This is a genomic window from Mesorhizobium sp. M0052 (assembly GCF_040323255.1).
Lineage (GTDB): Bacteria > Pseudomonadota > Alphaproteobacteria > Rhizobiales > Rhizobiaceae > Mesorhizobium.
The window spans coordinates 1-57,671 of sequence record NZ_JAMYUS010000019.1; the positions used below are offsets into that span (position 1 = coordinate 1).

A 57,671-nucleotide genomic window follows, 5' to 3' on the forward strand; every position below is an offset into this window, starting at 1 on the left:
GTTCTTTTTCCTCCCCCCGGGCCCAAACTTTCCCCCCGGTGTAGGACTAAAACCCCCCTCTATTTCGGCCCGGGGGGTATTACCCCCCCGGCGGCCCCCCCAAAATGGGGCGCGGCGGTCCAGTCAAGGATGATTATCAGTCCTTGGAGACGAAGCGGGACGGATGGATGTCCATCACATTGTCATCGAAGCCATGCAGCTTCGAGGAAACGATATCGTGGAAGCTGTAGTAGAGAAGCGGAATGTTGCCGACGTCATCGACAAGGATGCGCTCGGCCTCAGTGAGGTCCTTCATGCGCTCTTCCGGCTTGCCGCCGGCAGCCGCGGCCTTGTCCATGGCCGCCTCATATGCCGGGCTGACGTAGTTCGAATAGTTGTTGCCGCTGGCCTTGCGGGTGATGCCGAGGAAGGTCTCGGGATCCTTGTAGTCGGCGATCCAGGCGGCACGCGCCACGTCGTAGTTGCCCTTCTGCTCGAGGAAGGAATAGTGGGTCTTGGTATCGGTGTTGAGCAGCGTGATCTCGACGCCAAGCGGCTTCAACTGTTCCTGGATGGAAACCGCGGTGTTCTTGTGGTTTTCCGAGGTGTTGTAGCGGATCTCCATCTTCAGCGGATGCTCGGGCGTATAGCCGAGTTTCTCAAGGATCTTCTTGGCGGCGTCCTCGCGGTCGATCTGCGGCATGTCGGCGTATTTGGCCATTGCCGGCGTGTAGCCGGCGATGCCCGGAGGCACCATCGAATAGCCAGGCAGCATGGAATTCTGCCAGACCTTTTCGGCCAGGAAGTCGCGGTCGATAGCCATCGAGATGGCGTTGCGCAGCTCGACATTGTCCCAGGGCGCCTTGTCGGTCTTGATCGCGTAATAATAGGTGCCGAGATACGGTCCGACGCGGACCTGATCGCCGAACTTGGTCTTGAGGTCAGCGAGCTGTTCGGTCGGCAGGTCGCCGTAGCTGTCGAGTTCGCCTGCCTCGAAGCGCTTCATCGCCGAAGAGCGGTCTTCGGTCGGGATGTAGTTGACGACGTCCATCTTGACGGTCGCGGCATCCCAGAATTTCGGATTCTTGACCAGCTTCATGTGGTCGTTGGGAATCCACTCGGCCAATGTATAGGCGCCGTTCGAAACGAGATTGCCCGCCTTGATCCAGTCGGCGCCGAGCTTGTCGATCGAGGCCTTGTTGACCGGGTAGGTAGCCTGGTGGGTCAGCATCTCCAGGAAGTATGGCGTCGGCGCCTTCAGCGTCACTTCCAGGGTGTTGGCGTCGATCGCCTTGACGCCCATGTCCTCGGGCTTGCCTTTCTTGGTGTTGACTTCCTCGGCGTTCTTCACGGGATAGAGCATGGAAGCGTATTCGGCGGCGGTCGCCGGATCCTCCAGCCTACGGAAGGAATAGACGAAGTCGTCCGCCGTCACCGGGCTGCCATCCGACCACAAGCCGTCCTTGCGCAGCTTGAAGGTGTAGACGGTGCCGTCATCAGATACCGTCCAGCTTTCGGCGGCGCCCGGGATGAGGTTCGTCTTCTGATCGTGCATGACCAGTCCCTGGAACAGGTCGCGTATGATATCGGCTTCGTAGACGGTCGAGGTCTTGTGCGGATCGACCGTCTCCGCTTCGGCGGCGCTGCCTCTGTTATAGACGGTCTCGGCAAGGGCCGGCGTCAGGAACGTGCCTGCGGCAAAGGTCATGGTCGCGGCGACAAGCGTCGCCTTCAGCATATTTTTCAGCATGAAGTCTCTCCCTGTGGCGCTGCCCATCGGCTGCGCCTTACGAGTGTTGACGCCCCGGAACCGATTTCTGGCCCCTTCGAGCGCGCCGCCGGTTCCCGTTCCGGCAGCTGGTGGCAGGAGACTAGACAGACGGAAATATTATTTCAACCGAGTCTTGCTTGACGCTAAGTGAGCATCCTCACCTTAAACCAGCCATAGCTAATCTATATTACAAGATCCAATTGGGTGCAGCTTGTGGTTGTCCTGTAATTTTGGGTTTTGCCCTCAGCAGTTGTCATTAGCGCAACCATCTGGAAAAATTCCAGGAATGCCGTTCGTGGCCAAGCTCGACGAAAGTACCGAAGAAGCCCGAAAATGAAAAATGTGGCGCCGGTGACGTTGCGCGGATCACTCGGCATGGTTGCATGCGGACACGATCTTTGTTGACGCCGGACGGCGTCCCTGAAAGATCAGCCTACCTTGCCGACAAACCAGCCCAGGGCCGGCAGCAACAGCCCCTCCTCCTGCAGGACGGCACCGCCACCCAGAGCGATCGCCTCGACAAGCTGGAGATCCGGCGGCAGCCGCCAGTCGGCCGGCTTGTCGGCGAAATTGAAGACGCAGAGCAATATCTCGTCCTCGCCCTGCCGGATGAAGGCAAGGACATCGCCGTCGGTATCGAGAAAGCGGATCGGGCCCTTGACCAGCGCCAGATGCGCCTTGCGCAAGGCAAGCATCGTCCGGTAGCCGGCGAGCACGGACTTGTCGTCGGCGTTCTGGATATCGACCGCCCGAGCGCGGTGGCTTTCCGGCACCGGCAGCCAGGGTTTTCCCGAAGAAAAACCGGCATTGTCGGCGCCCGCCTCCCACACCATCGGTGTGCGGCAGCCGTCCCTGCCCTTGACCCCCGGCCAGAAACGGATGCCGACGGGATCGCGCAGATCCTCAAAGGTCAGTTCCGCCTCCTCCAGCCCAAGCTCTTCGCCTTGGTAGAGACAGATCGAGCCGCGCAGGCAGGAGAGCAAAGCGATAGCGAATGTCGCCACCGCATCTGGATCGCCCTCCGGCCGCGTCCAGCGGCTGACATGGCGCACGACATCGTGGTTGGAGAACGCCCAGCAGACCCAGCCGTCGGCGACAGCTGCCTCGAAGGCCTCGACACAGCCGCGCACATGGGCGGCTGAGAATTGCGGGCCGAGCAGGTCGAAGGTGTAGCACATGTTGAGCTTGTCGCCGCCGGATGTGTAGGCGGCCAGCGTCTGCAGCGAGCGGCCTTCGTCGCCGACCTCGCCGACACTGGCGCGGCCGTCATATTCGTCGAGCAAAGCGCGGAAGCGCCTGAGGAAACCGAGGTTTTCCGGTTGCGTCTTGTCGAACAAGTGCTCCTGGAAGAGATAGGTGTTGGTTTCGCCATTGGTGCCGGCGACGCTCGACGCCAGCGGCGGATTGCTGCGCAGCCAGCGGTCATGGACATAGTAGTTGACCGTATCCAGGCGGAAGCCGTCGACGCCGCGCTCGAGCCAGAACCGCACCGTCTCCAGCAACGCGTCCTGAACCTCAGGATTGTGGAAGTTGAGGTCTGGCTGCGAGGCGAGGAAATTGTGCATGTAGTATTGCCGGCGGGTGGCGTCCCATTCCCAGGCCGGGCCGCCGAAAACCGACAGCCAGTTGTTGGGCGCGTTGCCGTCCGGCCTGGTGTCGGCCCAGACATACCAGTCGGCCTTGGGATTATCCTTGCTGGCACGGCTCTCTACAAACCATTCGTGCTTGTCGGAGGAGTGCGACAACACCTGATCGATGATCACCTTCAGGCCGAGCCTGTGCGCCTCGGCAACCAGCGCGTCGAAGTCGTCGAGCGTGCCGAACATCGGATCGACCGCCTGATAGTCGGAGACGTCGTAGCCCATATCGGCCATTGGCGACTTGAAGAAGGGCGACAGCCAGACGGCGTCGACGCCGAGCGAGGCGACGTGCGCCAGCCGTGAGGTGATGCCTGAGAGGTCGCCGCTGCCGTCGCCGGTGGTGTCCTGGAAGGAGCGAGGATAGATCTGGTAGATGACGCAGCCGCGCCACCAGTCGGCGCGCTGTTCGGCTCCCGGCTGGGCATTGTCGTCGGCCATCACGGACCCTTCCTGGCGCGGGCCTTTGCGGTCCGGCGCTCGATCATGAAACTGACACTGCGGCCGGGCAGCGGCCACGCGAGGTCGACCGCTTGCGCTTCAACAGCCGGCTGCCATTCAAACCCTTGCCGCGCGGGCAGCGTGAAGACGCATTGGCGGCGATCGCCATTGACGATCACAGCCAGGCGGCCTTCCCCGCCATCGCCGAGCAGCATGACGAGGCGATGGCGCGAGCCATCGTTCCAGTCGGCTTCGCCGAGTGGCGCGCCGGTCTCGGTCAGCCACGCGACGTCGGGCACATCAGAACCGTCCGGCGGCTCTCCGGTCAGGAAGCGCGTATCGGAAAGCGCCGGCACCGCGCCGCGCAGAGATGCGAGCGCCGACACACGGGCTTCCAGCCCGACGTCGCGCCCGGCCCAGTCGAGCCAGGTGATGGCGTTGTCCTGCGCATAGGCGTTGTTGTTGCCCCCTTGTGTGCGGCCGAATTCATCGCCCGCCGTCAGCATGATGGTGCCGCGCGAGGCAAACAGAGTGGCGAGCAGCGCGAAGCGATCATGGGAACGGGCCTCGGCAATCGCCTTGTCCGAGGTTTCGCCCTCGACGCCGTTGTTCCAGGACAGGTTCTCATTGTGGCCGTCGCGGTTCTTCTCGCCATTGGCCTGGTTGTGTTTGGCTTCATAGGCGACGATATCGGCCAGCGTCATGCCATCGTGTGCGGCGATGTAGTTGACCGTGCGGCTGGCGGATTGGCCCTCCCTGCCGAACACATCGGAGGAGCCGGCGAGCCTTGTCGCCAGCGCACCGACCGTGCCGGCATCGCCGCGCCAGAAGCGCCTGACGTCGTCGCGGTAGCGGTCGTTCCATTCGAGGTAAGGCGGCCGGAAATTGCCGAGCTGATAGCCATTCGGGCCGATGTCCCAGGGCTCGGCGATCAGCACCCTGTCGGCAAGGATGGGATCGGTTGCGATGGTTTCGAGCAACGGGGCTGCCGGATCGAATGCGCCATCGACGCGACCGAGGACCGGCGCCAGGTCGAAGCGGAAACCGTCGACGCCGGCATGGCGGACGAAATGGCGCAGCGTGTCGAGTACCATGTCGCGAACGACCGGATGGTCGCAGGCAATGGTATTGCCGGTGCCGGTATCGTTGGCCAACCTGCCGTCCGGCTCGCTGCGGTAGTAGGCTTGATTGTCGAGGCCGCGCAGCGACAGCGTCGGCCCGAGCCGGTCACTTTCGCCGGTATGATTGAAGACGAGATCGAGGATGGTGCCAATGCCGGCCTTGTGCAGCGCCGCCACCGTATCGCGCAATTCGGCGATACCGCCGGGCGCCAGCCGCGGATCGAGCGCCATGAAGGTGACGGGGTTGTAGCCCCAGGCGTTGCTGAGGCCGAGCGGCGGCAGATGACGCTCATCGATCCATGCCGTCACGGGCATTAGCTCAACGGCGGAGACGCCGATCTTTCTGAGGTGTTCGAGGATGGCCGGATGCGCAAGTGCCGCAATGGTGCCGCGCTGCGCTTCGGGCACGTCCGGATGCTGCTTCGTAAAAGACCGGACATTGAGCTCGTAGATCAGGCCGCCTGGCTTGAAGACCGGCGGCAACAGGGCCACCGGTTCCGGCAGCGCAACTACGACCGCCTTCGGCATGAGCGGGGCGGTGTCGGCGCCTTCGTTGCGTTTGGCGGTGAGCCGCCAGTGATACTGGTACGGTCGGTCGATTTCGACGGCGTAGGGATCGGTCAGCAGCTTGTCGGGATCGAACCACAGGCCTCGTTCGGGCGCATAGTCGCCATCGGCGCGCAAGCCGTAGCAGGTGCCGGCAGCGAGGCCGGCGACGAACAGCGCATAGACGCCCTCGCCTTCCGGCTGGAGTTCGAGCCGGTCGATTTCACGGGCGCCGGTGACGTCGAAGATCGACACCCAGAGCCGCCGCGCCGAGGACGACCAGGCGGCAAAACGGATGCCTTCGGGAGTGACCGTTGCGCCGAGTTGGGTCATCGGCGCATCCTCCACCCTCCCCCTTGTGGGGAGGGTCGCGAACGAAGTGAGCGGGGTGGGGGTCGGCGCGGGGAAAGCGCTTTACGAGCACCCCCAACCCGATCCGCTGCGCGGATCGACCCTCCCCACAAGGGGGAGGGTAAAGACGTCACCACCCTCAAGTAATCACGCTCGGCTTGTTGCGCCCGGTGTGGCTCTTGATCCCGGCGATATCATCGGCAGCCGCGATCAGGTCAGCGAGCGCCTCTTGCGTGTCGAGATCATGCCGCGCTCTGTCCGGCTCGTAGCGCTCGATGTAGACGCGCAGCGTAGCACCCGACGTGCCGGTGCCGGACAAACGAAACACGACACGCGAGCCGCCTTCGAACAGGATGCGGATGCCCTGGTTCTTGCTCACCGAACCGTCGACGGGATCGTGATAGGCGAAGTCGTCGGCATTGGCGATCTTCAGTCCGCGCACGCTGGTGCCGGGCAGCGAAGCGAGCTTGGCGCGCAACTCGTCGACCAGGGCGTTGGCGCGCTCGGTTTCGACCTCCTCATAGTCATGACGTGAATAGTAATTGCGGCCGTAGGTCGCCCAATGTTCGGTGACGACGTCCTTGCAGCTTTCGCCGCGCACGGCCAGGATGTTCAGCCACAACAGCACCGCCCACAGCCCGTCCTTTTCACGGACATGGTTCGAGCCGGTGCCGGCGCTTTCCTCGCCGCAGATCGTTGCCATGCCGGCATCGAGCAGATTGCCGAAGAACTTCCAACCGGTCGGCGTCTCGTAGATGCCGATGCCGAGCTGTTCGGCGACGCGGTCGGCAGCGCCGCTGGTCGGCATCGAGCGGGCGATGCCTTTGAGGCCGTCCTTGTAGCCCGGCGCCAATTGCGCATTGGCGGCAAGCATGGCCACCGAATCCGACGGGGTGACGAAAATACCCTTGCCGATGATGAGATTGCGGTCACCGTCGCCGTCGGAAGCGGCGCCGAAATCGGGCGCATCCGGTCCCATCATCTCGTCATAGAGATGCTTGGCGTGGACCAGGTTCGGATCCGGGTGATGGCCGCCAAAATCCGGCAGCGGCTTGTAGTTGCGGCAGGTGCCATTCTCCGCGCCGAGCCGGCGCTCGAGGATTTCCTTGGCATACGGGCCGGTGACCGCATGCATGGCGTCGAAGCGCATGCGGAAGCCGTATTTGAAATTGGCGCGGATGGCGTCGAAGTCGAACAGGCTCTCCATCAATTCGGCATAGTCGGTGACCGGGTCGATAATCTCGACCGCCATGCCGCCGGCGGTCACCGTGCCGATCTTGTCGATGTCGATCTGGTCGATGTCAACGGTCTTGAAGCTCGAAATCGTCTTGGTCTTTTCGAAGATCGCGTCGGTCAGCTTTTCCGGCGCCGGGCCGCCATTGCCGGCATTGTACTTGATGCCGAAATCCTCGTGCGGGCCGCCCGGATTGTGACTGGCCGACAGGATGATGCCGCCGAAGGTCTTGTATTTGCGGATGACATGCGACGCCGCCGGCGTCGACAATATGCCGCCCTGCCCGACCATCACCTTGCCGAAGCCGTTGGCCACCGCCATGGCGATGGCCTTCTGGATGACCTCGCGGTTGTAGAAGCGGCCGTCGCCGCCGATCACCAGCGTCTTGCCCTCAAAGCCCTCCAGCGCGTCGAAGATCGACTGGATGAAGTTCTCGGCATAGTGCTCCTGCTGAAAGACAGGCACCTTCTTGCGCAGGCCGGACGTGCCGGGTTTCTGGTCGAGATAGGGTTTGGTGGCGACGGTCCGGATCATGCTTCAGGCAACCCTTTTCGAAAGCAGCAGGCGGTAGAGTTCATGGTATTTGTCGGCGCTCTTGTCCCAGGAGACATCGGCCTTCATGCCCTGGCGCTGGATCTGTTCCCAGACGGCCGGGCTCGAATGCGCATCGACCAGCCGGCGGATGGCGTGCAGCATGGCGCCGCCACTATTGGGCGCGAACTGGAAGCCGGTGGCGACACCGGCCGAGATCGCTGCTTCATTGGCGTCGATGATGGTGTCGGCAAGGCCGCCGGTGCGGGCGACGACCGGCACGCAGCCATAGCGTAGGCCGTAAAGCTGGGTCAGCCCGCAAGGCTCGAAGCGCGACGGGATGACGATGGCGTCGCAGCCGCCCTGCATGGTGTGGGAAAGCCCCTCGTCATAGCCGACGACGACGCCGACACGGCCGCGATGGCGGGCGGTGGCAGCCAGCAGCGCGCCTTCCAGGCCGGCGTCGCCTGAGCCGAGGATCGCCAGCCGCGCGCCGGTGGCGACGACGCCGTCGACCACAGCCGCCAGTATGTCCATGCCCTTCTGCCAGGTCAGCCGGCTGACGACGCAGACGATCGGACTGTCATCGCGCTCGAGGCTGAAGCGGTCCTCGACAACCGCCCGGTTGGGAAGCCGAGCCTTGAGCGTCGCGGCGGAGTAGGCCGACACCAGATGCTTGTCGGTCTCCGGGTTCCAGATGTCGGTGTCGATGCCGTTGACGATGCCGTAGAGGTCGGAAGAGCGCATGTTGATCAGGCCGTCGAGGCCCATGCCGAATTCCGGCGAGCGGATTTCCTGGGCATAGGTGGGGCTCACCGTGGTGATCGCCCAGGCCGCCTGCAGGCCGGCCTTGAGGAAGCCGACGCCGCCATAATATTCGACGCCGTCAAGCGCCATCGCCGCGGCCGGCAAGCCGAGCTCGCCAAAAATGCCGGCGCCGAACTGACCCTGGAAGGCAAGGTTGTGAACCGTGATCAGCGACGGCACGCCGACCGCCTTGCCGTAGCGCATATAGGCCAGCGTCATCGCCGACTGCCAGTCATGGGCGTGGACGAGATCCGGCTGGTAGCCGGAAATGGCGCCGCCGGCGATATCGCCACCGACCTGGCTCAGCGCAGCAAAACGCCGCCAATTGTCGGGCCAATCGGCGCCGGCCGCGTTGCCGTAAGGGCCGCCGGGACGGTCGTAGAGATGCGGCGCGTCGAGCACGAACAGGTCGAGCCCGGCGATCTTGACGGCATGGACCGAAGCCTTGCCGCCCTGCAGCAGCGGGTATTGGTAGACAGCCTTCTTTTTCTTGAAGGCGTCCATCACCTGGGGAAAGCCGGGGATGAGCGTGCGCATGGTCACGCCCTTGGCGGCCAGCGCGATCGGCAATGCGCCGGTCACGTCGGCAAGTCCGCCGGTCTTGATCAGCGGGAATATCTCGGGCGTGACCGACAGAACCTGCATGCGTTTATGGTACCCCGTCTTACAGCTTCAGCTTGTCGATCATGTCCTGCGTGACCAGGCAGATGCCCTTTTCCGAAACCCGGAAACGCTTGGCGTCGAGAACAGGGTCTTCGCCAACCACCAGCCCTTCCGGTATCCTTACACCGTGGTCGATGACGACGCGCTTCAACTTTGCGTTCCGGCCGACATGAACGTCGGGCAGCATGACGACCTCTTCCAGCGTCGAATAGGAGTTGATGCGCGCCCCGGTGAAGATCAAGCTGCGCTTCAGCGAAGCACCCGAGACGATGCAATCGCCTGAGACCAGCGAGGAGACGGCCGAACCGCGCCGGCCATCCTCGTCATGCACGAACTTTGCCGGCGGCTTCAATTCGGCATAGGTCCAGATCGGCCAGTCGCGGTCGTAGAGGTCGAGTTCGGGAGTAATATCGGTCAGGTCGATATTGGCTTCCCAGTAGGCGTCGACGGTGCCGACATCGCGCCAATAGGCCTCGTTCTCGGCCGTCGAGCGCACGCAGGATTTGGCGAAGCGATGCGCGATCGCCTTACCGTGCTGTACGATGTAGGGGATGATGTCCTTGCCGAAGTCGCGGCTTGAACCCGGCTCGGCGGCATCGCGGCGCAGCTGCTCCATCAGGAACTTGGTCTTGAAGACATAGATGCCCATCGAAGCCAGCGCGAATTCCGGCTTGTCGGGAATGCCGGGCGGGTCGGCGGGCTTTTCGACGAACGCGATGATGTTGTCCTTGCCGTCGACATGCATGACACCGAAGCCGGTCGCTTCCAAGCGCGGCACTTCGAGGCAACCAACAGTGACGTCGGCATTGGCGTCGACGTGCTGGCGCAGCATCAGCTCGTAGTCCATCTTGTAGATATGGTCGCCGGCTAGGATCACCATATATTCAGGGCCATAGGCCTCGATGATGTCGATGTTCTGGTAGACGGCGTCGGCGGTGCCTTCATACCACTGGGTTTCCGAGACACGCTGCGAGGCCGGCAGGATGTCGAAGCTTTCGTTTCGCTCCGGGCGCAGGAAGTTCCAGCCGCGCTGCAGGTGGCGGATCAGCGAATGCGCCTTGTACTGGGTGGCGACACCGAGGCGACGAATGCCGGAATTCAGCGCATTGGACAGCGCGAAATCGATGATGCGCGTCTTGCCGCCGAAATAGACAGCCGGCTTGGCGCGGCGGTCGGTCAATTCCTTGAGCCGGCTGCCGCGGCCGCCGGCCAGCACATAGGCCATGGCATCGCGCGCCAGCGGCTGGGTTCTCTTCAAGTCTGCCATTTTTACCCTCCCAAATTACCAGTCTGGAGCATCGCCCGGTCCGCAACGAGTCGACGGACCTAATCCGAAACGAGTTGACGGACCTAGTCCGCAACGAGTTCAAGCATGATCGTCGACAGCGGCGGCAAAAGCATCGTTGCCGAAATGCCTCCTCCTTCAGCCCTGGCTTCGACCACACCGCCATTGCCCTTGCCCGAACCACCATAGTCCGAAGCGTCGGTGTTGATGATTTCGCGCCATTTGCCGACCTTGGGCAATGGCACGCGATAATTGTCGCGCGGCACCGGTGTGAAGTTGGAAATGACGGCGATCGGGTTGCCGCCGGGCGCGCTGCGCAGCCAGGCGAAGACCGAGTTTTCCTTGTCGTCGACGATCAGCCAGGAAAAGCCGTCCGGTTCGCAGTCGCGCGCATGCAGCGCCGGGCGCGAGCGGTAGAGATAGTTGAGGTCGCGCACCGTCTGCCAGACGCCGCGATGCGGGTGGAAGTCGAGCAGGTTCCAGTCGAGCGCGCGCGCCTCGCTCCACTCGCGGCGCTGGGCGAATTCCTGGCCCATGAACAACAGCTTCTTGCCGGGATAGCCCCACATGAAGGCATAGAAGGCGCGCAAAGTCGCGAACTTCTGCCAGTCGTCGCCGGCCATCTTGCCGAGCAGCGTGCCCTTGCCGTGCACGACCTCGTCATGGGACAGCGGCAGCACGAAATTCTCGGAAAAGGCGTAGGTCAGGCCGAAGGTCAGGTCGTTGTGGTGATGTTTGCGGAAGATCGGCTCCTTGGCGAAATACTCCAGCGTGTCGTGCATAAAGCCCATGTTCCATTTGAAGCCGAAGCCCAGCCCGCCTTCATGCACCGGCGCCGAGACCTTCGGCCATGAGGTCGATTCCTCGGCGATGGTCATCACGCCGGGATGGTGGCCGTAGACCTCCTTGTTCATCTTCTGCAGGAAGGACACCGCTTCGAGGTTTTCGCGGCCGCCCTTCTCGTTGGGGATCCATTCGCCGGCCTTGCGCGAATAATCGAGGTAGAGCATCGAGGCCACCGCATCGACGCGCAAACCGTCGACATGGTATTTCTCGGCCCAGAACAGCGCGTTGTTGACGAGGAACGACACCACCTCGCGGCGGCCGAAATTGTAGATCGCGGTGTTCCAGTCGGGATGAAAACCCTTGCGCGGATCGGCATGCTCGTAGAGTGCGGTGCCGTCGAAATTGGCGAGGCCATGCGCGTCGACCGGGAAATGCGCCGGCACCCAGTCGAGGATGACGCCGACGCCGGCGCGGTGCGCACCGTCGACGAAACGGGCGAAGCCGTCGGGGTCGCCGAAGCGCGCCGAGGGGGCATAAAGTCCGGTTGTCTGATAACCCCATGACGGGTCATAGGGATGTTCGGAGATCGGCAGGAACTCGATGTGGGTGAAGCCGGTCTCGACAGCATAGGGGATAAGCTGGTTGGCGAGTTCGTCCCATGACAGGAAGCTGCCATCATCGTGCTGCTGCCACGAACCGGCATGGACCTCGTAGATCGATATGGCTTCCCGCCGCGGATCGGCCTTTCGCCAGTAAGCGCGATGCGCTTCGTCCCCCCATTCATGCGCCGGCGGCACCGCCGTCACTGAGGCTGTGGCCGGGCGCAGTTCAGACTTGAAGGCGAACGGATCGGCCTTGAGCGGCAGGCGCACGCCGTCGGGGGCAATGATCTCGTATTTGTAGGGGTGGCCGGCGCCGATATCGGGAATGAACAGCTCCCAGATGCCGGTGTCGCGGCGGTCGCGCATCGTATGGCGGCGGCCGTCCCATTCGTTGAAGTCGCCGACCACGGAGACGCGCCTTGCATTGGGCGCCCAGACGGCGAAATGGACGCCCGACGCGCCTTCATGGTCGAGGAGATGGGCGCCGAGCTTGTCGAACAGCCTGAGGTGCGACCCTTGCGCGATATAGTAGTCGTCCATCGGGCCGAGCACCGGGCCGAAGGAATAGGGATCGGTCAGCCACCAGTCGCCGCCGGCATTTTTGGCGTGATAGCGCAGCGGCTGACGCTTCTTGATCGACAGTCTGCCTTCGAAGAAACCGGCGTCGTCGCGCCGCGTGAGTTCGCCGGCGTTCTTGCCGGCCAGCGTGTATGCGGTGACGAACTCGGCATTGGGGACGAAGCAGCGGGCAACCAGGCTCTTGCCGGCATCATGCACGCCCAGGATTGCAAAAGGATCGCCATGCGTGCCTGCAACAATTGCGGCGACATCGCCGGCTGACGCCAGCCCGTCCGACCCGCTCGTCGTCGCGGTCGCGCGCGGTTTCTTCATCAGGCGGTGTCCCTCCCTGGGAACCAGTTCTTGTGCACAAGACCCGTTGCTCGTGGCCTCATGCAATCATATCAGGCGGGCACGTTCCAGATTTCTTTCGCATATTGGCGGATCGTGCGATCGGAAGAGAACCAGCCGACGCGGGCAACGTTGCGGATAGCGCGCGCGTACCAATCGGGGCTGTTGCGCCAGACGGCGTCGACATCGCGCTGGGCGGCGGCATAGGCGTCGAAATCCGCCGCCACCATGAACCAGTCGCTGTTGTAAAGACCGTCGACCAGCTCGCGGTAGCGATCCGGCTGGTCGGGCGAGAACACGCCCGACGATACTGCGGCAACAGCCTGCGCCAATTCAGGGGAGCCCTCGATCACGGCGCGCGGGTTGTAGCCATTGCTGCGCCGCTCGGCGACTTCCGCCGTGCTCAGGCCGAAGATGAAGATGTTGTCGTCGCCGACGCATTCCTTGATCTCGACATTGGCGCCGTCGAGCGTGCCGATGGTCAAGGCGCCGTTCAGCGCGAACTTCATGTTGCCGGTGCCCGACGCCTCCATGCCGGCAGTCGAAATCTGCTCGGACAGGTCGGCGGCCGGCATCATCACCTCGGCCAGGCTGACATTGTAGTTCGGCACGAACACCACTTTCAGCAGCCCGCGCACCGACGGGTCGCTGTTGATGACCTTGGCGACGTCGTTGGCCAGTTTGATGATCAGCTTGGCATTGTGGTAGCTGGGCGCCGCTTTGCCGCCGAAAAATTTGACGCGTGGCATCCAGTCCAGCTCGGGATGCGAGCGGATCTGGTCGTAGAGCGCGATAGCTTCCAGGATGTTGAGCAACTGGCGCTTGTATTCGTGGATGCGCTTGACCTGGATGTCGAACAGCGCCGACGGGTCGAGCTTGATGCCGAGCCGGTCGGCGACCAGTTTGGCGAGCTTGACCTTGTTGGAGCGCTTGACGGCGGCGAACTTGTCGCGGAAGGCGGAGTCACCGGCAAAGGCTTCGAGCCCCTTGATGGCGTCGATGTCGTCGAGGAAACGGTCCCCGATCGCCGCGCGGGTGAGCGCGGTGAGGCCTGGATTGCACTGGATCAGCCAGCGCCGTGGCGTGATGCCGTTGGTCTTGTTGTTGATGCGATCGGGATAGAGCTTGTGGAGATCGGCAAACACCGTCTCCTTCATCAGTTCGGTGTGCAACGCCGACACGCCATTGATCGAGTGCGAGCCGACAAAGGCCAGGTTACCCATGCGCACGCGGCGGTCGCCATTTTCCTGGATCAGCGAGATGTGGCTGATCTGCTCATTGGAAAACTGGTTGGTGGCGCGGGCCTCAAGCAAAACCTGCGCATTGATGGCGTAGACGATCTGCATGTGGCGCGGCAAAAGCCGCTCGAACAGCGGCACCGGCCAGCTTTCCAGCGCCTCTGGCAGCAGCGTGTGGTTGGTGTAGCCGAAGGTGCGCTTGGTAATATCCCAGGCCTGGTCGAAATCCATGCCATGGACGTCCATCAGCAGGCGCATCAGCTCCGGCACGGCGATCGCCGGATGGGTGTCATTGAGATGGATCGCCGCCTTGTCGGGCAGCGAGGCGAGATCGCCATACTGGCTGAGATGGCGCTGGACGATGTCCTGCAGCGACGCGGTGGAGAAGAAATATTCCTGCCGCAGCCGCAGTTCCTGGCCGGCCTTGTGGGAATCGGCGGGGTAAAGCACGCGCGACAAGGCATCGGCCTTGTTGCTTTCGGCCAGCGCGCCGATGTGGTCGCCGGCGTTGAACTTGTCGAGCAGGATCGGATCGACCGGCATGCCGGACCAAAGCCGCAGCGTGTTGACGCGGTTGGCGCGCCAGCCAACCACCGGCGTGTCGTAGGCGACGGCCTGGACATGCTCGGTCGGCTTCCAGACGTGACGCTCGAGCCGGCCATCCTTGGAGGTGATCGATTCCACCGAGCCGCCGAAGCCGACCTCGAAGGCACGCTCCCGCCGCTCAAACTCCCAAGGGTTGCCGTGGTCGAGCCAGGTTTCGGGCAGTTCGACCTGCCAGCCATCATGGATCTCCTGGCGGAACATGCCGTTGGCGTAGCGAATGCCATAGCCATGCGCGGGAATGTCGACGGTCGCCATGCTTTCCATGAAGCAGGCGGCGAGCCGGCCGAGACCGCCATTGCCGAGCGCCGCATCCGGTTCGAGCCCGGCGATGAGGTCGAGGTCGACGCCCAGCGACTTGAGCGCTTCTCGCATATTGTCCATCAGGCCTAGATTGGAGAAGGCATCGCGCATCAGCCGGCCGATGAGGAATTCGAGCGACAGGTAATAGACGCGCTTTTCCTGCTGGGCGTAGGCCTCCTGCGTCGCCTGCATCCAGTGATCGACGATGCGGTCGCGCACGACCTTGATCGAGGCGGTCAGCCAATCATATTGCGTAGCAACGGACGTGCCTTTGCCGACCCGGTATTTGAGAGCCAGCAAGACTTCGTCGGCCAGCGTCTTGGGATCGGGTATTTCGAGATCGGGGGCTTTGGCTGTCATTGTTCGCGTCATACTGCCTCTCGTGATCGTGCTGCGATCATACCGGCTTTCGCTCTCAGTCCCAGCCTATCCTAGTGCATCGCAACATACGTTCAATCGATTTAGACCAGCATGCCGCCAGTTCCCCTGCGGCAATTTATCCGTCGAGCGGATCAGGCAGCGAGTGCAGCCTCCGGCGGAACCTTCGCTCCCGTCATGAAGGCGACGGCGTCGGACATGGTATATTGCTTGGGATCGATGACGCAGAGGCGACGTCCCAGCCGATGGATATGGATACGGTCGGCCACTTCGAAGACATGCGGCATGTTGTGCGAGATCAGCACGATCGGCAGGCCTCTTTTCTTGACATCGAGGATCAGTTCCAGCACGCGGCGGCTCTCCTTGACGCCGAGTGCCGCGGTCGGCTCGTCCATGATCACCACGCGGCTGCCGAAAGCGGCGGCGCGCGCCACCGCCACGCCCTGACGCTGGCCGCCCGACAGCGTTTCCACCGCCTGGCTGATGTTCTGGATGGTCATCAGGCCAAGCTCGGTCAGCTTGTCGCGGGCGCGCTTTTCCATTGCCGGCCGGTCCAGCATGCGAAGCCAGTCGCCGAGGAAGCCGGGTTTGCGGATCTCGCGGCCGAGGAACATGTTGTCGGCGATCGACAGGGCCGGCGACAAAGCCAGGTTTTGGTAGACCGTCTCGATGCCCGCCTCGCGCGCCTCCATGGGCGATTTGAAAGCGACAGCTTTGCCTTCAAGACGGATCTCGCCTTCGTCGGGCACGGCGGCGCCGGAAATCGCCTTGATCAGCGATGATTTGCCGGCGCCATTGTCTCCGATGACGGCCAGGATTTCGCCGGGGTAGAGGTCGAAGTCGGCATTGTCGAGGGCGGTGACACGGCCATAGCGCTTGATCAGGCCGCGCGCGGTGAGGATGGGTTCCACGGTCATGCCGAAACCTTTCTGATCCATTGGTCGATCGCCACGGCGCCGATGATCAGCACACCGGTGAGCAGCACCTTCCATTGCGGATCGGCGCCCAGCATGTTGAGGCCCATCGAGACGACGCCGACGATCATCGCGCCGAAAAGCGTGCCCAGAATTGAGCCGCGCCCGCCGAACAGTGAAATGCCGCCGATCACCGTCGCGGTTATCGCCTGCAGGTTGTAGTCGGTGACGGCGGCTGACGGCGAGATCGAGCCGTTGCGGCCGATGGACACCCAGGCAGCGAAAGCGGCGATCAACCCGGCAAGGGTGTAGACCGTCATCAACACCTTCTTGGTCTGGATGCCAGACAGCTTCGCCGCCTCCTGATCATCGCCAACGGCGTAGACATGGCGGCCCCAGGCGGTGTGATTGAGCACGTACCAGAGGATCAAAACGAGCACGACCGTGGCGATGACGCCCAGTGTCAGCACCGCCGTGCCAATCTTGAAACTCAGGGCAAAGAGATGCAGCAGCGGCGCCTGGGCGTCGACGTCGGTATCGCGGATCGTCTCATTGGCCGAATAGATGAAGTTCGTCGCCATGACGATGTTCCAGGTGCCGAGCGTGACGATGAACGGCGGCAGCTTCATGTAGGCGACCAGCAAGCCGTTGAGCAGGCCGCAGGCTGCGCCGGCGGCAAGCCCGATGGGCACTGCGAGCACGGCCGGCATGCCGTAGCTGACCGCGCAATTGCCCATGATCACGGCCGAAATCACCATGATCACGCCGATCGACAGGTCGATGCCGGCGGTCAGGATGACCAGTGTCTGCGCGGCACCGAGGATGCCGACGATGGCGATCTGCTGCAGGATCAGCGTCAGCGTATAGGATGAGAAGAAACGCCCGCCAATGGCGATGCCGAAAATGACGATCGACAAGACCAGCACAATCAGCGGCACGGCCGCCGGCGTGGAGTGCAGGAAATGCTGGATCCGCTTGACGGCCGATTTGTGCTCGTCAAAGGCGGCAACGCTTGTGTCGCTGCTCGAGAGAACCTTCTCGAATTCCTGTGCTTGAGCCATGTTTCCTCCCCTGGGCTTCAGCTCCATGCCGATACCCGCTCGCGCCTGTCCGGTCAGCTGCCGGGGTTATTCGCGTGACGCATCGTCCACCCGAAGCGGCCGGGGATCAAGCCCCCGGCCGTCAGCTTGCCGCTGGCTGTCAGGCAGCCATCAGCCCCAGCACTTGGCGAGGCCTTCCTTGGTGTCGATCGACTTCACGCCATTGGCCGGCTTGTCGGTGACGAGGTTGACGCCGGTGTCGAAGAAGTTCTTGCCTTCGGTCGGCTTCGGCTTGGCGCCGTCCTTGGCGAAGGCGGCGATCGCCTCGATGCCGAGTGCCGCCATCTGCAGCGGGTATTGCTGCGAGGTGGCGCCAATGACGCCTTCGGTCACCGACTTCACGCCGGGGCAGCCGCCATCGACCGAGACGATCAGCACCTGGCTTTCGAGACCGACCGCCTTGAGCGCCTGGTAGGCGCCGACAGCGGCGGGCTCGTTGATGGTGTGGATGACGGTGATGGAGTTGTCCTTCTGCAGAAGGTTTTCCATCGCCTTGCGGCCGCCTTCTTCATTGCCGTTGGTGACGTCGTGGCCGACGATGCGGGCATCGTCCTCATCGCCGATCTTGTTGGGATCCTTCACGTCGATGCCGAAGCCCATCATGAAGCCCTGGTCGCGCAGCACATCCACGGTCGGCTGTGAGGGGGTCAGGTCGAGGAAGCCGATCTTGGCGTCCTTGGCCTTGTCGCCGAGGGTCGCGGCTGCCCAGGCGCCGATCAGCTTGCCGGCTTCCAGATTGTCCGTCGCGAAGGTCGCGTCGGCGGCATCGATCGGGTCCAGCGGGGTATCGAGCGCGATCACCAGCAGGCCGGCGTCACGCGCCTTCTTCACCGTCGGCACGATGCCCTTGGTGTCGGACGCGGTGATGAGGATGCCCTTGGCGCCGTCGGCGATGCAGCTTTCGATCGCCGCCACCTGGCTCTCGCTATCGCCGTCGATCTTGCCGGCATAGGTCTTGAGGTCGACGCCAAGTTCCTTGGCCTTGGCGGTCGCGCCCTCCTTCATCTTGACGAAGAAGGGGTTGGTGTCGGTCTTGGTGATCAGGCAGGCGCCGACGCCGGCGGCCGATGCTGTCGAAGCAAACGCCATCAGGCCGAGGCCCGCCGCGGCGAACACGGTGGACTTCAATAAAGCTTTGGTCACGATCTTCCTCCCATGGAACCATGCGGATGCCGCCAACCGGCATCTCGAGCGCATCCACTGAAGTTCTCCCAGTGTGGACGCGCCCTCAAATGACACCAGCGGGAGCCGCCTGTCAATAATTAAATCACTCTTATTTATTATTGACAGCTTTGCGCGGTTCACTCATTCTGCCGCAAAAGCAGTAAGAATAAACCAAGGGAAGGAACAAGGGTGGAGACCGGCATTGCGAGGCACGGTTCGCCCGAGGCGGCCGCCAGCCGTCTCCACCGTGGCACCAACCAGAGCGGCATGCGCGACCACAATGAGCGGCTGGTGCTGTCGTTGGTTCGCCAGCACGGCAGCTTGGCCAAATCAGACATTGCGCGCATGACCGGGCTTTCAGCGCAGACCGTCTCGGTCATCATGCGCGAACTGGAGGAAGACAGCCTGCTGCTGCGCCAGGCGCCGTTGCGCGGCAAGATCGGCCAGCCCTCCATCCCGATGGCGCTGAACCCCGAAGGCGCCTTCTTCATCGGCCTCAAGATCGGCCGCCGCAGCGCCGAACTGGTGCTGATCGATTTCCTCGGAACTGTGCGTTCCATGCTGCAGCACTCCTACCGCTATCCGGCGCCGCGCGAGACGGTTGAGTTCGTCACCGAAGGCATGAAGACGATGCGCGCCGAACTGACACCTGCGCAGGACAAGCGCATTGCCGGGCTCGGCATCGCCATGCCGTTCGAACTGTGGAACTGGGCCGACACCGCCGGCGCGCCGCGCGACATCATGGACGAATGGCGCCATCGCGACATCCGTGCCGACATCCAGTCGCAATGCGAATTCCCGGTCTATCTGCAGAATGACGCCACCTCCGCCTGCGGCGCCGAACTGGTGTTCGGCCAGACCGGCGGGGCGCGCGACTTCGTCTATTTCTATATCGGCGCCTTTGCCGGCGGCGGCATCGTGCTCAACGGCCGGCTGTTCGGCGGGCCAACCGGAAATGCCGGGGCGCTGGGTTCGATGCCGGTGCCGGGACCAGACGGCAAGCCTACGCAGCTCATCGACGTCGCCTCGATCGCCATGCTGGAAAAGGCGCTTAACGCACGCGGCGTCGAGGCTTCGCATCTGTGGACGTCGCCTGAGGATTGGGGCGAGATCGGTCACGAGCTCGACGACTGGATCGCCAATGCCGCTCAGGCGCTGGCCTATGCCATCGTATCGGCGTCATCGGTGATCGATTTCGAGGCCGCGGTGATCGACGGCTGGATGCCGCTCGCTGTCCGGCGCCGGCTCGTCGATGCGATCAGGCAGGCGATCGGTACGATCGATGGCGAAGGGCTGAAGCTTCCGGTGGTGCGCGAAGGCACCGTCGGCATCCATGCCCGCGCGCTGGGCGGCGCCAGCCTGCCGCTGTCCGAACGCTTCCTCATCGGTTCGACCACCATTTCCCGGAGCACCTGAATGCTGATCGGTATTCCGTCGCTGCTCGGTCCGGAGCTTCTGGCGACATTGCGCGCCATGGGCCATGGCGACGAGATCGCGCTTGTCGACGGCAACTATCCGGCGGAAGAACAGGCAAACCGGCTGATCCGCGCCGACGGTCTTCACCTCATACCGGTGCTTGACGCCATTTTGAGCGTGCTGCCGGTGGATGATTTCGTGCCGGAAGCGCTGTTTCGTGCCTCGGTAAAAGGCGATCCCTCGGTCGCCGATCCCGTCCACCTCGAGATCGAGGCGATCTGCACCAGGCGCGCGCCGGGCCGCAAGGTGGTTGCGCTGGCGGGCGCCGACTTCTATGCACGCGTCCGGTCGGCATATGCGATCGTCGCCACCAGCGAACCCCGGCTCTATGCCAACATCATCATCCGCAAGGGCGTGATCTATCCGCCGGAGAACAAGAAATCATGATCCTCTGCTGCGGCGAAGCCCTGATCGACATGCTGCCGCGCACCACGACACAGGGAGAGCCGGCCTTTGCGCCCTATGTCGGCGGCGCGGTGTTCAACACGGCGATCGCGCTTGGCCGCCTCGGCGCGCCCGCCGGCTTCTTTTCCGGCCTGTCGTCGGATCTGTTCGGCGGCCAGTTCCGCGAGGCGCTCGGCGCAAGCAAGGTCAGCTCCACCTATGCGCACACCTCCCCTCGCCCGACCACGCTCGCCTTCGTGCGGCTCACCAACGGCCAGGCGACCTACACTTTCTACGACGAAAACACCGCCGGGCGCATGCTGACGACAGAGGATCTGCCGAAACTGGGCGCCGAGATCGAAGCCATGCTGTTTGGCGCCATCAGCCTGATTTCGGACCCGGCGGGTGCTGCCTACGAAGAATTCATGAAACGCGAGCACGAACGCCGCGTCATGATGCTCGACCCCAACATCCGGCCGAACTTCATCCCCGACAAAGCCAAGCACCTCCGGCGCATCCGCTCGATGATGGCGATGGCCGACATCGTGAAGCTATCGGATGAGGATCTGCACTGGTTCGGCGAGGCCGGCTCGCATGAGGACGTCATCCGCAACTGGCTGGATCGCGGCCCGAAGCTGATCGTCGTTACCCACGGCAGCGAAGGTGCCGTCGGCTACAGCAGGGAACACAAGGTCACGGTGATGCCGCATAAGGTGGAGGTGGTCGACACGGTCGGCGCCGGCGACACTTTCAATGCCGGCATTCTGGCCTCGCTGCACGAGCAAGGCCTGCTCACCAAGGCCGGGATCGGCGGCCTTTCGGAGGACGCCATCCGTCAGGCGCTGGCGCTCGGCGCCAAAGCGGCGGCGGTGACCGTGTCGCGGGCCGGCGCCAACCCGCCCTGGCGGCACGAAATCGCCTGATCCACGCTTAGTCCGCCGCCAGCCGCTGCAAGCAGCCGATCACTTTATGTTTCCGCGAGCCGGAAAGACGCACTGAATCAGCCGGATTAATAGGCGGCGAAGCCCGGATTTCCGGCATCTTGCGGCAATGCAGGGAAAGCCTGAAGTAACAGGCTGCGACACCTAGACAACCCGTCCCGCGGCCGGTCCGGCTTTCTAGACCGGCCCAACTCTGGTACCAGCGGCCCGGTTAAGTTGTTGTTTCTGTGCGTGTCATTGTCCCCGGGGCAGCCCGCACCACACCGTTTTGAGGCCGACATGCAGTTCATCGATCTTGGCGCGCAGCGCGAACGTATCCGCGACCGGCTGAAGGCCGCGATCGACAATGTCGTCGAGGAAGGCCGCTATATCCTCGGACCGCAAGTCACCGAATTCGAAAACAAGCTCGCAGCCTATATCGGCACCAAGCATGTCGTGGCCTGCGCCAACGGCACCGACGCGCTGCTGTTGCCGCTGTTTGCCGCCGGTATCGGCCCCGGCGACGCGGTGTTCGTGCCGAGCTTCACCTTTGCCGCGACGGCGGAAGTGGTGGCGCTTGCCAAGGCCGAACCGGTTTTCGTCGATGTGGACGCCGAGACCTACAACATCGACATCGCCAGCCTCGAGGCGGCGATCGCCATGATCAAGAAGGAAGGCCGGCTGAAGCCGAAGGCGATTATTCCCGTCGACCTGTTCGGGCTTGCCGCCGACTACGAGGCGATCATGGCGATTGCCAAGCGCGAAGGGCTGCTGGTGATCGAGGATGCGGCGCAGTCGATCGGCGGTTCGGCCGACGGCACAATGTGCGGCGCCTTCGGCCATGTCGGCTCGACCAGCTTTTATCCGGCCAAGCCGCTGGGCTGCTACGGCGATGGCGGCGCGATGTTCACCAATGACGACGCGCTGGCCGACCAGCTGCGCTCGTTTGCGTTCCACGGTAAGGGCGAGACGCAGTATGACAATGTCCGCGTCGGCATCAATTCACGCCTCGACACGATCCAGGCGGCGATCCTGATCGAGAAACTCGCCATCCTCGAAGACGAGATGGTCGCCCGCCAGGTGGTGGCCAAGCGCTACGCCGAAGGTCTCGGCGACATCGTCAAGACGTCACGCAATCTGGGCGGTGGCCGCTCGGCCTGGGCGCAATACGCCATCGAGACGCCGAAGCGCGACGGGTTGAGGGCGCATCTCGGCGAAAAGGGCATCCCTTCGGTGATCTATTATGTGAAGCCGCTGCACGAGCAGGTCGCCTATCGCGACTATCCGCGCACGCCGACCGGGCTTGCGGTTTCGGAGGAACTGCCGAAGCGCATCCTGTGCCTGCCGATGCATCCCTATCTCAGCGAAGCCGACCAGGACCGCATCATCGAGACGATCCGCAACTACATTGGCTCGAACTCGGCGCATGTAGCGGCGGCGTAAGTTACGCCGCGTCCGCCGCCTTCCCGCTCGCAATAAAATGCGGGTTGGCGAAATCCTCGTCGTCGCTCTGTTTGCGCTTGCCATAGGTGAGCGGCTCGCCGTCCAGCGTGCGCGTCATGCCGCCGGCGGCGCGCAGTACGGCGTCGCCGGCCGCCGTGTCCCATTCCATGGTGCGGCCGAAGCGCGGATAGATGTCGGCTTCGGCTGCGGCGAGCAGGCAGAATTTCAGCGATGAGCCGACCGAGACGATCTCGGCGGCGCCGAGATCCTTGATGAAGGCTTCGGTCTCCGGGGTGTTGTGCGAGCGGCTGGCAACGACCGCCAGCGGCGTGACCGCCCTCCTAACCGAAATCCGCCGGCGGCCGACGATACGGAAGTCGCCATCGACCTCGATTGCTTCGGCCCAGCCCGGCCGTCCAGAGAAGAACCGCCCGCTGCACGGTGCGAAGACGACGCCGATCTCCGGCGCGCCGTGCCGGACAAGCGCGATGTTGACGGTGAAATCGGTCCGGCGGTTGACGAATTCCTTCGTTCCATCGAGCGGATCGATCAGGAAGAAGGCGCCATCCAGATCGGGCGGCACAATGCCTTCGGCGACCTCTTCCTCGGCCACGCAGGGAATATCGGGATAGGCCGCACGCAGGCCGGCGAGGATGATCGTCTCGCTCTCGCGGTCGGCTTCCGTGACCGGCGAGGAGTCCGACTTGCTGTCGACCGCGCAGCCGGCCTTGAAGACCCGCATCACCTCGCGTCCGGCTTCGAGCGCCAGGCGCTCGAACACGTCGAGCATCACTTCGTCGTCAGATGCCGCCGCCGCTGTCATATTGGTCTTCGGCAATGTCGCGCTCATTCAGCCAGTGTTCCAGAGCCTCTACCATCTCCTCGGCCGTCTTGCCGAGTGTCTTGAGATGGATTTCGGGATTTTCGGGAGCTTCATACGGGGAATCGACGCCGGTGAAGTTCTTGATCTCGCCATTCAGCGCCCGTGCGTAAAGGCCTTTCGGGTCGCGTCGGGCGCATTCCTCGAACGGCGTATCGACGAACACTTCGACGAACTCGCCGTCGGCCATCAACTCCCTGGCCATGCGCCGCTCGGCGCTGAAGGGGGAAATGAAGGAGACGATGACGATCAGCCCGGCATCGGCCATCAGCTTTGCCACTTCGGCGACACGGCGGATGTTTTCGACCCGATCGGCGTCGGTGAAGCCGAGATCGCGGTTGAGGCCGTGGCGGACATTGTCGCCGTCGAGAATGTAGGTGTGACGCCCCGAAGCGAACAGCTTCTTCTCAAGCAGATTGGCGATGGTCGACTTGCCCGAGCCGGAAAGACCGGTGAACCAGAATACGGCGGGGCGCTGGCTCTTGAGGTCGGAGCGGCCGCGCTTGCCGACATCGAGCGACTGCCAATGGATGTTTTCGGCGCGGCGCAAGGAATGCAGGATCATGCCGGCGCCGACCGTGGCATTGGTGATGCGGTCGATCAGGATGAAGGCGCCGGTATCGCGGTTGTCGGCGAAGGTGTCGAAGGCGATCGGCGCCCGGGTCGAGATATTGCAGATGCCGACTTCGTTCATCTCGAGCGACTTCGCCGCCTCGCGAGCGAAGTCGTTGACGTTGACGCGGTATTTCAGGTCGGTGACGGTGGCGCTGGTCTGGTCGGTCTCGGTGCGCAATATATAGGAGCGTCCCGGCAGCAGCGCTGCCTCGTCGAACCAGACGATGTTGGCGGCGAACTGGTCGGCGACCTGCGGCCGTGCCGCCGGCGACACCAGCATGTTGCCTCTGGAGACCTCGACCTCGTCATCGAGCACAAGGGTGATGGCCTGGCCGGCCACCGCCTGGGCAAGATCGCCGCCTTGCGCGACGATGCGCTTGACCCGCGAGGCCTTGCCGGATTTGGCGACCACCACCTCGTCGCCCTGCGCGACGGAGCCGGACGCGATGGTGCCGGCAAAGCCGCGGAAGTCGAGATTGGGCCGGTTGACATACTGCACCGGAAACCGGAACGGCAGTTCGACCGCGGCCTCGTCGACCGATATGGTTTCGAGATGCTCGATCAGCGACGGGCCGGAATACCACGCCGTCTTGCCGGAGCGGCTGGTGACATTGTCGCCATAGCGGGCCGACATCGGGATCGGCACGATCGTCTGGAAGCCGAGCTCGTGCGAGAACTGCCGGTAATCCTCGACGATACGGTCGAACACCGCCTGGTCGAAATCGACGAGGTCGATCTTGTTGACGGCAAGCACGATATGGCGGATGCCGAGCAGCGAAGCGATGATCGAGTGGCGCCGGGTCTGGCGCAGCACACCCTGGCGCGCATCGATCAGCACGATGGCGAGATCGGCAGTCGATGCGCCGGTCGCCATGTTGCGGGTGTACTGTTCATGGCCGGGGGTGTCGGCGACGATGAACTTGCGCTTGGGCGTGGCGAAGAAGCGGTAGGCGACGTCGATGGTGATGCCTTGCTCGCGCTCGGCCTCGAGGCCGTCGACCAGAAGCGCGAAGTCGATGTCGTTGCCAGTGGTGCCGTGCTTGCGGGAATCGCGCTCGAGTGCGGCGAGCTGGTCCTCGAAGATCTGCTTTGTGTCGGACAGAAGACGGCCGATCAGCGTCGACTTGCCGTCGTCGACCGAGCCGCAGGTGAGGAAGCGCAGCAGCGACTTCTTCTCCTGCGCCGCCATGTATTCGCGCACGCCGTCGGTGGGAGCGAGGCTCTTGGCCAGGATATGGCGCATGCTCAGAAATATCCCTCGCGCTTCTTCTTTTCCATCGAGCCGGCTTCATCGCGGTCGATGAGGCGGCCCTGGCGCTCGGAGGTGCGCGCCGTCAGCATCTCGCCGACGATGGCTTCGAGCGTGTCGGCGTCGGATTCGATGGCGCCGGTCAGCGGATAACAGCCGAGCGTGCGGAAACGCACCAGACGGTTCTCCATCGTCTCACCGGGGCGCAATTGCATGCGATCGTCATCCTTCATGATCAGCATGCCGTCGCGTTCGACCACCGGCCGCTCCTTGGCGAAATAGAGCGGCACGATCGGGATGTTTTCCTGCAGAATGTACTGCCAGATATCGAGCTCGGTCCAGTTCGACAGCGGAAACACGCGGATCGATTCGCCCGGCGCGATGCGGGTGTTGAAGATCTTCCACATCTCCGGCCGCTGGTTCTTCGGGTCCCAGACATGCTGGGCGTTGCGGAAGGAAAAGATGCGCTCCTTGGCGCGCGACTTCTCCTCGTCGCGCCGAGCCCCGCCGAAGGCAGCGTCAAAGCCGTATTTGTCGAGCGCCTGGCGCAACGCCACCGTCTTCATGACATGGGTGTGGGTGTTCGAGCCATGGTCAAAGGGGTTGATACCGTCGCGCACGCCGTCTTCATTGACGTGGACCAGCAGGTCGAAGCCGAGCTTCTGCGCCATCTGGTCGCGAAAGGCGATCATCTCGCGGAACTTCCAGGTGGTGTCGACATGCAGGAAGGGGAAAGGCGGCTTGGCCGGATAGAATGCCTTCATCGCCAGATGCATCAGCACGGAGGAATCCTTGCCGACGGAATAGAGCATCACCGGCTTGGAGAAGGAGGCGGCAACCTCACGGAAGATGTGGATGGACTCGGCCTCGAGCCGCTGCAGGTGCGTAAGCGCGATGTTCATGGACTGTGAGCGTTCTCTCGTGCAATCCAGACCTTGCATCAGATGGATCGGGCGTCCTTTTCAGCCGCCCGGTTCAAGCTTCACTGCTGGACACTATCGGTTCGTGCCGGCGTTCTAGCAGATCGCCACCTGATATAACAACGCTGGAAAGGCCGGCGGCCACACCGATCGGCAACGAATTTTCCATGAAAAGCCTAGAATCCGAAAATTCCTGCCCGACGGAGCGATAGCATTCAAAGGCCGGGAAAAATCTTGCCTGGACCGAAAGAAACGCCGGCCCGACCTCGTCGCACTTTCGAAAACCGCACCCAGCCGCTATACCGGCTCCTGAACCTGCGCCGGGCGGCATGCCGCAAATGCCGCCGCCAAACATTGTCCGTCGCCACGCGACCCAGCGCATTGTGAACCAGAGCATTGACCCCGATCTCCGCCATCAAGCAGCACGTTTCGCCGTCACGGATCAACGTCACCTTCTCCATTTTGTGCTTCTTTTTCCCGCCGGTACTGGGATCGGCGGTCAGCTTTTTGTTCAATGGCGGCGGCCTGTGGTCGGTGCTTCTGCTTGCGCTGAAAAGACGGCGTTTCAACATCGACCGGCCGATGACCGCGATGACGGTGGCCATCTATGCCTATTGCGCAGCCAGCGTGCTCGCCTCCATCGTCAACAATTCGATCGCCAGGGATGCGCCGCATCTGGCAGGGCTGATCACCTTCCTGTTTTTCCCTGTCTCATACGCGACCTGGAGCATTACCGAGAAAACCACGCTGACGCGCATCGTCGTGCTGGCGAGCGCCGCCGCCTGTTTTGGCGCCCTGCTGCTGGCGGTCGTGCAATATCACGGGCTGGGCATACGGGCCGAAGGCGGCGCCGGCAATCCGATCGTGTTCGCGACCGTCTGCTGCCTCAGCATGATGATGTGCCTGGCAGGCGCCTTGTCGGGTGTCGAAAAGAACAGGGCGTTGCTGGCCTGCGCGACACTGGCCGGCGCGGTCGCCATTGTCTATTCGGGGTCGCGGATCATCTGGCTGGCGATGCTGGTGGCCGGCATCGCGGTCCTGCTGATCAACCGTCGCAAGCTCAACAACAGAAACGCCATTCGGCTTTTGCTGATTGCGGGGGCGACCGGCATCGTCATCGCTGTCATCGGTCTCCCCATCATTTCCGAGCGCGCGGCCTTCCTGTTCAGCGACTGGGATGCGCTCGCCACGAAGGGCGACCACACGACCGCGCTCGGCTTGCGCGCCGCACTTTGGCAGATTGGGCTGAGCGCCTTCCACGACATGCCGATTTTCGGCCACGGCATTGCCGCAAGCCGCGAGCTGATAAAGGATGGGTTCCACAATCAGTTCAACATGCCGTCGACGGGCTTCAGCCATTTTCACAATGGCTTCCTGACTGCATTGGTGGAGGCCGGGCTGCTTGGAGCCGTAACGCTCGCGGCTGTGTTCTTCGTTGCCGCGAGAAACGCGGCCATCGTGCTGCGCACCAGCACGGACGCGATCGAGCGGTTCGGCGCCACGATGATTGTCGTCACTGCGATCACCTACCTCATCGGCGGCCTGACCGGCATCATGGTCGGCCACGACATCCTCGATGCCACACTGATGGTGTTCCTGGTGTCCGGGACATATCTTGCATCGGGCCGGCAACAAATGCTGCCGGAACAACAGGCCCCGGCGCCCCAGGCAAGCCGGCCGTGAAAGTGCTGGTCACAGGCGCGACGGGTTTCATCGGCAGGCAGGTCGTCAACCAGCTGCGCGAAGCCGGGTTCGGGGTGCGCATGGCATCGCGCCACCCGGAACGGCTCGATCCCGTGAGCGATGCGGTTTTGTTGCCGGACTTCGACGCACCGGCTCAGGCATACCAGGCGCTGATGCGAGATATCACCCATGTCGTCCACTGTGCGGCGCTCAACAATGACCGCAAGGCGAGCGAAGCCGACTTCATGGCAGCCAACGCGACACTGACCGCGCAGCTGGCGCGCGCGGCCGCCTCGCGGACAAGCGGGCGCTTCATCTATCTGTCGTCGATCCGGGCAGTAGCCGGTCCCGGTTTCAGCGGAACGATCAGCGATGCGACGCTCCCTGCCCCGCAATGCGCCTACGGGCGCTCGAAACGCGAAGGCGAGATCAAGACACTGGAAGCCTATGCGTCCAGGCCCTCCGATGCCACGGCGCTGCGCCTGCCGCCGGTCTATGGCGAAGGCATGAAGGGAAACCTGCGTGGAATGATGCGGGCTGCCGCCATTGCCTTACCATTGCCCTTAGGCGCTTTCACCGCAGTTCGTTCGCTGATATCGCGCGACGCGGTGGCTGGCGCCGTGGCGCATCTTTTGACTCGTCCCACGCCACCGCGCCCGACCTATGTCCTGGGCGATGCTTCCCCCGTTGCGATGTTCGAAATCTTGACTGCATTCAGGCACGGATACGACGTTCCGACCCGGCTCGTTCCTGTGCCGGCCTGGCCATTCAGGCTGTTCGCCACACTGCTTGGCAGAAAAGCAGCGTACGACGCTTCCATGGCGACACAGATTTGCGACCCGTCACTGCTGATCTCGGAAGGCTGGATGCCGGAAACCGACACGCTCGGCCGGATTGAGGAACTTGCACGACAGGCCCGTCAGGTCCGGTAGATTGTGCCAAGCAGGATTTTGACGTCGAGTCCGATCGAGGCTCCCCTGAGATATTCGGCATCCGTTTCGGCGCAGAGTTTCGGATCCGACATGTCGATGCCTCTCATCTGCGCAAGCCCGGTAATGCCTGGAAGTGCGGCAAGCACACCCAATTGCCTGCGGCGGTCGACCAACTCGGTTTGCGTGGGCAGGCATGGACGCGGCCCGACCAGGCTCATCTCGCCCTTCAGCACGTTCCAGAGCTGCGGCAGCTCGTCGATCTTGAATTTTCGCAGCACCTTACCGGCGGCGGTGACGGAGTTTGCCGGCGCCTGATGCGAGGGCAGAGATGGCGTTCCCACAACCATCGTCCTCAACTTGTGGCAGCGAAACAGCACCCCGTGCTGGCCGACGCGAGTTTGGGAGAGGAGTGCCGGTCCGGGCGACGACAGCCTGATTGCCAGTATGGCAAGCAGGGTGACGGGCGAGGTCAGCGGCAACAGAACCGCCGCCGCGACGAGATCGAAAGCTCGCTTGGGTCCCCTCATGGCCATCTCAGCATGCTCTAGATCCGCCGCCAGATGAAGGCCACATAGAGCCCAAGCGTCCCAGCCAGCGTCTGCCGGTAGACGCCGCTTTTCCTGAGAAGGCGCAGGCGTCGCAAGATACCGCCCTTTCGCGCCCTGATGAACAGGCCGAGACAGGCGGCGGCATCCCTCGTGAGGATGTCGCGATTGACGGCCAGGCCGCTCAGATTGTGATCGGTCCAGACGGCGAACTCGCCCCTGAAGAGGCGCCCCAGCCGCGACAGCCTCGCCTTCCACGACACGTTGGCGCCGACCAGGTTTGCCTCATGCTGGCGGTAGCGCACCAGCGGTCGCGGGTCATAGCGGACAATGCCGCCGGCAGCCGTGACGATCAGATAGGTCCACCAGTCATGGCTGACGAACTCGGTCCTTGCCGATGCCTTTGCCAGCAACTTTCGCGCGGCGCGGTTGATCATCATCGTGTTGCCGCCGGCAATGCTTTGCACAAGCGCATTGCGAAATGCGGGTGGATGCTGGAACAGCGGCGAATACCCTTGCGCTGCTCCGGTTTCGGACATGGTCGCGGTTCTGGAGCAAAACAGCAGCGGCGTTCCGGCGTCGTGCCCTTGCATCCAGGCAATGGCGCTCTCCAGCCTGTCCGGCTCCCAGATGTCGTCCTGGTCGCAGAAGGCGTAGTAGTCGGCCTCGATGCGCGGATCGATGATCATCGCGCGGAAATTGGCGGCAAAGCCTTGGCGAGGACCATTCGACAGGGTCAACCGGCCCTTGGACCAGCGGCTCTGCCAGGCGCCGATAATGGCCGAAGTGCCGTCTGTCGAACCGTCGTCGGAAACCCAGAGGTCGACAACAGGATGCGATTGCGCAGCCAGCGACGCGAGCTGCTCGTCAAGGAAAGCCGCGCCATCTTTCGTGCCCAGCAGCACGGCCACGCGCTGATCTTGTCTGCTCACTGGTTCAAAATCATCTGCAAACGCCTGGGAACGGCCATCGGATCGGTTTCAATAGCCAATCCCGGTCGATCAGGACAGGCTCTTTGTTTTGACGCAATCCCGGACGGAAAACCGCTCCACACTTTTCCTGGAATTGCTCTAACCAGCTTGCCCGACTGTTTTCGCAACGGTTTCCCGGCGTGCGTCACTTGGAGGCTCTTCCGCCTGATAGAGGCCGGCCATGACGGCGAGCGCCGAGGCCTTGTCCTGATCGCGCATGGCCGCCTGCAGCAATGTCAGCGCCTCCTGGACCTTGGGCCATCCCACGACATCGGTCCTGAGGCCGAAGATCTTGGGGATATCCAGCGCGACGATCTCCTCATTGCCGCCATGCAGCACCTCGTGAAGCTTCTCGCCCGGCCTGATCCCGGTGAAACGGATCGGAATGTCGGTGTAGGGGCTTTTGCCGGCCATGCGGATCATGGTTTCAGCGACTTCGAGGATCGGCACCGGCTTGCCCATGTCGAGCATGTAGATGGCGTAGTCGTCCTTGCCCTGGCGCCGCTCGGCGTCGGCCGCCGACATGATGACGAGGTCGACGGCTTCGGCCACCGTCATGAAGTAGCGGGTCATGCGACGATCGGTGATGGTGACCGGACCGCCGGCCTCGATCTGCGCCTGGAAGATGGTGGCGACCGAGCCATTGGAGCCGAAGACATTGCCGAACCGCACGGCGATGAACTTGGTGCCGGAGCGACGGCCGCTAGGCCCGGTGGCATGCGTTTCGTGCAGCGAAGAGACGATCTGCTCGGCGGCGCGTTTCGTCATGCCGAGCACCGAGGTCGGATCGACCGCCTTGTCGCTGGAAATCAGCAGGAACTGCGGCACCCCGCATTTGGCGGCAACCTCGGCGCAGACGAGGGTGCCTAAAATGTTGGTCTGGATCGCCGATTCCCAATTTTCCTCGAGCAGCGGCACATGTTTGAGCGCGGCGGCATGGAAGATGATGTCGGGCTTGAAATCGCTGACGACGCGGGTGATCTGGCGCCGGTCTGTGACATCGACGATGCGGCTCTTGAGCCGGACATGGTCCTTTTCGTCAACCTGCTGGTCGAGCTGGAAAATACCGAACTCCGAGATATCGGCGACCAGAACCGCCTCGGCGCCAAGTTCCAGCGACCGCTTGACCAGGATGCGACCGATTGAGCCGGCGCCGCCGGTGACCAGGACGCGCTTGCCACCGATAAAGCCGCCGATCCGCTCCATATCGGAAGCAACTGTGGGGCGGCGCAGGATGGTTTCCATCTCGACAGCGTCGAGTACCAGCTTTCCGCCTTGGCCGAGCTCCGAAACGCCGGAGAATTGGACGACGGCGATACCGCTGTGACGGGCGACACGGACCAGTTCCGAATATTCCTCGATCTCGCGTTCGGTGCCATTGCCGAAAATCAGCATGTCGAGGCTTTTGGTGCCTCTTGCATATTCTTCGAGGACCTCGACCAGGCGGGGCCGCACGGCCACCACCGGAACGCCCTGTATCTGCGTGCCCAACGGCGCGCCGTTCTCGATGGCCATGATGCCGGCGATGGAATATTCGGCCGGCTCGGCCGTGCGTGTGAAGCGGATGATGACGTCTGCTTCGCCAAGCCTGCCGACGAACAGCGCTTGTTTGATCGCCGCATTGTTTGCGTTGCGGCTCAGGATTCGCCAGCTGGCCCCGTCGCGCAGGAACCGGTAATAGAGCCGAGGCGCCGATATGATGGTGAAGGAGACGAGGAAAAAGACGATGAACTGGCGCTCGTTGAGGCCGGTCACCGGCTGAAACGATCGAACCGCCAGCGAGACGACATAGAGCGTGACGGTCAGGATGGCGCAGCTCTTCAGGATGTTGAAGAAGTCCGGCGTGGAGGCGAAACGCCACACGGTGTTGTAGAGGCCGCAATAGCGAAACAGCATATGGCTGAGAAAAACAATACTTGCCCAGCACGCCAGGCCGGCCGTGGAGAGCGCGTCGAATGAAAGTCTCGACTGAGAAAGCCCCAGACTCAGCGCCACCGCGACCAGGACCATGACCAGATCCTGGATCATTATAATGGCGCGCCGCATCTTCGGCCGAAGTCCCGATACGGCTTGTACGTATGATGTCATTGGGTAGTACTGAACTCCAGGCGCGGGTATATCAATACCGGACAGGCACCGGATGGAACATCATCCGCCACCACTCCAGATTGCAAATTCCAAGTCCCTTGCCCAGCTATCGCAATAGCGCGGAGTCGGGGGTATCGCCAGATGTTTTTGACGAATATGTGATCAAAGGTGAATGCGGCTGTTCCGGACCAATCGCAATTGGCTGAACTGTGGCCTTTCAGGACAATTGTACAGGTCCAAAAGACATTGCTAATGGTTGCGCTCAAGATATTGCTGGGCTTCACTAAGCCGCAATCATTTGCCATACGCTCGTCGCAATGGCTATGAAATGTCCCTCGCCTCATGTGGCCATCGGACATACGAAGCGACCAAGAACGGATTGCGACACCAACAATGATTTTGGCACTGAACGGCGCCCTCGACGATATCAGCAAGGCTATGAGGCTGCATCGGGTCTGGATTGCGCTTGCTCACGAAGATATCGGCGACCAGCACAGACGCACGACACTTGGCCCGCTTTGGCTGCTGGTCAATTACATCGCGTTCGTCGGCACATTCGTTTTCGTGTTCCAGCCTGCCGGTAAGGATGCCGCAGGCTATTCCGCCTATGTCGCAATAGGCCTGATGGTCTGGTTCTACCTGATGGAAATCATCTCCTTGAGTGTTTCCCTCTTCCAGCGTGAGGAGAGCTTCATAGAGGGCACGACCCTGCCCCTGTTTGTGTACGTGATGCGGATGACGGTTCAGTCCGTCATTCGCGTGGGCTATGCGATCGCAGGTTGCATCGTGATTCTGCTCCTGAGCGGCTCGGGACTTACCCCCGCATGGCTATGGTCGCTTGCAGGGCTACTCCTGATCCTGTTCGCCACTCCAGCTGTCATCACGGTCTTCGCCTTCCTCGGCGCATTTTTTCCCGACAGCCAGTTCATCGTCGGCAACATCATGCGAGTCGGGATGTTTTTTACGCCTGTCTTCTGGATCTACAGCGGACAGGACGGCATACAGAAATACGCCTACCACTGGAATCCATTCAGCTATTTCCTGGAAATCGTGCGCGAGCCGATCACGAACGGCGCGTTTCCGATGCACGCATTCGCCGTAACGGCCTATATTTCCTTGTTCATGTGGGCGATTGCATTGTTGCTGCTTGGCCGATATCGCAGGCAAGTTGTTTTCCTGATTTGAGTTTTTTCGATGGTTTCTATCAAGCTGGATAACGTCAGTCTGGTCTACAAACTGCACGAAAAGTTGACGCTTTCCGCGCCGGATCGGCGTATGGGCGGACCAGGCGGCAGGATTGAGAGTTCAGGCAGAAACCAGTTCGTGCAGGCGCTCGACGGCGTCAGTTTCCAGCTCAAGGCCGGCGACCGATTAGGCTTGGTCGGCCCAAATGGAGCGGGCAAGACGACACTACTCAAGGTGCTCTACGGAATCTATGAACCATCCGGAGGGAACATCGCCATAGAAGGCAAGGTCGACGCCCTTTTCAACATCAACATAGGCTTTCGCCGCGAAGCCACAGGCCGCAGGAACATCGTTCTGCGTGGCTTGATCAACGGATGGACAGAAGCCGAGATCGAGGAAAAGATGGAAAGTATCATCGCTTTCAGCGAGCTCGGCGACTTCATCGACCTGCCATTCAAGGCTTACAGCCAGGGCATGGCCGCGCGGCTTGCCTTTTCGGCAGCAACCGCGCTCGATCCCGAAATTCTGCTAATGGACGAATGGATCGGTGCCGGTGATGCCTCTTTTCAAGACAAGGCCCAAAGGCGCATGGACGAATTGGCGGAAAAGGCCGGCATCATCGTTCTGGCAAGCCACAATGAGAGCCTCATCGAAAGAGTGTGCACAAAAAAGCTGACGCTCAAAAGCGGCCGCGTGGAATCGCTAACGGCAGGGCCGGTCAAACACACCGGAACTGAAAAAATTGTCTTGTCATGACAGAAAGTTGCTGGAGTTGGGGTAGGGACGGGCTGGATTAGTTTGATAAAGTAATAAAGGTTTTGCGGCAAAGGTGTTGGAGCGGCATGATTGGGGTTTACGGTGCGAACGGGTTCATTGGCCGTCATTTTGTTCGGCGGTTGGCGGTACAGGGTGTGGCAATTCGTGCCGTATCCAGAAGATTTGACCCAGAATTCCTTCGCTCCTTTGACAAGTCGGTTGACTTTGTTGAAGCCGACCTGCGTGATCCGATCGCAATGGCCTCTTCGCTGCAAGACGTCGACTCTGTTGTGCAATTAATATCGACCTCGAGTCCCGGCCTCAAGAACGACCACGTCATCGCCGATATTCAGGAAAATGTTATTCCCCATGTAGAGTTCCTGCAAACCTGTGTGCGGGCTGGCGTGAGACGCTATTTGTTTCTCTCATCTGGGGGCACGGTTTATGGCCCTGGTGCGCCAATACCTACGCCGGAGACCTGCGCTACCAACCCCATAAATTCACACGGACTGACCAAGCTCATCGTGGAAAAATACATTCAGATGCATGGACATCTCGAAGGGCTGGAATACGTGATCCTGCGGGTCGCCAATCCTTTTGGTCCAGGGCAAGCCTTCCGCAAGGGTCAAGGGCTGATCCCAGCCATCCTAGACCACTGGCAGAAAGGCCTACCCGTCCGAATTTTCGGCGACGGCCAAGCGCGTCGCGACTATATCTACGTTGAGGATGTCATCAACGCGATAGAAAGCGCGCTTGTGCTGCCGAGCACCCCCCGCCTAATCCTGAACATTGGCAGTGGCCAGGTTCGGTCCGTTACCGAGATAATTGCCGCGGTCGAATCAGCAACGGGCCACCGTTTCGAGCGCGAATACGTTGCTGCCAGAAACACTGACGTTGACATTGCCAGTCTGGATGTCTCGCGCGCGCGCTCCGTTCTGGGGTGGGTACCACGAACCGATTTTGACGAGGGCATCGCCAAGACAGTAGCAAGCATGAGCGGTACGGGGCGATAACAATGTCGCTGCGCGCACAGTATTTCGAGAAAGCCCTTGAGAAGAAGACCGGTCTCTAGCCTGCCATTCCATTCCTTGAAGAAGCGATAGGAATTTTTTCATGGGCCTAACCAGAGTAGAAATTGACCAGCCCAGAGATAGGCTTCTACGACATCCAATCGACGCCGTTAACGGTTGGATCGCGAAGCCGTTTGGTACTGAAATTTCCATTGGCTATGAAACCTTGGACGGTCGAACAGGGAAATTTCGATCATCAACGTACCGGAGGGCTGATCTTGACCCTTCTCAGGGCGTTGGCTTCACTTTTTACGTGGATTTCGTACGAAACGAGATACACAAAGCGGGAACGTTGGACCTGATATTCAGGGCTGAGGGCGAGAGGGCAGCCGACGTGGCAGTTGCCGTAACTGATGAGGCGATTGCTTTGGCTAACAGTTGCAGAGCCAATCAAGCTGCCAAGCTTGATATTTTGAAGCAAATCTTGAACCGTGACTTGCAACAATGCGAGGGCTGCGTAGCACCGTCGGCGCTGCCGGAAGGCTGGCCCATTTCGCCACAACTCGAATCTAAAATTGATGCTGTCTCTTCGCATTTCTACGGCGGAATGATTCATGAATTCCTCAAGCGATTGCCTAGTGGAGCCATTGCACTAGATGCTGGGGCTGGCCTGAGAAAGCGCCCGGTTCCAAACGTGATAAACGTAGAGATCTATGACTATCCCAGCACAGACGTCCTTGCGATAGGACAATCTCTACCCTTCAAGGATAACTCGTTCGCGGGGATACTATCACTGGCTGTTCTTGAGCATGTAGATGACCCCTTCCAATGCGCAAGGGAACTGGTACGGGTGCTGAAGCCCGGTGGCAAACTTCTTCTGATGATCCCATTCTTACAGGCGGAGCACGGTTATCCGTCCCATTATTTTAATGCAACTCGATCTGGTGCAACGAAGCTATTTGAGCAGCTCGACGTTGAGAGCCAAACGATCCACCGCTCGAACCATCCAATAAACACATTAAATCAGATACTTCGAGTCTATCATTCGGGACTTGATGCTGGAGTGCGAGAGGAATTTCTGAACATGCCGGTGCGAGAGATTTTCTCGCTGGCTGAACGGTTTGCAAGAGATGAAGATCCCCCTCTTACGCGTCTCTCGCTTGAAAAGCAGTTCGAAATCGCGTGGGGCACAACGACGGTATTTTCAAAAAGAGCGTGAAACGTCCATTAGGCGAGTGCTACGAAACCAAGGATATGCTTCCAAGCGAGGTGCCTCGATGGCGATTTGGTCATGCCTTATCAACGGTTATCCTGAAAAGGCCCGTGTTTGACGCGGCTCCGTCAAACTGTGGATAGATCGCAATCCCATTGATACTTTCCGCGTCAATGGTGATCACGTTCTCGCCGTGGAATAGCTGAATCCTGTCGGTGAGGCCGTCAGTGTAGCCGTCGCCTGTGTTGACACATAGATCGATAAAGGCCGGAGCGCTGCGCCTTACAAACGATAGATATACCCGCTTGTAACCTGCTAGGCCTTCCAACAGGATGTGCGGTTGATCACCATCCTTCTGGATCCAATTGTCGACCAGAGATAGTCCTACATTACACTGGAAGGCCTCAATCGCGTCTTTTGATCCGAAATCGAAACTCTCCGCCTTTGATACCCGGGCCGTCCAGTCTTCCTTCTTGGTTCTGACGTAGCCGCGCTGCGGGTCGGTCATCGCGAGAGCTCGTTCGCGCTCGTCCTCCGATGGCCGCAGATGGAGGAAGGCGCACAACTCATCTAATAAATTCGAGGGCTTCAGCACCGCCCGCTCATAGTTGACGATCATGAGAGGACAATCGATCTCTTGAGTTGCAGAAGCTACCTGCGCCAAGCGTGTTGCCGAAAAGCTGAATGCATCGCGAAAATTTACATCCGATTGCTTCATCTGACTCTCGGCTATCGCGGCCAGATTGCGGAACACAACGATCACGAATGGGTTGCGAAGGTGAGGCAGCAACCGCACGATATACTCGGAAGAGTGGGGCATCTTCCAGCCCCATACATTGTACTTCGCGTCACGATGAGCGACTACCTTCTTGATCGCCTGTAGGTCTTCCGTGATGAATTCTGGATCTTCATGGTTGTTGCCGAGGTTCCGCCCAAGGTTGACCCCAAGCTCCCGCGCTATCCCAGCGACCATCGATGTCCCGCCGCGCTGCACTCCAATGATCACGATTGTCTTGGTATTAGTGTCGAAGCCGGGCTTGACAATCATGTAATGTGGTCTCCGCTGGGAAGGCGGGGCTTCCTAGCGGTGATAGGAAGCATCTTCAAGATCGTTCCCACTCAAATTCCTCTCCACCGAGACCGTGAGCCAAGATGCACAGTTCCACTCAGATTTGTTGCGAGGTCCCAGCGACCCGGCCTCCTGGTGTGAAACAATTCATGCCTCGTGCTTGATCGCTGAGGGGCGCGCATGGACGGCCTCCCTAGATAGGGACTCGAGGAATGCCGCCAACTTGTCTGCCTCGGAATCCCAACTGCCTGCCCTCGCGCGTCTCAAGCCCGCTTCTGCAATCCTAGCTGCTCCGACCGGGTCTTCCAATAGCCTGATCAAGGCTTGTGATATCCCATCCACACTCATATCGCAGTATACAGCCTCCTCATCGGACATGAGCCACTCAGACTGAGGCCCTCTGTTAAGCACTACAGGACAGCCGCAAGCTGCGACTTCAAGCGGGAGCAACGAAAGATTGGTTGCCGAGAGAATTAGGGCGACGTCGCATTGTGAGTACAGGTCCGGCAATTCTCCAATGGAAACCGTGCCTGCATTGAGATGATGAAAAGGAATCTCGTACGCTCCGACATCCCAACCTGCAAAGATCACCGCAACATCCGGAAGCCTCTCACAGACTTTCTTCAGAGCGAGAAGACCCATTTCGAATCCACGTCTCGGGGTGACTGGCCTAGCATAGAAAAGTATATGCCTTACGGAGCCCGAACGTCTTCTTTGCGGATTATAAAGACTGAGGTCACAAGCGAACGAATACGGAAACGTCGTCATTCCATATTCTCGGCTAAGTTTTTCTGCCAACCATGTCCCGGCAGTAATACCTGTCATACCAAGCTTATAGGTATTCTCTGCAAACGAATATTCGCTACCATGCGCATAAAATTCTGGTTCAAAATCTTGAACAAAGTATAATTTATGCTCTGTGTCGCGAAATTTGGAAACCCAATAGGCGGTCTGCCAGCCCGTGGCAACCAGATAATTGCACGGCTCGATTGAGCGAACGCCGAGCGAAATTGTAATCCCGTGATCTCCGAAAGCCTGGTTGAACGCCATTTGCGCTTCTTCCACAGAATTCCATCGATGCGGTTCCATAACCACGACATGCTGGTTGGGGAACCCTCGATCTTTCAGAAGTCGCATCATGCGAACAATATTTATGTGGCCACCTGAAGACGCATTGAAGTCTGGGATTACCCACGTCATCGAGCCGATCGGAGTATTCTCATGGGTGATCCTCAATCCGAAACCCTGCTCCTCCCCCAGAAGAAATTCATAGTGCCCAATAGCGTCTTGTTTGCCCTGAATGACTGGCGGCATCGTTGCAATCACTCGAGAAACAGCCTTGCGTGTCGCGACCCGCCATCCCTCTCGCCGTACAGTCCTTGCAAATTTTGAAAGATTTGATGACAGCATATCCAAAACGACCCCTATCTAGCGTGCAATTGCTTGTCTCTGGACAACGCATTACCGTATTTTCTCGCAAACTTAGAACTATTGGTCCCGATGTAATACCCGACCTGTCGTGCTAAATTATCTAGAGGTTTCTTGAAAGTAGCTACGGGATGAGAAATTACCCAACCATTCTTAAACGCGAGCGCAACATCGCGCGCGCTGGTTCTCAAAGCTTGCCCGAACAAATACCGCACTGTCGGGCACAACTTGTATCCGAACAGCTCTCTGAATGCCTTTGCTTCATCATAACTTCGCTGCACCCTTTGCCATAGAGAGTATTCATGAGAATGGTTCACCAACGAATCCCATGAAAAGGCCTTACGAAAACCGGCTTCAATTACCACCTTTGCCCATAGTTGATCTTCTGCAAAATCAACGTCTGGATAAGGATAATCTTGCCACACAGACTTGCGTAGACAGGATGAATTGTCAGAATAGAAATGAAATACCTGTCGAACGCCCTGCGTTTTCGAATACAATCTCGCGTCGCTGATCCAGACTTTCGGCCAATTTCTTAATCCCAAAAAATGAGTGTCGATCTCCCAAGCCGTGAACGGCGTTGCGTCCTCGTAGGCTGCATGGCGACCGAATACACCAGCAACCTGATCATCCTCCAAGAGCGGTCTCACCAGTTCCTTCAACCAAAAAGAATTGGCGGGACAAGCATCATGTGTTAGGAAAGCGCAGAATTCTCCCCTTGCTTCACGAACGCCAAGGTTCCTTGTCCTTCCGTGCCCAAACGAGCAAGGCTCTATCTCGATTAATTTGAATCTAGGGTCGTTGGTCGGCACCAATTGCTTAGAGCCGTCCTTTGAGCCGGAGTCGATAACAATTACCTCAAATCCCTGTTCGAATTCCTGCTTGGAAACCATCTCGATGACGCGCTTGAATTGCGGCAGTCCGTTCTTCACAGGAATAATCACGGACACTAAAGGCTTCGCTGCTGAAAATACCGGAAGTTTATTGTTTGGATCGGCGCTCATGGTCTCATCCGGTTTTCGAATTGTCGCTCGTCCTATTCCGCGAAACAGGAGAGTTGGAGGTCCGATGTGCACCGGGAGTTAATTTTCGCCCGACCTTTCCAAAGCCAACCAAAAGGCGCTTTGCTGCTCTCATCGGCATGGCTACGCGCCATGAGGTGCTTGCATAAACGGCATCGAGAACGCTACGCAGCCGCTTTTCCTCGGAGCGCGCTTGCTCCCGCTCGGCAAGCAACTGTCCGGCCAGAGCCTCATGAGCCTTGCTCTCGCCCGCCAGCCTCGCGATTTCGGCATCGTGCTGCGCGATCTCATTCGCGATCTCGACATCGCGCTGCGCGATCTCATTGGAGAGCGCCTCTATGCGAGCCATTTGGTGTTCGACCAGTTCCCGGTTGGCTTCAATCTCCTCTTCCATTGTCGCACGACGCAACGACCATGGATTCCCGGTCTCATCGATCGGTATGTTTACCGTACCGTTCAGGGCCAGCATGCTGCCCTCGACAAGTGCAACCCGGCCTTCCACACGACGGGGACCCAGAACATTTTCCTGTGACGGACGTTTGGCGACGATGCAAAGCGAGTTCAAGAACCCGATGGAGTGGATCGAAGCCAGGGAAGTTTCCTCGAACACGGCGTCGTACTTCTGAGAAAACGCGGCCAGCACATCGACACGAAGGTGGTGTAGTCCCCAATGCTCATAGTTGACCACGTCAAGCAGACGTTTGAAAAATGACATGGAGGAAAGAGGATCATATAGGCCGCCCTCATACTTACCCCAGTAACTGCAGTGCAAATCTTCAGCTACGTACAGGCCTCCCACCGCAAGATGAGGGAAGTAGCGGGCGAAAGAGCGTATGATATCCGAGGATCGGTGCGAGCCGTCATCAATAATGATGTCGAATTTTGCGGTCTGGGCGACAATGTCGCGTTCGACGTCGGCGGTGTTGGCATCGCCGACGATAACTGCGATCTTCTCATCATCGAAGGTCAGCTTACCACTGGCCGCATTGATATCGCAGCCTACAATAAGCTCTGCTTGCGGAAAATACTGCCGCCAGATTTCCAGCGAACCGCCGTTCTGAACGCCAATTTCCAGAAGTCGAACAGGCTTGTTTCGGAAATCCGAAAATATATCTTCATATGCGTCCAAATAAATCGACCATTTGTCCGATATTTTTCCGGTATGTTCCTCGTAGATGTTGCGAAGTGACTTATCTCTTCCCTTTGTCGACCTCACGTCCTGCAGTGCGTCAGGTGATGGATACTTGTTCATGTTATCAATGCCAGTTTCGTCTCTCCGCTCAAGAGACGGTGTGCCACCACTTCCGTCGCTTCCGGCCACTCCGGGGACGTCCATCCGAACACGGCAGAGAATTTGGCCGTCGACAGCCGCGAATTGCGAGGGCGACACGCCTTGGTTGGGTAGTCCTTGGTCTTGACGTTACCTACCCGCGCATAAGGACCACCATGAGCGCGGCTGGTCTCCAAAATATGACGGGCAAAGCCGCTCCAGTTGATCCCCCCGGTGCCGGCCAGATGATAGATGCCGTAACCGTCAAACGCCTCGTCGTCGCGCAACATCGCCGCCGCATGCAGGATCGCATCGGCAATATCAAGCGCCGAAGTCGGATTTCCCCATTGGTCGGCGACCACGGCGATCTCGTCGCGGTCGCCGGCCAGCCGCAGCATGGTTTTCACGAAATTCTTGCCGAACGGGCTGTAGACCCAGGCGGTGCGCAGGATCAGATGGCGCGGATTGACGGCGGCCACGGCCAGCTCGCCGGCAAGCTTGGAGGCGCCGTAGACGCCGAGCGGTGCGGTGGCGTCGGTCTCGACATAGGCGCCGTCCTTGGTGCCATCGAAGACGTAGTCGGTCGACAGATGGATTACGGGCACGCCGAGCTTCGCGGCCGCCTCGGCGACCTTGCCGGCGCCGACGGCGTTCACAGCGAAGGCAAGATCGGGCTCGTCCTCGGCCTGGTCGACCGCGGTGTAGGCGGCAGCCGACACCACGATATCCGGCCGCGCTGCCGCGAGTGCGTCGAACACCGTATCGGGCCGCGCCAGATCGAGCACTGGGCGGCCGAGGGTGACGACCTCGATGCCATCGCGCCTCTGCCCGGCCTCCAGCAGGCTGGCAGCGACCTGACCGTCGCGTCCGGTGACAACCAGCCTCACGCCGCGCCCTTCCTGCCTTCAACCTGGCCGCGCGACCGGACTTGCCCCAGCCGCTCGCCGGCGTAGCGCTGCTCGCGGATCGGTCCCCACCACCATTTGTTGTCGAGGAACCAGTCGACGGTCCTTGCAAGGCCGCTGTCGAAACTCTCCGCCGGCGCCCAACCGAGATCCCGGCCGATCTTGGAGGCATCGATTGCATAGCGGCGGTCGTGGCCGGGCCGATCGGTGACGAAGCTGATCAAATCGCGGTAGCTCCTGCCGCCGCTGCGCGGACGCCTGATGTCGAGCAGGCCGCAGATCGTCTCGACGACGCCAAGGTTGGTACGCTCGGAATTGCCGCCGACATTGTAACTTTCGCCGGGCTGGCCCTTTGTGGCGACCAGTTCCAGAGCACGGGCGTGATCCTCGACGAACAGCCAGTCGCGCACATTGGCGCCAGCGCCGTAGACCGGCAGCGGCTTTTCGTCGAGCGCGTTGAGGATGACCAGCGGGATCAGCTTTTCGGGGAAGTGATAAGGCCCGTAATTGTTCGAACAGTTGGAGAGCACGACCGGCAGGCCGTACGTCTCGTGCCAGGCCCGCACCAGATGGTCGGATGCGGCCTTGGAGGCGGAATAGGGCGAGGATGGCGCGTAAGGCGTCTCCTCCACGAACATGCCGCCATCGAAGGGCAGATCGCCGAACACCTCGTCGGTCGAGACATGGTGGAAGCGGAAGCGCGCCTTCCTGTCCTCGTCAAGGCCGCGCCAATATTCGAGCGCCGAATTCAGCACCCGGTAGGTGCCGACGATGTTGGTCTCGATGAAGGCGCCGGGTCCGTCGATCGAGCGGTCGACATGGCTTTCGGCGGCGAGGTTCATGACGACGTCGATCTCGTCGCGGTGGAGGATGTCGAGAACCGCCCGCTCGTCACAGATGTCGGCCTGCGCAAATTTGTAGTTGTGTGCATTCTCGATGGTGCGCAGCGAGGCCAGATTGCCGGCATAGGTGAGCTTGTCGAGATTGGTCACATGGTAGGCCGGATTGGCGCACAAATGCCGGCACACGGCCGAGCCGATGAAGCCGGCACCGCCTGTCACCAGAAAATTCATGGCGCTCTCCTCACATCGTCGCGCGTCATGCGAACACCTCGGCCTCAGCAAGCGCCGGCGCCTTGAGGTCCTTGGCCGAGAGCTCGAAGGCGCCGGCCGGCGACGGCCAATCGATGCCGATATCAGGATCGTCGAAACGGATCGATCGATCATGCGCCGGCGAATAGGTGTCGGTGACCTTATACAGAACCTCGGTGTCCGGCACGAGCGTGACGAAACCGTGCGCGAAACCCTTCGGCACCAGGATCTGGTTGCCTCTCTCGGCCGATATTTCGAGCGCGACCCATTTGCCGAAGGTTTTCGAGCTGCGGCGGATGTCGACCGCCACGTCGAGAATCTTGCCTCGGATCACACGCAGCAACTTGTCCTGCGCGCGTGGAGGCAGTTGATAGTGAAGCCCCCGCACGACACCTGCGGCAGCCGAATAGGAATGATTGTCCTGGACGAAACGCAGATCGATGCCGGCCTCGGCAAAGGCCTCGGCATTCCAGGTTTCGATGAAATAACCGCGCGCATCGCCGTGCCGCTTCGGCACAATTTCCAGCACGCCGTCCAAACCGAGCTGCCTGACTTCCAGCACCCTATGTCTCCGTCAGCTCGGTGACACGCCGGCGCAGATAGGCGGCGTATTCGTTCTTGCCCAGGCGCGTGGCGCGCTCAAGCACCTTGTCGGCGGTCAGCCAGCCCTGCTCGAAAGCGATTTCTTCAGGACAGGCGACCTTGATCCCCTGGCGGTGCTCGATCGTGCGCACGAAGGAAGAGGCTTCATGCAGGCTGTCATGCGTGCCGGTGTCGAGCCAGGCATAGCCGCGGCCGAGCTGATGCACATGCAATTTCCCGCGCTCGAGATAGACGTTGTTGACCGCCGTGATCTCGAGTTCGCCACGCGCCGAGGGCTTGATCGTCGACGCGATGTCGACGACCTCATTGTCGTAGAAATAGAGGCCGGTGACCGCCCAGTTGGACTTCGGCTCCCGCGGCTTCTCCTCGATTGTCAAAGCCGTGCCGCTGAGCTTGTCGAACGACACCACGCCGTAGCGCTGCGGGTCCTCGACATGGTAGGCGAACACCGACGCGCCGCTTTGGCGCTGCGCAGCAGTGCGGCAGAGCTGCGACAGGCCCTCGCCGAAATAGATGTTGTCGCCGAGAATCATCGACACATTATCCTTGCCGATGAAGTCGCGGCCGATGATGAAGGCCTCGGCAAGCCCGTTGGGCTGCGCCTGCTCGGCATAGGAGAATTCGACCCCGAATTCCGAACCGTCGCCCAGCAACTCCCGAAACACCGGCAAGTCGCGAGGTGTCGAAATGATCAAAATCTGGCGGATACCGGCGAGCATCAAGACGCTCAGCGGATAAAAAACCATCGGCTTGTCGTATATTGGCAGAATCTGCTTAGAGATCGCTAATGTAAGGGGATACAGACGCGTCCCGCTGCCTCCTGCAAGGATTATTCCCTTCAACAAGCTCTCCTTGAATTACCGGCCCCCGCCTCGAAATCAAGTTGCCCGTGCTTAGGTTTCGCGCAATGGCTTGTCAATTCAATCTCGGCCGTGGATCGGCGCCAGAATTGCTCTGCATCTGCCGCCTCGCGGCAATTTGACCGACCAGGCACAAGCTGACGATGCAAATGGGCGTGGCGATTTGGCAACCGGCTTGCACCATCGGCTGGCGGACGCGTGACAACAAAAAGCCGGCGGGCCCTGGGCCCGCCGGCTCATTCATTTGTCCGGTTTCAGGGCTGCTTGGGCAGCAGCGACCATACCGCCGGCACCAGGCTGGCGGCGAGCGCAACCTTGATCAAATCCCCGAGGACGAACGGCAAAACGCCGAACTGCCACGCCTTTTCCACGCCGATGAGGGTGGCCAGCCAGGCAAAGCCCATGGCCATCATGACGATTTCGGCGACCAGCATGGCGTTGAACAGCTTGATCGGGTGGCGGTCCCAGCCGCGGTCGGCGGCCCAGCCGACAATGGCTGCCATGACGACGAAGCCGGCGAGATAACCGCCGGTGCCGCCGATCATGTAGGCGATGCCGATGCCCTTTTCAGGCGTGCTCTGGAAGACCGGGAAGCCCATGGCGCCTTCGGCCATGTAGAGAAGCAGGGTAGCGACGCCAAGCCGCAGGCCAAATGCGGTGGCGATCAGCAGGACGGCCAGCGTCTGCATCGAGATGTCGACCGGCCCGAGCACGACTTTCGTCTTGGCCGACAGGGTCAAAAGCAGCGTTCCGGCGATCGCCAGCAAAAGCTGGGTTGCCAGGCGCTGCGCGCCCTCCTGGGGCAAAGCGAGAGAAACAAGCGGGCGCATCGTCGTTGCAAGTGCCATGGTCTTCCCCAATCCGGATTGCCGCAGATCGCGGCCTTGCGTTTTTCTATATTGGCTTCCGTGTTATGCGGCAATCAGTTTTGCCGTCTTCCTGAACAGAGATTCAACGACACCGCCATGGCGCTCAAATTCGACACCAGCTTCGATCCGGCCTATGGCGAGGGCGTCACCGTTGCGCCGGACGTCTTGCGCGTCACCGCCAAAAACCCCAGCCCGTTCACCTTTCACGGCACCAACAGCTACATCGTCGGGCGCGATACGCTGGCGGTGATCGATCCCGGCCCCGATGACGAGGCGCATTTCCAGACGCTGCTCAAGGTGATCGCAAACCGGCCGGTCAGCCATATCTTCGTCAGCCACACGCATCGCGACCATTCTCCGCTGGCCGCCCGGCTGAAAGCGCACACCGGCGCTATTGTACTGGCCGAAGGCCCGCACCGCCCGGCAAGGCCGCTGCGGATCGGCGAGATCAACCCGCTCGACGCCAGCGCCGACACGGTTTTCGTCCCGGAGATCGCGTTGCCCGACAATGCGCTGGTCGAGGGCGATGACTGGACGATCCGGACGGTGCTGACGCCGGGCCACACCGCCAATCACGCGGCATTTGCGCTCGAAGGCACTGGCATCCTGTTTTCAGCCGACCATGTGATGGCGTGGGCGACATCGATCGTGGCGCCGCCGGACGGAGCGATGGCCGACTACATGGCCTCGCTCGACAGGCTGATCGCGCGCGGCGATCGCCTGCTGCTGCCCGGCCATGGCGGCCCGGTGACCGCGCCGCGCAGCTTCATGCGCGGCCTCAAGACCCATCGCAAGATGCGCGAACGGGCGATCCTCGAGCGGATCCGCGACAGCGACCGGACGATCCCGGACATGGTCAAGGCTATCTACCGGGACACCGACCCGCGCCTGCATGGCGCCGCCGGCCTGTCGGTGCTTGCCCATCTCGAGGACCTGGTGGCGCGCGGCCTGGTTGCTACCCAGGGTGACCCGGCCATCGACGGCGTTTTTGTGCCGGTGGGGTAGAGAACTATTCAGCCGGCGCGGCACCCACCTGCCCTGCAACCTCCTGGTCGAGTTCGGCGAGGAACCCGACGATGCGCGCCGCATTGTCGCCGAGGTCGTAGCGGCCGTAGCGGGAGGCCGAGCGCATTTCGACGACGATCGTGTCGCCGTCATTGCTGACCCGGATGGCGACGTCGGCGGGCAGGCCGACCACGAAGCTCCGGGCAACGGCCGATATCGTCACCTCGTCCTGACCGTCCGTCACCGGATATGGCGCAGTAAGTTGCCAATCGCGGCGGTCGAGCACGGTTTCAACGGCGTCGACGACGGTTTCGAAAGGCAGATTGTAGCTATGCCCGGTGACCAGCGGATAGGCGTCGGCCTGCAGGCGCGCTTCGCCCGGCGTTGGCAGCGCGAGCACGTTCATGTCCTTGGTGCGGTCGCTGGTGTCGAGCACTGGCGGATTGTCGAGGTCCGTCGTGATGTCCCTCAGGGGCGGCGTGGTCGCCGCCAAATAGGTGGCAAAGCCGTAGGGCGTCAGCACCAGCAGCGCCAGCAGGGCGCCGACCGAGAGGTCGCGGCCGCCACGGTCACCGAAATGCCACAGCCGGGACAAAGCGAGGCCGGCAAACAGCAAAGCGAACGCGGCAAGCAAGGCGACGATCGCCAGCACCCACAGGAAGGCCGGCGTTTCGACCAGTTCGAAATGATGGCCGGCCAGCACGGTCAGCAGCAGGACCAGGGCAAAAGCGCCCGTGCGCCGCGACCAGCCGGCCGCCTTCGATGTCTGCCGCTCGTCAAATTCCATTGTCTTCAGCACCGCCCCAACCCGCACAGACGCTTAGAGCAAAGGATGCTCAAATTGAACATCCCCTGCCCTAACGTTTTTGCCGCCGGTAGCTTGAAGGTCAAGGAAACGCACGGTCCCGGTCAATCCGTCGGCAGGCGGTAGTCGCTGAACTGCTTGCGCAAGGTGATCTTCTGGATCTTGCCGGTGGCGGTGTGCGGGATTTCGCTGATGAAAGCGACGTCGTCGGGCATCCACCATTTCGCCACCTTGCCGTCCATGAACGCCAGTATGTCCGCCTTGCTCGGCTCCTTGCCGGGTTTGGCGACCACGACCAGCAAGGGCCGTTCGCCCCATTTCGAATGATGGACGCCGATCGCCGCGGCCTCGGCGACATCGGGATGGCCGACGGCGAGGTTCTCCAGGTCGATGGTCGATATCCACTCGCCGCCCGACTTGATGACGTCCTTGGCGCGATCGGTGATCTGCATGTAGCCGCCGGAATCGATATGGGCGACATCGCCAGTGTCGAACCAGCCGTCCTTGTCGAACTGCTCGGCGCCGACGCCGCCATAATAGGCGCTGGCGACGGCTGGACCGCGCACCTTCAGCCGGCCGAAGGTCTTGCCGTCCCAGGGCAGTTCCTTGTCGTCATCGTCCGTCACCTTCATCTCGACGCCGAAGGGCGGGTAGCCCTGCTTGCCCTGGATATCGAGCCGGGCCTCGCCCTCGAGCGCTTGATATTGCGGCTTCATGGTGCACAGCGTGCCGAGCGGCGACATTTCGGTCATGCCCCAGGCATGGATGACTTCGACGCCGTAATTGTCCTGGAATTTCCTGGTGATGGCGCGCGGGCAGGACGAGCCGCCGATGACGACTTTGCTGAGATGGGGAAGCTTCTTGCCGGTCTCTTCGAGATGCTGCAGCAGCATCATCCAGACGGTCGGCACGGCGGCGCTGAAGGTCACTTTCTCGGTGTCGAGCAGCTCGTAGATCGAGGCGCCGTCCATCTTGCAACCGGGCATGACCAGCTTGGCGCCGATCATCGGCGCGCTCTGGCCAAGGCCCCAGGCATTGGCATGAAACATCGGCACGACGGGGAGGATCGTGTCCCGCGCGGAGAGGCCCATGGCGTCGGGCATGGCGGCGATCATGGCATGCAGCACATTCGAGCGGTGGCTGTAGAGCACGCCTTTGGGATCGCCCGTCGTGCCGGAGGTGTAGCACATGCCGGCTGCGGTGTTTTCGCCGAAAACCTTCCAGGCGAAGTCGCCATCGGCCTCGTTCAGCCAGTCCTCATAGGCAACCACATTCGGCAGCGTCGTTTCAGGCAGATGCGCCTTGTCGGTCAGGACGATCACCTTTTTCAGCGATTTGACGGCGCCGGCGATCTTTTCCAGCAGCGGCATGAAGGTCAGGTCGACGAAGATCCCTCTATCCTGCGCATTGTTCATGATCCAGACGATCTGCTCGGGGAACAAACGCGGGTTAAGCGTATGGTAGATGGCGCCGATGCCCATGATGCCGTACCAGGCCTCTATGTGGCGCGCCGTGTTCCAGGCCAGGGTCGCGATGCGGTCGCCGAGCACAAAGCCATCGCGCTCCAACCGTTGAGCGACCTTGAGCGCGCGGCGATGAACTTCAGCATAGGTGGTGCGAACGACAGGACCTTCGATCGAGCGCGAGACGATCTCGCGCGTCCCGTGCTGCCGCTCGGCATTGTCGATCAGCTTGTGGCAGAGCAGCGGCCATTCCTGCATCAGTCCGAGCATCTGGTTCCTCCCATCGCTTCCTCGTTTTTCCTGTCTTTTGTTCCATTGTGGGACGAACGGACGGATTGTCCAGCCATGACGTCTCCAACCGTTAACGGCTGAAGCAAGCAGTGATCGAAAGGCGGGGAAAACCGCCACAATCCGGCCATCGTCGACGTTAAGGTTCGTTAACGGGGTAGGGGTGCGGATTGGCGACTGAAAGAGGTTCGCATGGACACGCAGCTCGACGACAAGCAGATCGACGGCAAGCAGATCGACGACAGGCAGATCGACGACAGGCAGCTGGCTGACAGCGGGGCCGAAGACGTGCAGTTGGACGATATTCAACTCGACGACAAAGAGCTTGAAGACACGCTTGCCGCAAGTCTGGCCGATCTCGTGCCGGAGGCCAAAAAGGTTTCCGAAGACGAATTTGTCGAGGTGGTCGGCGGCGCCCTTGAGGCGGTCGGCGGCACGCTGCTGTTCAAAATGTGCGTCCAGAACGAAGGCGAAGGCCAGCATGTCGCCGCCGCATCGATCGGCGATGGCGGCAATCGCCAGTTCCTGCTGCTCACCTTGCCGACAGGCGGCGGCCCACTGAAGGTCGAGACGACGTCAAGAAGCACCAACCCGGTAGCCGGTATTGCCGCGGCCTATGCCGGCCTCATGGACGTGTTCAAGACCGCAGCCTGAGCATTCCACGCGGGATCGTTTTTAGTGATCGGAAGGCCAGCTCTGGGCTACTGGCGAAGGCTTGCGCAACGGGTTCTCCAGACACATTTTAGAGACATGGGAAGCAATCCCGCACGCTCTCAATCGGACTGTGCTCCCAATCGAACAAGGAGAACCCCGCATGGACCAGATCGCCAACCCCGCCCCCGGCTTTCAGAGCAATCCCGGCAAGGTCATCACCGTCGAACCCTATCGCGGTACCGTGGTCGTGCGTGCCGGCGATACGGTGATCGCCTCATCGACGCGGGCGAAGCTTCTGTCCGAACCGCCCTACCGCCAGGCATTCTACATCCCCTTCGAAGACATCGACTTCACCCAGCTCGGCAAAACCACCCTGTCGACCCACTGCCCCTACAAGGGCGACGCCAGCTACTGGAGCGTGCTGCCGGCCGGTGAGACCGGCAAGGACGCGATGTGGGGCTATGAGCAGCCCTTCGACGAAATGGCTGAGATTCGCGACCACGGCGCGTTTTATCCCGACAGGGTCACTATCGAAGCAGCACCGGCCTGAGCAAGCGACTCAAGCCGCCGTTGCTCGCTTCGTCATCCCAGGGTCTTCGCGACGGAGCTTCGCTCCTGTTTCATCCTGGGATGACGACGTTTAGAGGCCTCGGCTAATCTCAAACGTCGGCGACGTTAGTCCAAAGGCGATGAAACTGCCTGCCGCCGCCCAATCCTAATCAGTCGTCCCGTCGTTGCCGACACCGTCGGCGTCATCCAGCCGCACGAACATCAGCCCCTTGGCCTTCAGCGCGAGCAGACCTTGCACGACGCCCTCGCCGGCGGCGTGGGTCGGCTGGTTGATGTGGGCGATGATGACATCGCCATCCTTGGCGGCGGCGATGCGCCGGGCAGTTTCTGTTGCGCCGAGCAACGAGCCGCCATCGCCGTTGATCGAAAAGCCGGCGACCTTGAAGCCAAGCTTGCGGATCATGGCGATAGCCGACGGGCTGTATTCGGCGGTCGCGCCGCGAAACCATTTCGGCGCCGGCTCGCCGGTGCCAGCGAGAGCGGCGGCGCCCGATTCGACTTCGGCCCGCACCGCTTCTGGGCTGCCGGCGCTGCGGATGCCGTAGATCTTGCGCGGCGTGTCAACGGCCGGGATGTGATGGCCGCCATGGTTTTCCAGTTCGAACAGGTCCGGATGCGCGCGCATGATCTCGACGGCGGCGGCGTTGCGCTTCAGCCAGATACCGGTGACGAAGATCGTCGCCGGAATCCGGTTCTCCACCAGCGCCGACAGGATCCTCGTATCGGTCTGCCCGCCGCAGGCGTCGAGCGTAAGCGCGACGCGGCCGACACTGCTACCGTCCTCAGCCTTCAGATGCAGCGCCGGCTCGACAAGCGGCGCGGCCTGGGCCGAGGACACGGCCACGATAGATAGCGCCAAGGCGCAAAACAGCTTTTGCAAGGGATGCCTGTCTTGTCTGAGAATCGGCGCTGTCATAGCCGCATCCCAGGACCCGCAACAAGGCGGAAATCGGGATAGTGGCCGTGAGAAAGCTGATATCCAGACAATGTGACCGCCGCGCACCGTCAGACGGCGTGTTCCAGTTCCACATGCGTGCGTGACAGGACTTCGCGCACGGCCGCGACGACCGGTTCGACCTCGAGGCGCCAGACGCAGCAGGCCTTGCTGGGATCGAGCGGATTGCACAGGCTGCCCGCCACGCAATTGCACGGCATGGATGGCTGCAAGGCGAGGCTGGGCACGCCGACCGGTCCCCAGACGGCCGGGCTGGTCAGGCCGAACAGGCCGACAACCGGCGTTCCGGCCGCTGCTGCCATGTGCATGGGGCCGCTCTCATTGCCGACAAACAGCCGCGCCTGCTGCAACACCGCCAGCAGCGTTTCCAGCGACAGCGCGCCGACGAGGTTGACGATCGACGCGGCACTGGCGAGGATCTGCTCGGCCGGCTTGCGCTCGTCAGGGCCGCCGACGAGTACGAAATCCAGTCCGGTTTCGCGCGAAATCGTGTCGATCACGGCGGCAAAGCGTTCATGCTGCCAGCGCCGGCCGTGAAAACTGGCGCCGGCATGCACCGCGATAAAGCCATTTGGCCGCAGATGGTGTTTGTCCAGCAATGCCTGGGCCCTCGCCGTCTCCATCGGCAATGGCCGAATCGACGGCACCCGCACGCGCAGACCGACGCCGAGCGGCTCGAGCGGCGAAAGGTAGCGGTAGAGATAGTGACGTTCGCCAAAACCGAACGGCTCGGCAAAGACATTGGCGGGCTGGCGCTCATGCCAGCGCAGCGGCCTTTCCGGAGGATTGTAGCCGATGCGGGTGCTGGCGTTGAGGAACCTGACGATGAGCCGCGATGTCTTTGAATCGGTGAGGTCGATGGTCAGGTCGAAACGGAATTGGCGCAGCTGGCTGATCATCGAATAGAGCTCGCGTCCACGCTCCAGCGGGGTGCCGCGCATGGCGGCGCGGCGGAAGCTGACGACCTCGGCGGCGATGCCGTGCGCGGTGACGAAACTGGCGAGGCGCGCCTCGCAGAGAAAGACGATCCTGACACCGGGATATTCGAGCTGCAGGTTCTTGGCGAGCGTGGAGGACAGAACAACATCGCCGATGAACTTGGTCTGGATAATCAGGATCGAGCGGAAGGGTCTGGGCGAAATCTGTAACATCTTTTTCTCGGCACCGGGCGGGTTGGGGGGCCGTGAAATTGGGAAGAAACGATGTCGGGATTGCGTGTTGGGGCGCGCACATCAGCGTGAATTTGCTTACAAAATCGTAAGCTTAGCGCCAAACGGCCACGCAGGGGTGGCCGTTTCATCGATACCGAAAGGACTATGTCGAAATCAGGATGCCGCGGCGCTCTTTTTGGGGCGCGGCACTGCTGTTTTGGCAATCTGCACCGCGGCTTGGGCTGCGGCCAATCTTGCGATCGGCACGCGGTAGGGAGAGCACGAGACATAGTCGAGGCCGACCTCTTCGCAGAAGCGGATCGAGGCCGGATCGCCGCCATGTTCGCCGCATATGCCGAGCTTGATGTCGGGCCGCGTCGCCCTGCCCTTCTCGGCAGCCATGCGCACCAGTTCGCCGACGCCCTCGATGTCGAGCGAGACGAACGGGTCCTGCTCGATGATACCTTTCTGCCGATAGGTCTCGAGGAAGGATGCTGCGTCGTCGCGCGAGATGCCGAAAGTGGTCTGGGTGAGATCGTTGGTGCCGAAGGAGAAGAACTCGGCCGTAGCGGCGATGACGTGGGCGCGGATCGCCGCGCGCGGAAGCTCGATCATCGTGCCGGTGAGATAGTCGATCTTGACGCCGGTCTCGTCCATGACAGCCTTGGCGACCGCATCGATGCGCGCCTTGACGTAGTCGAGCTCCTTCACCAGGCCGACCAGCGGCACCATGATCTCGGGAACGACCAGCGCGCCGGCTTTCTTGCCGGCCTCGACGGCTGCCTCGAAGATGGCACGCGCCTGCATCTCGGCAATCTCGGGATAGGAGACGGCGAGACGGCAGCCGCGATGGCCGAGCATCGGGTTGAACTCGTGCAGGGCTTCTGTGCGCTGCCTGAGCTTGTCGGGCGAGACGTTCATGGCGGCGGCGACCTCCGCCACCTCCGCTTCCGTCTTGGGCAGGAATTCGTGCAGCGGCGGATCGAGCAGCCGGATCGTCACCGGCAGGCCGGCCATAATCTCGAACAGTTCGAGGAAATCCGAGCGCTGCATCGGCAACAGCTTGGCAAGTGCGGTGCGGCGGTCCTTCTCGGTATCGGCCAGGATCATCTCGCGCATAGCGACGATACGCTCGCCGTCGAAGAACATGTGCTCGGTGCGGCAGAGGCCGATGCCTTCGGCGCCGAAGGAGCGCGCCATGCGCGCATCGAGCGGCGTCTCGGCATTGGTGCGCACCTTCATGCGGCGCACCGCATCGGCCCATTCCATGATGGCGGCGAAATCGCCCGACAGTTCCGGCTGCAGCATCGACACGGCGCCCTTCAGCACCTGGCCGTTGCTACCATCGATGGTGATGATGTCGCCCTTGCGGAAGGTCTGGCCCATCGACATCAGCGTGCCGGCCTTGTAGTCGACACGCAGCGAGCCGGCGCCCGAAACGCAAGGCTTGCCCATGCCGCGCGCGACCACGGCGGCGTGGCTGGTCATGCCGCCGCGCGTGGTCAGGATGCCTTCTGAAGCATGCATGCCGTGAATGTCTTCGGGGCTGGTTTCGATGCGCACCAGGATTGCCTTGCGACCTTGCGTCTTCAGATCCTCGGCATCGGCGGACGAGAAGACGATCTCGCCGGTCGCGGCGCCCGGAGAAGCCGGCAGGCCGACGCCGATGACATCGCGCGCGGCCTTGGGGTCGATGGTAGGATGCAACAGCTGATCGAGCGAGGCGGGATCGATGCGGGCGACCGCCTCCTCCGTCGTGATCAGCTTGTCGCGCGCCATTTCGACGGCAATCTTCAGCGCCGCCTTGGCGGTGCGCTTGCCGGAACGCGTCTGCAGCATCCACAATTTGCCGCGCTCGATGGTGAATTCGAGATCCTGCATGTCGCGGTAGTGCTGTTCCAGGCGGTCGGAGATGTCGACGAAGGACCGGAACGCGTCCGGCATCAGTTTCTGCAGCGACGGCTTGTCGGAGCCGGCGGCGATGCGCGCCGCCTCGGTGATGTTTTGCGGCGTGCGGATGCCGGCTACGACATCCTCGCCCTGCGCGTTCACCAGGAATTCGCCATAGAGCATCTTTTCGCCGGTCGAGGGGTTGCGCGTGAAGGCGACGCCGGTGGCCGACGTCTCGCCCATGTTGCCGAATACCATGGCCTGGACATTGACCGCCGTGCCCCAGCTTTCCGGGATGTCGTGCAGGCGCCGGTAGGTGATGGCGCGGTTGTTCATCCAGCTGGAAAACACCGCGCCGATCGCCCCCCACAGCTGCTCGTGCGGGTCCTGCGGAAACGGCTTGTCGAGTTCCTCCTCGACCTTGGCCTTGTAAAGGGCGATGACGCTCTGCCATTCCTGCGCTGTCAGTTCGGTGTCGAGCTCGTGGCCGAGGCTCGCCTTCTGGTCCTCCAGGATTTCCTCGAACACTTCGTGGTCGAGACCCATGACGACATCGGAATACATCTGAATGAAGCGGCGGTAGCTGTCATAGGCAAAGCGGGCATCGCCGGAATCGGCTGCCAACGCCTCGACCGTCTCGTCATTGAGGCCGAGATTGAGCACGGTGTCCATCATGCCCGGCATCGAGGCCCTGGCCCCGGAGCGGACCGAGACCAGAAGCAGCTTCGACGGATCGCCGAAACGGCGCCCCGTCAGCTGCCCGATATGGTCCAGCGCCTTGACGACATCGGCCTGCAACGCGGCCGGATAGCTGTTTCCGTTGGCGTAATAGGCGTTGCAGACTTCGGTGGTGAGGGTGAAGCCCGGCGGCACGGGCAGGCCAAGACTGCACATCTCGGCCAGATTGGCGCCTTTGCCGCCGAGAAGGTTGCGGTCGCCCGCACGTCCCTCCGCGGCGCCATCGCCGAAGGTGTAGACCCATTTGGTCATGCTCGCCCTCCAAGTCCTCGGAAGATAGAACACCGGGGCCAAGACCCGGTTCCCCCGCGTTCCGACCCGAGCGTTATTATGCTGCAGTGCGAAAGGCAAGGTGTGGCAGCGAAGCCCGGCGACTACAATCGATTAAGCAAAAGCTGCGTCGAAAAGACTTGCCGGATCGCTGCCCAGGATATAGAACATATAGGGAACAAGTTGGGAGCAGCGTGATGAAACTCAACGGAAAACTCGACTATCTCGAACTGCCCGCGACCGGCGCGACGCTGGACAGCGTCAAGGCTTTCTACAGCGCCGCCTTCTCGTGGTCGTTCACCGATTACGGGCCGACCTATTCGGCCTTCGGCGAAGGGCTCGATGGCGGCTTCCAGGCCGATGCAGCGGAGGCGCCGGCGAAACCATTGCCGGTGCTCTATTCGCAGGATCTGGAAGCAACGCTCGACGTTGTCGAAAGCGCCGGCGGCACGATCGTCAAGCCGATATTCTCGTTCCCGGGCGGCAGGCGGTTCCATTTCACCGATCCCGCTGGCAACGAGTTGGCGGTCTGGGGCGAATAGCGCGTCCCCGCGCCAAGCAGTGGATCAGTTTTGCACAGTGGCCAACTCGGCATTGAGCTTTCGTGCCGCTCGTCCTATAAGGCCGCGCGCAACGGGCAAAGCTCGCTTGCTGGGGCGTCGCCAAGTGGTAAGGCATCGGTTTTTGGTACCGACATTCCCAGGTTCGAATCCTGGCGCCCCAGCCATCCCTGTTCGTCGGTGTTCAAGCACTTAGAAATTACGAATTCTAAGTGTTACACCCAAGCGGATAATCGACATGGCATCCGGCCTGTGGGAATCGTTCTACCCGCGCCGTGTATGGGTTGCGGTTGGCCGACATTTGGGGAAACTTTAAAAGCATCAAAGTTAAGAGGAAAAGACGAATGCGCGCTGTTGCGGTTGTGCCGTTTCTGGCCGTAGTGACTTCCTTGGTGGGCTGCACAACAGACCAGGGCAATGCCGGTCAACAGTCAGAAAACAAGCGCCAATGTGCCGGGTTTGGTTTTCAGGAAGGCACCGATGCCTTTGCCAACTGCATGATGCAGCTTTCCCTGAAGCAGAAAGACCAACAGCCGCCCGACCACGATGCGCTGTTGCGCCAATACAAGTCCCTTAGCATGCGCCGCCAGGGTGACGATCGTTATCCGGTATGTAGCGCCGCCGACATGGGAAATGAACTCGACACCTCGATGAACAAATGGGTCGGCCCGAACTGCCAGATTGCGCCAGACTAGCAGACTTAACCTGCAACTTGATGAGCGGGCGCAATTCGGCTGGACGAAATTTCGAAAGCTCCAGGAGCCCCAGCCAATTTACATGAAATAAAATTTACCGACGCCATGGATGGCTGCCGTCATGAGTATCTAAGTCCCACGCGACCCCGACTCCGTCGACAGAGCCGGGGCCGGGCCGTGCGGAGAGGATCAGTAATCGTTGTCGTCCTGGATGACGACGGGATGATGCCGATGATGTCGATAATAGCGATGATGGCTGCGCTCGATCGAGCCGGTCACGATGACCGTATCCCGGCGATGATGTCTGCGGCCGTGGTCGTAGAAGGCAACCGTGCCGTGTCTGCGGTGATGAAGGCGTTGACCCTGGTCATTGATGACCTTTACGCTCCTGTGATGATGTCGATGGTGGGTCGTGATGACCACGTCAGCTTCGGCTGCCGGAGCTATCGTCGGCATGGCAATGAACAGCGCCAAGGCGCTCACGATCATTGTTTTCATTGTAATATCTCCACCTGCTAATTATCCCTTCGCGGGGATAACCGCGTCCCATCCCTTTGGTTCCGAGTAGCGTCGTCGGTCCACGGGCGCGATCAGTGACGGCTGCTCCCGTGCAACACGGCGTATCGAAAGAAGAAGTTGCGACAGCAGCTCCTGTTGGCAACTTCTGGTAAAGGCGCTCTTTCAAGCCGACCACCAGGGTTACGCCACTCGACAAAGGAGCGCTGCACAGGACCCTTCTATGTCGTCGCGTTCGATCTCCTGATCTGTGACGGGAAACACTTGTCTTGCGAGGAGGACTGTCGGCACAACTTTTCAGATTTACGAGAATACGACCAATCAGGCCATCTTAGATCGCCTAAGTCGGGCCGTCTCAGAT

The 57,671-nt window shown here is 61.3% G+C and carries 47 protein-coding genes and 1 tRNA gene; 16 read left to right on the forward strand and 32 right to left on the reverse strand.

Annotated elements, in window-relative coordinates; genetic code table 11:
- Positions 1–136: 136 nt before the first annotated feature.
- The 11 genes from NKJ77_RS23400 to NKJ77_RS23450 form a co-directional block, all read right to left on the reverse strand.
- Complete coding sequence (locus NKJ77_RS23400) at positions 137–1,729, reverse strand: peptide ABC transporter substrate-binding protein (RefSeq protein ID WP_023833075.1); 1,593 nt, start codon at positions 1,727–1,729, stop codon at positions 137–139.
- 449 nt (positions 1,730–2,178) lie between these two features.
- Positions 2,179–3,828, reverse strand: a complete 1,650-nt coding sequence (gene bglA, locus NKJ77_RS23405; protein WP_023833074.1) for a beta-galactosidase BglA — start codon at positions 3,826–3,828, stop codon at positions 2,179–2,181.
- Entirely contained in the window at positions 3,828–5,828 is a 2,001-nt protein-coding gene (glgX, locus tag NKJ77_RS23410) for a glycogen debranching protein GlgX (protein ID WP_352535826.1), read from the reverse strand. The genes bglA and glgX overlap by 1 nt, the downstream gene beginning before the upstream one ends.
- A gap of 157 nt (positions 5,829–5,985) precedes the next feature.
- On the reverse strand, positions 5,986–7,614 hold the full coding sequence (locus NKJ77_RS23415) for an alpha-D-glucose phosphate-specific phosphoglucomutase (protein WP_023833072.1): 1,629 nt from the start codon (positions 7,612–7,614) through the stop codon (positions 5,986–5,988).
- Positions 7,615–7,617: 3 nt separating this feature from the next.
- Positions 7,618–9,063 carry a glycogen synthase GlgA gene (gene glgA / locus NKJ77_RS23420; RefSeq protein WP_352535827.1) on the reverse strand — a complete coding sequence of 482 codons (1,446 nt, stop codon included), beginning with the start codon at positions 9,061–9,063 and terminating at the stop codon, positions 7,618–7,620.
- A gap of 19 nt (positions 9,064–9,082) precedes the next feature.
- On the reverse strand, positions 9,083–10,348 hold the full coding sequence (glgC, locus tag NKJ77_RS23425) for a glucose-1-phosphate adenylyltransferase (protein WP_023715696.1): 1,266 nt from the start codon (positions 10,346–10,348) through the stop codon (positions 9,083–9,085).
- A gap of 83 nt (positions 10,349–10,431) precedes the next feature.
- A complete protein-coding gene (gene glgB, locus NKJ77_RS23430; RefSeq protein ID WP_023833071.1) occupies positions 10,432–12,645 on the reverse strand; it encodes a 1,4-alpha-glucan branching protein GlgB in 2,214 nt (737 codons plus the stop codon).
- A 71-nt stretch (positions 12,646–12,716) separates the two neighbouring features.
- Entirely contained in the window at positions 12,717–15,179 is a 2,463-nt protein-coding gene (locus tag NKJ77_RS23435) for a glycogen/starch/alpha-glucan phosphorylase (RefSeq protein ID WP_023833070.1), read from the reverse strand.
- A 140-nt stretch (positions 15,180–15,319) separates the two neighbouring features.
- Positions 15,320–16,102, reverse strand: coding sequence for an ATP-binding cassette domain-containing protein (locus NKJ77_RS23440; protein ID WP_023670726.1), 783 nt, complete (start codon positions 16,100–16,102; stop codon positions 15,320–15,322).
- On the reverse strand, positions 16,099–17,160 hold the full coding sequence (locus NKJ77_RS23445; protein WP_023670725.1) for an ABC transporter permease: 1,062 nt from the start codon (positions 17,158–17,160) through the stop codon (positions 16,099–16,101). Before NKJ77_RS23445 ends, NKJ77_RS23440 begins: the two co-directional genes overlap by 4 nt.
- A gap of 150 nt (positions 17,161–17,310) precedes the next feature.
- A complete protein-coding gene (locus NKJ77_RS23450; protein WP_081725578.1) occupies positions 17,311–18,288 on the reverse strand; it encodes a sugar ABC transporter substrate-binding protein in 978 nt (325 codons plus the stop codon).
- A gap of 264 nt (positions 18,289–18,552) precedes the next feature.
- Between NKJ77_RS23450 and NKJ77_RS23455 the strand changes: the two genes are divergently transcribed.
- The 4 genes from NKJ77_RS23455 to NKJ77_RS23470 all read left to right on the forward strand — a co-directional run bounded on the left by NKJ77_RS23455 (position 18,553) and on the right by NKJ77_RS23470 (position 22,586).
- A complete protein-coding gene (locus NKJ77_RS23455) occupies positions 18,553–19,779 on the forward strand; it encodes an ROK family transcriptional regulator (protein ID WP_023738520.1) in 1,227 nt (408 codons plus the stop codon).
- The gene (locus NKJ77_RS23460) at positions 19,780–20,226 is read left to right on the forward strand and encodes an RbsD/FucU family protein (RefSeq protein ID WP_023698145.1); all 447 of its coding nucleotides are present in this window, start codon (positions 19,780–19,782) and stop codon (positions 20,224–20,226) included.
- Positions 20,223–21,146 (forward strand): carbohydrate kinase family protein, encoded by a 924-nt coding sequence (locus NKJ77_RS23465; RefSeq protein WP_023684582.1) that lies wholly within the window; start codon positions 20,223–20,225, stop codon positions 21,144–21,146. Before NKJ77_RS23460 ends, NKJ77_RS23465 begins: the two co-directional genes overlap by 4 nt.
- Before the next feature lie 297 nt (positions 21,147–21,443).
- Positions 21,444–22,586, forward strand: a complete 1,143-nt coding sequence (locus NKJ77_RS23470; protein ID WP_023819229.1) for a DegT/DnrJ/EryC1/StrS family aminotransferase — start codon at positions 21,444–21,446, stop codon at positions 22,584–22,586.
- A 1-nt stretch (position 22,587) separates the two neighbouring features.
- Here NKJ77_RS23470 and cysQ read toward each other — a convergent pair whose 3' ends face one another.
- The 3 genes from cysQ to cysD are packed head-to-tail and all read right to left on the reverse strand — an operon-like array spanning position 22,588 to position 26,232.
- Complete coding sequence (cysQ, locus tag NKJ77_RS23475) at positions 22,588–23,376, reverse strand: 3'(2'),5'-bisphosphate nucleotidase CysQ (protein WP_352535856.1); 789 nt, start codon at positions 23,374–23,376, stop codon at positions 22,588–22,590.
- A gap of 10 nt (positions 23,377–23,386) precedes the next feature.
- On the reverse strand, positions 23,387–25,324 hold the full coding sequence (gene cysN, locus NKJ77_RS23480; RefSeq protein WP_352535828.1) for a sulfate adenylyltransferase subunit CysN: 1,938 nt from the start codon (positions 25,322–25,324) through the stop codon (positions 23,387–23,389).
- A 2-nt stretch (positions 25,325–25,326) separates the two neighbouring features.
- Positions 25,327–26,232 (reverse strand): sulfate adenylyltransferase subunit CysD, encoded by a 906-nt coding sequence (gene cysD / locus NKJ77_RS23485; protein WP_023670717.1) that lies wholly within the window; start codon positions 26,230–26,232, stop codon positions 25,327–25,329.
- 414 nt (positions 26,233–26,646) lie between these two features.
- Between cysD and NKJ77_RS23490 the strand changes: the two genes are divergently transcribed.
- Together NKJ77_RS23490 and NKJ77_RS23495 are read left to right on the forward strand one after the other, a co-directional pair.
- Complete coding sequence (locus NKJ77_RS23490) at positions 26,647–27,933, forward strand: O-antigen ligase family protein (RefSeq protein WP_352535829.1); 1,287 nt, start codon at positions 26,647–26,649, stop codon at positions 27,931–27,933.
- Positions 27,930–28,865 carry an NAD-dependent epimerase/dehydratase family protein gene (locus NKJ77_RS23495; RefSeq protein ID WP_352535830.1) on the forward strand — a complete coding sequence of 312 codons (936 nt, stop codon included), beginning with the start codon at positions 27,930–27,932 and terminating at the stop codon, positions 28,863–28,865. The genes NKJ77_RS23490 and NKJ77_RS23495 overlap by 4 nt, the downstream gene beginning before the upstream one ends.
- On the opposite strand, the gene NKJ77_RS23500 is transcribed toward NKJ77_RS23495, so the two are convergent.
- The 3 genes from NKJ77_RS23500 to NKJ77_RS23510 all read right to left on the reverse strand — a co-directional run bounded on the left by NKJ77_RS23500 (position 28,853) and on the right by NKJ77_RS23510 (position 32,469).
- Entirely contained in the window at positions 28,853–29,392 is a 540-nt protein-coding gene (locus NKJ77_RS23500; protein WP_023684586.1) for a sugar transferase, read from the reverse strand. The genes NKJ77_RS23495 and NKJ77_RS23500 overlap by 13 nt on opposite strands.
- Before the next feature lie 17 nt (positions 29,393–29,409).
- Positions 29,410–30,342 carry a glycosyltransferase family 2 protein gene (locus tag NKJ77_RS23505; RefSeq protein ID WP_023732070.1) on the reverse strand — a complete coding sequence of 311 codons (933 nt, stop codon included), beginning with the start codon at positions 30,340–30,342 and terminating at the stop codon, positions 29,410–29,412.
- Positions 30,343–30,480: 138 nt separating this feature from the next.
- Entirely contained in the window at positions 30,481–32,469 is a 1,989-nt protein-coding gene (locus NKJ77_RS23510) for an SDR family NAD(P)-dependent oxidoreductase (RefSeq protein WP_352535831.1), read from the reverse strand.
- 393 nt (positions 32,470–32,862) lie between these two features.
- Here NKJ77_RS23510 and NKJ77_RS23515 point away from each other — a divergent pair, with 393 nt between their 5' ends.
- The 4 genes from NKJ77_RS23515 to NKJ77_RS23530 all read left to right on the forward strand — a co-directional run bounded on the left by NKJ77_RS23515 (position 32,863) and on the right by NKJ77_RS23530 (position 36,639).
- On the forward strand, positions 32,863–33,654 hold the full coding sequence (locus NKJ77_RS23515) for an ABC transporter permease (RefSeq protein WP_352535832.1): 792 nt from the start codon (positions 32,863–32,865) through the stop codon (positions 33,652–33,654).
- Positions 33,655–33,663: 9 nt separating this feature from the next.
- Positions 33,664–34,410 (forward strand): ABC transporter ATP-binding protein, encoded by a 747-nt coding sequence (locus NKJ77_RS23520; protein ID WP_352535833.1) that lies wholly within the window; start codon positions 33,664–33,666, stop codon positions 34,408–34,410.
- 86 nt (positions 34,411–34,496) lie between these two features.
- Positions 34,497–35,423, forward strand: a complete 927-nt coding sequence (locus NKJ77_RS23525) for an NAD-dependent epimerase/dehydratase family protein (RefSeq protein WP_023743695.1) — start codon at positions 34,497–34,499, stop codon at positions 35,421–35,423.
- Between the two features lie 100 nt (positions 35,424–35,523).
- Complete coding sequence (locus NKJ77_RS23530; protein ID WP_352535834.1) at positions 35,524–36,639, forward strand: methyltransferase domain-containing protein; 1,116 nt, start codon at positions 35,524–35,526, stop codon at positions 36,637–36,639.
- Positions 36,640–36,709: 70 nt separating this feature from the next.
- On the opposite strand, the gene NKJ77_RS23535 is transcribed toward NKJ77_RS23530, so the two are convergent.
- The 9 genes from NKJ77_RS23535 to NKJ77_RS23575 form a co-directional block, all read right to left on the reverse strand.
- Positions 36,710–37,681 (reverse strand): sulfotransferase family protein, encoded by a 972-nt coding sequence (locus NKJ77_RS23535; RefSeq protein ID WP_352535835.1) that lies wholly within the window; start codon positions 37,679–37,681, stop codon positions 36,710–36,712.
- A 168-nt stretch (positions 37,682–37,849) separates the two neighbouring features.
- On the reverse strand, positions 37,850–39,016 hold the full coding sequence (locus NKJ77_RS23540) for a glycosyltransferase family 4 protein (RefSeq protein ID WP_352535836.1): 1,167 nt from the start codon (positions 39,014–39,016) through the stop codon (positions 37,850–37,852).
- Positions 39,017–39,126: 110 nt separating this feature from the next.
- Positions 39,127–40,134, reverse strand: coding sequence for a glycosyltransferase family 2 protein (locus NKJ77_RS23545; RefSeq protein ID WP_352535837.1), 1,008 nt, complete (start codon positions 40,132–40,134; stop codon positions 39,127–39,129).
- Between the two features lie 4 nt (positions 40,135–40,138).
- Complete coding sequence (locus NKJ77_RS23550) at positions 40,139–41,404, reverse strand: class I SAM-dependent methyltransferase (RefSeq protein ID WP_352535838.1); 1,266 nt, start codon at positions 41,402–41,404, stop codon at positions 40,139–40,141.
- The gene (rfbD, locus tag NKJ77_RS23555; RefSeq protein WP_352535839.1) at positions 41,401–42,309 is read right to left on the reverse strand and encodes a dTDP-4-dehydrorhamnose reductase; all 909 of its coding nucleotides are present in this window, start codon (positions 42,307–42,309) and stop codon (positions 41,401–41,403) included. Before rfbD ends, NKJ77_RS23550 begins: the two co-directional genes overlap by 4 nt.
- Positions 42,306–43,400 carry a dTDP-glucose 4,6-dehydratase gene (rfbB, locus tag NKJ77_RS23560; protein ID WP_023670704.1) on the reverse strand — a complete coding sequence of 365 codons (1,095 nt, stop codon included), beginning with the start codon at positions 43,398–43,400 and terminating at the stop codon, positions 42,306–42,308. The genes rfbD and rfbB overlap by 4 nt, the downstream gene beginning before the upstream one ends.
- Positions 43,401–43,425: 25 nt before the next feature.
- Positions 43,426–43,980 carry a dTDP-4-dehydrorhamnose 3,5-epimerase gene (gene rfbC, locus NKJ77_RS23565; RefSeq protein WP_352521908.1) on the reverse strand — a complete coding sequence of 185 codons (555 nt, stop codon included), beginning with the start codon at positions 43,978–43,980 and terminating at the stop codon, positions 43,426–43,428.
- Between the two features lies 1 nt (position 43,981).
- Positions 43,982–44,863, reverse strand: coding sequence for a glucose-1-phosphate thymidylyltransferase RfbA (rfbA, locus tag NKJ77_RS23570; RefSeq protein WP_023816497.1), 882 nt, complete (start codon positions 44,861–44,863; stop codon positions 43,982–43,984).
- 272 nt (positions 44,864–45,135) lie between these two features.
- Positions 45,136–45,729 (reverse strand): biotin transporter BioY, encoded by a 594-nt coding sequence (locus NKJ77_RS23575; protein WP_023705510.1) that lies wholly within the window; start codon positions 45,727–45,729, stop codon positions 45,136–45,138.
- A 117-nt stretch (positions 45,730–45,846) separates the two neighbouring features.
- Here NKJ77_RS23575 and NKJ77_RS23580 point away from each other — a divergent pair, with 117 nt between their 5' ends.
- Positions 45,847–46,755, forward strand: coding sequence for an MBL fold metallo-hydrolase (locus tag NKJ77_RS23580; RefSeq protein ID WP_023692735.1), 909 nt, complete (start codon positions 45,847–45,849; stop codon positions 46,753–46,755).
- A gap of 4 nt (positions 46,756–46,759) precedes the next feature.
- Here the strand turns inward: NKJ77_RS23580 and NKJ77_RS23585 are convergent, their stop codons facing one another.
- Together NKJ77_RS23585 and NKJ77_RS23590 are read right to left on the reverse strand one after the other, a co-directional pair.
- Complete coding sequence (locus NKJ77_RS23585) at positions 46,760–47,542, reverse strand: DUF1499 domain-containing protein (RefSeq protein ID WP_352535840.1); 783 nt, start codon at positions 47,540–47,542, stop codon at positions 46,760–46,762.
- A 122-nt stretch (positions 47,543–47,664) separates the two neighbouring features.
- The gene (locus tag NKJ77_RS23590) at positions 47,665–49,293 is read right to left on the reverse strand and encodes a fatty-acid--CoA ligase (protein ID WP_023732079.1); all 1,629 of its coding nucleotides are present in this window, start codon (positions 49,291–49,293) and stop codon (positions 47,665–47,667) included.
- Between the two features lie 312 nt (positions 49,294–49,605).
- Between NKJ77_RS23590 and NKJ77_RS23595 the strand changes: the two genes are divergently transcribed.
- Complete coding sequence (locus NKJ77_RS23595; RefSeq protein ID WP_023670697.1) at positions 49,606–49,965, forward strand: hypothetical protein; 360 nt, start codon at positions 49,606–49,608, stop codon at positions 49,963–49,965.
- A gap of 160 nt (positions 49,966–50,125) precedes the next feature.
- Entirely contained in the window at positions 50,126–50,515 is a 390-nt protein-coding gene (locus NKJ77_RS23600; RefSeq protein ID WP_023731365.1) for a DUF427 domain-containing protein, read from the forward strand.
- A gap of 165 nt (positions 50,516–50,680) precedes the next feature.
- Here NKJ77_RS23600 and NKJ77_RS23605 read toward each other — a convergent pair whose 3' ends face one another.
- From NKJ77_RS23605 to ppdK, 3 genes are all read right to left on the reverse strand, one after another.
- A complete protein-coding gene (locus NKJ77_RS23605; RefSeq protein ID WP_050589835.1) occupies positions 50,681–51,451 on the reverse strand; it encodes a polysaccharide deacetylase family protein in 771 nt (256 codons plus the stop codon).
- Positions 51,452–51,540: 89 nt separating this feature from the next.
- Positions 51,541–52,641, reverse strand: coding sequence for a glycosyltransferase family 9 protein (locus NKJ77_RS23610; protein ID WP_023747534.1), 1,101 nt, complete (start codon positions 52,639–52,641; stop codon positions 51,541–51,543).
- 174 nt (positions 52,642–52,815) lie between these two features.
- Entirely contained in the window at positions 52,816–55,521 is a 2,706-nt protein-coding gene (gene ppdK / locus NKJ77_RS23615; RefSeq protein WP_023830279.1) for a pyruvate, phosphate dikinase, read from the reverse strand.
- A gap of 215 nt (positions 55,522–55,736) precedes the next feature.
- Here ppdK and NKJ77_RS23620 point away from each other — a divergent pair, with 215 nt between their 5' ends.
- The 3 genes from NKJ77_RS23620 to NKJ77_RS23630 all read left to right on the forward strand — a co-directional run bounded on the left by NKJ77_RS23620 (position 55,737) and on the right by NKJ77_RS23630 (position 56,794).
- Complete coding sequence (locus NKJ77_RS23620) at positions 55,737–56,081, forward strand: VOC family protein (RefSeq protein WP_023670692.1); 345 nt, start codon at positions 55,737–55,739, stop codon at positions 56,079–56,081.
- Positions 56,082–56,191: 110 nt separating this feature from the next.
- Positions 56,192–56,266 (forward strand) — tRNA-Gln (locus NKJ77_RS23625).
- Between the two features lie 177 nt (positions 56,267–56,443).
- Positions 56,444–56,794 (forward strand): hypothetical protein, encoded by a 351-nt coding sequence (locus NKJ77_RS23630; protein WP_023819241.1) that lies wholly within the window; start codon positions 56,444–56,446, stop codon positions 56,792–56,794.
- Between the two features lie 189 nt (positions 56,795–56,983).
- Here the strand turns inward: NKJ77_RS23630 and NKJ77_RS23635 are convergent, their stop codons facing one another.
- Positions 56,984–57,292, reverse strand: coding sequence for a hypothetical protein (locus NKJ77_RS23635; protein WP_023670691.1), 309 nt, complete (start codon positions 57,290–57,292; stop codon positions 56,984–56,986).
- Positions 57,293–57,671 lie beyond the last annotated feature (379 nt).

What these genes read in the sequence shown, in the direction of transcription:
- NKJ77_RS23400 (WP_023833075.1), bottom strand. Translation starts at nt 1,729, where the DNA reads ATGCTGAAAAATATGCTGAAGGCGACGCTTGTCGCCGCGACCATGACC.
- bglA (WP_023833074.1), bottom strand. Translation starts at nt 3,828, where the DNA reads ATGGCCGACGACAATGCCCAGCCGGGAGCCGAACAGCGCGCCGACTGG.
- glgX (WP_352535826.1), bottom strand. Translation starts at nt 5,828, where the DNA reads ATGACCCAACTCGGCGCAACGGTCACTCCCGAAGGCATCCGTTTTGCC.
- NKJ77_RS23415 (WP_023833072.1), bottom strand. Translation starts at nt 7,614, where the DNA reads ATGATCCGGACCGTCGCCACCAAACCCTATCTCGACCAGAAACCCGGC.
- glgA (WP_352535827.1), bottom strand. Translation starts at nt 9,063, where the DNA reads ATGCAGGTTCTGTCGGTCACGCCCGAGATATTCCCGCTGATCAAGACC.
- glgC (WP_023715696.1), bottom strand. Translation starts at nt 10,348, where the DNA reads ATGGCAGACTTGAAGAGAACCCAGCCGCTGGCGCGCGATGCCATGGCC.
- glgB (WP_023833071.1), bottom strand. Translation starts at nt 12,645, where the DNA reads ATGAAGAAACCGCGCGCGACCGCGACGACGAGCGGGTCGGACGGGCTG.
- NKJ77_RS23435 (WP_023833070.1), bottom strand. Translation starts at nt 15,179, where the DNA reads ATGACGCGAACAATGACAGCCAAAGCCCCCGATCTCGAAATACCCGAT.
- NKJ77_RS23440 (WP_023670726.1), bottom strand. Translation starts at nt 16,102, where the DNA reads ATGACCGTGGAACCCATCCTCACCGCGCGCGGCCTGATCAAGCGCTAT.
- NKJ77_RS23445 (WP_023670725.1), bottom strand. Translation starts at nt 17,160, where the DNA reads ATGGCTCAAGCACAGGAATTCGAGAAGGTTCTCTCGAGCAGCGACACA.
- NKJ77_RS23450 (WP_081725578.1), bottom strand. Translation starts at nt 18,288, where the DNA reads ATGGCGTTTGCTTCGACAGCATCGGCCGCCGGCGTCGGCGCCTGCCTG.
- NKJ77_RS23460 (WP_023698145.1), top strand. Translation starts at nt 19,780, where the DNA reads ATGCTGATCGGTATTCCGTCGCTGCTCGGTCCGGAGCTTCTGGCGACA.
- NKJ77_RS23465 (WP_023684582.1), top strand. Translation starts at nt 20,223, where the DNA reads ATGATCCTCTGCTGCGGCGAAGCCCTGATCGACATGCTGCCGCGCACC.
- NKJ77_RS23470 (WP_023819229.1), top strand. Translation starts at nt 21,444, where the DNA reads ATGCAGTTCATCGATCTTGGCGCGCAGCGCGAACGTATCCGCGACCGG.
- cysQ (WP_352535856.1), bottom strand. Translation starts at nt 23,376, where the DNA reads ATGCTCGACGTGTTCGAGCGCCTGGCGCTCGAAGCCGGACGCGAGGTG.
- cysN (WP_352535828.1), bottom strand. Translation starts at nt 25,324, where the DNA reads ATGCGCCATATCCTGGCCAAGAGCCTCGCTCCCACCGACGGCGTGCGC.
- cysD (WP_023670717.1), bottom strand. Translation starts at nt 26,232, where the DNA reads ATGAACATCGCGCTTACGCACCTGCAGCGGCTCGAGGCCGAGTCCATC.
- NKJ77_RS23500 (WP_023684586.1), bottom strand. Translation starts at nt 29,392, where the DNA reads ATGAGGGGACCCAAGCGAGCTTTCGATCTCGTCGCGGCGGCGGTTCTG.
- NKJ77_RS23510 (WP_352535831.1), bottom strand. Translation starts at nt 32,469, where the DNA reads ATGACATCATACGTACAAGCCGTATCGGGACTTCGGCCGAAGATGCGG.
- NKJ77_RS23515 (WP_352535832.1), top strand. Translation starts at nt 32,863, where the DNA reads ATGATTTTGGCACTGAACGGCGCCCTCGACGATATCAGCAAGGCTATG.
- NKJ77_RS23520 (WP_352535833.1), top strand. Translation starts at nt 33,664, where the DNA reads ATGGTTTCTATCAAGCTGGATAACGTCAGTCTGGTCTACAAACTGCAC.
- NKJ77_RS23525 (WP_023743695.1), top strand. Translation starts at nt 34,497, where the DNA reads ATGATTGGGGTTTACGGTGCGAACGGGTTCATTGGCCGTCATTTTGTT.
- NKJ77_RS23530 (WP_352535834.1), top strand. Translation starts at nt 35,524, where the DNA reads ATGGGCCTAACCAGAGTAGAAATTGACCAGCCCAGAGATAGGCTTCTA.
- NKJ77_RS23535 (WP_352535835.1), bottom strand. Translation starts at nt 37,681, where the DNA reads ATGATTGTCAAGCCCGGCTTCGACACTAATACCAAGACAATCGTGATC.
- NKJ77_RS23540 (WP_352535836.1), bottom strand. Translation starts at nt 39,016, where the DNA reads ATGCCGCCAGTCATTCAGGGCAAACAAGACGCTATTGGGCACTATGAA.
- NKJ77_RS23545 (WP_352535837.1), bottom strand. Translation starts at nt 40,134, where the DNA reads ATGAGCGCCGATCCAAACAATAAACTTCCGGTATTTTCAGCAGCGAAG.
- NKJ77_RS23550 (WP_352535838.1), bottom strand. Translation starts at nt 41,404, where the DNA reads ATGAACAAGTATCCATCACCTGACGCACTGCAGGACGTGAGGTCGACA.
- rfbB (WP_023670704.1), bottom strand. Translation starts at nt 43,400, where the DNA reads ATGAATTTTCTGGTGACAGGCGGTGCCGGCTTCATCGGCTCGGCCGTG.
- NKJ77_RS23575 (WP_023705510.1), bottom strand. Translation starts at nt 45,729, where the DNA reads ATGGCACTTGCAACGACGATGCGCCCGCTTGTTTCTCTCGCTTTGCCC.
- NKJ77_RS23580 (WP_023692735.1), top strand. Translation starts at nt 45,847, where the DNA reads ATGGCGCTCAAATTCGACACCAGCTTCGATCCGGCCTATGGCGAGGGC.
- NKJ77_RS23585 (WP_352535840.1), bottom strand. Translation starts at nt 47,542, where the DNA reads ATGGAATTTGACGAGCGGCAGACATCGAAGGCGGCCGGCTGGTCGCGG.
- NKJ77_RS23590 (WP_023732079.1), bottom strand. Translation starts at nt 49,293, where the DNA reads ATGCTCGGACTGATGCAGGAATGGCCGCTGCTCTGCCACAAGCTGATC.
- NKJ77_RS23600 (WP_023731365.1), top strand. Translation starts at nt 50,126, where the DNA reads ATGGACCAGATCGCCAACCCCGCCCCCGGCTTTCAGAGCAATCCCGGC.
- NKJ77_RS23605 (WP_050589835.1), bottom strand. Translation starts at nt 51,451, where the DNA reads ATGACAGCGCCGATTCTCAGACAAGACAGGCATCCCTTGCAAAAGCTG.
- NKJ77_RS23610 (WP_023747534.1), bottom strand. Translation starts at nt 52,641, where the DNA reads ATGTTACAGATTTCGCCCAGACCCTTCCGCTCGATCCTGATTATCCAG.
- ppdK (WP_023830279.1), bottom strand. Translation starts at nt 55,521, where the DNA reads ATGACCAAATGGGTCTACACCTTCGGCGATGGCGCCGCGGAGGGACGT.
- NKJ77_RS23620 (WP_023670692.1), top strand. Translation starts at nt 55,737, where the DNA reads ATGAAACTCAACGGAAAACTCGACTATCTCGAACTGCCCGCGACCGGC.
- NKJ77_RS23630 (WP_023819241.1), top strand. Translation starts at nt 56,444, where the DNA reads ATGCGCGCTGTTGCGGTTGTGCCGTTTCTGGCCGTAGTGACTTCCTTG.
- NKJ77_RS23635 (WP_023670691.1), bottom strand. Translation starts at nt 57,292, where the DNA reads ATGAAAACAATGATCGTGAGCGCCTTGGCGCTGTTCATTGCCATGCCG.